Raw genomic sequence first — 57,671 nt, forward strand, 5'->3', positions numbered from 1 at the left:
CAAAGGCCAGAAACGGAGCAACAGCCAGCGGACGGGCGACAAATATAAGGACAGCTGCAATGAGCAACCCTTCCAGCCAGACCTTAAGCAGCGATGCCGGATTCACAAGCAGTCCCAGCATCACAAACATGCCGATTTGGCTTAGCCAGGCCAGACCGTCGTGAAACATAAAAGTAGCCCGTTTTAGTACAAACCGGCTGTTACCGATAAAGACCCCGGCGATGAACGTTGCCAGAAAACCACTCCCGCCCAGACTGGCAGATATGCCAAACGTCAGAAAGCCGCATATTGCGACAAGGACAGGATACAGCCCTGCCGCACTCAGTGTGATACGGTTGATGAGTTTTACTGCAGCCCAGCCGACGCCAAGCCCGACGACGGTACCAATGCCCATTTGCTGAATAAACAGCTGTGCCAGATCCCATCCCGGCTTCATCTGACTGGTGAGCAGTTCCAGTATGCCCACAGTCAGGAAAATCGCCATGGGATCGTTCGAAGCACTTTCAATTTCCAGTGTGGCTTTCAGGCGCGGACTGATATGCACACCGGCGTTCCGCAAAATAGAGAATACTGCGGCAGCATCGGTAGAACCGACGATAGCCCCGATGAGTAATCCCACCATAGGTGGTACACCCAGGATAAAGGCTGCAGCGTAACCTGTTATCCCGGCTGTAATGGCTACGCCGAATGTCGCCAGAAATGAAGCCGGCTTCCATACCAGCTTGATAGAAGAAAAAGATGTTTGCAGCCCGCCATCGAAGAGGATCATAGCCAGCGCCAGTGTTCCCAGCGCATGTGCCGTGCTGGCATCATCGAATGCCAGTCCCAGTCCGTCTTCTCCTGCCAGCATGCCTACCAGTAAGAACAGTACCAGCAGGGGTAAACCCAGCCTTGGGGATAGTTTGCTGGAGAGAATACCGACAAACAGCAATACAGCGGCTATCAGGATCTGGTAATCAATGGCGAACATAGGTTTCCTTTTTACAGGTTATTTCCGTTTCAGTAAGAGTCTGCAAGTTACCTGAAGTTGCAGACTCTGTTCGTGGCGGCGCTCAGGGTATGTGCGCCAGTGATTCTCTCACCTCCTCTGCGGTGGGGCGCAGTTGCTTTAACCCTTTCTTTTCACGCCGCTTTCCAAGGTAATACAAAATAGGCGATGCTATAAAAATAGAGGAACTGGTACCAATTACGATGCCAAAAAGCATGGGTAGCGCAAAACTCGCGACAGACGCCCCGCCGGCCAGCCCCATAGGCAATAAAGCCAGAAATGTGGTCATTGAAGTAAACAGTGTTCTGGACAAGGTCGCAGAAATACTGCGGTTAAGCACTTCAATAATGGGCTTATCCGGTGTTGCCCTGAATCCTTCCCGTATACGGTCAAACACCACGACCTTATCATTAATAGAATAGCCGATGAGGGCCAGCAATGCTGCCACTGCTGTCAGGTTGAATTCCAGCCCGGTGAGCGCAAAGAAACCGATGGTCTTTGTCAGATCAAGCGCAATCGTCGCCGTTGCTGCCAGTGCAAAATGCGATTCAAACCGCAACCACAAATACAGCAGAATACCCCCTCCGGCAATCAGCACAGCAAGCACAGAAGCATCAGCAAAACCGCCGCTGACCTTCGCACCAACCATGTCCACACGGGGGAAGATTGCCTGGTCATCCAGTGTGGTTACTGCAGATTTCACCAGTTCAACCTGCTGACTTTGCAATGCAGCCTGTTCAACCGGCGTGTCCGCAGTTACCTGAGGAACGCGGATAAGATAATCACCTTCTTTGCCAAACTCTTGAATGCTGGCGCCTTCAATGTTGCCGTCTGTCAGAGCATTTCGCAGCTGTTCCACCTGCACGTGATGGCTTTTCACTTCCACCAGTGTACCACCGGTGAAATCAACGCCGTAATGTAATCCCGGGCTGAAAAACAGCACCACGGAAGCCACCGACAAGACAGCAGACGTGATTAAGCCTGCCACCCGGCCTTTCAGGAAGTTCAGCGGCTTCTTATCTGTCTGCGACAGCCAGCGGAATCCCGGGAAATGGAGCACATCTCTTTCACGGCGTCTGATAGCAAACAACATTAACAGGCGGGTTACCGCAATGGCCGTGAACATGGACGTGAACAGGCCAATTCCGATAGTAATCGCAAAACCTTTTACCGGCCCGCTGCCAAACATAAATAGCAGACTCACGGCAATCAGGGTCGTCAGGCTTGAATCCAGGATGGTTGACCAGGCTTTGTCAAAACCGGCGCGGATTGCCGCCCCGGCGACACGCCCTTTCAAAGACTCTTCTTTGATACGTTCGTTTATCAGAATATTGGCATCTACCGCCATACCCAGAGTAAGAATAATGCCGGCAATTCCGGGTAACGTAAGTGTGGCCCTGAATAAACTCAGCACGCCAAAAAGCAGCCCCATGTTAATCATCAGGCTTACGCAGGCGATCGCCCCCCAGCGCCGGTAAAGTGCCGTCATAAACACCAGAACCAGCGCTGCACCGGCAAGTCCTGTACTCAGACCCATCTTGATAGCATCACTACCGAGATCAGGACCAACCGTCCGCTCTTCAATCACAGTCAGGGGCACAGGCAGCGCACCGGCACGTAACATCAGTGCCAGATCTTTAGCTTCATCCGGTGTAAAATTACCACTGATCTGGCCGCCCGATGCACCAATTACTGCCCGTATTACCGGTGCGGTGATCACTTTGCCGTCCAGAACGACTGCCAGCGGCTCACCGATATGCGTGCGGGTCATAGCTGCAAAAATATTGCCGCCGGTACTGTCGAGCTTGAAAGTCACCACCGGGTTTCCTGTGTCAGGATCGAAAGCAAGCCTTGCATCAGTAATATGCTCACCTTCCATCGCAACCCGCTTTTCCAGACGGTATTGTTGCTGGCCATCCATATCCTGCATTATCACGGTACTGCCACGACTGCTATCCGTGACTACCCAGTGAAATTCCATTTGTGCGGTTGTTCCAAGGAGCTCCCTGATACGTGACGGGTCTGTAACGCCCGGCATCTGTACCAGCACGCCATCGTTACCCTGCCGTGAAATACCGGGGTCGACCAGTCCGGTCTCATCGAGACGGCGGCGCACCACTTCCACGCTGCGCTCCAGCGCATCACTGACCAGGCTCTCCTTAAACGACTCTGACAAACTGACAGTGAGCAAGTTATCGTTTTGCTCAATGGTGAACTGCGGCTCGCCCTGCCCCGTTGTGCGGTAAGCAAAGGCGAGCTCACGGGCCTGCTGAAATTGCCCGCCGCCTCCTGATAAGGATAAGCGCAGGGTATTGTCGGAAGCAGACAGTACCTGATAGCGGATCCCCGCCTCCCGCAAATCCTTAGTGAGACTTTCTTTCATGCCGGTAAAGGCTTTATCAAACAGTGGCTGAGTATCAGCGGCCAGCAATAAATGGGAACCGCCCTGTAAATCAAGGCCTAAAGACAACTGGTTTTGGGTATACCAGCCGGGTAATTGTTGTTGCCATGACGGCGGTAAAATATTGGGCATTGCGCTCAAAAGGCCGAGCACAATCACGAGTGCGGTCATCACGCCCCGTGCAGAAAATGGTTTCATAATTGTCCTTCAAAAATTGTAAACAGGGCCAGAGGCCCGTAAATATCAAAAATGAAGGATTAAGGAGACGCCCTGGCAGGAGGGCGCGAAAAAACAGGCTGTGCAGGCCTGGCAGCCAGCTCAGAAAAGCCGGAAGCGACACTATGAAGCATCCGGTAAACGCCGGCGAGTTTCAGTTCAGCGCCGGTAAACAGCAGCGGTTCCGGACGGTCACCGGAATGGGACTGGGGCTGCAGATATCGTGTAATCAGACCTTCTGAACGGCCTGATGCTATTGCGGCGTGTTCAGAGCTTTGCAGGCTGTCTGACTGGGCATGGACCTGCCGCTCTGCACCGCTCCCCGAGGTAAACGCAATCAACAGCCACAACAAAAAGAAGACCAGTTTCACTGAAGGTCCTCTGTCGTTATAGTCTGTTTCAATTTCCTGCGTCAACAAGGATATAGCTTCTGGTTAGCGGACAAACCTAAATGCCGGTCTGTCTCTGCGGTTTACCCGATATGGTGGCAATATCCGTATTTTCAATGGCCGCATTGCCATTGGCCGGCCACTTAAAAAACGGAAAGTAAGCAAAATCATCTACACATAATCTATCAGATCAACGCCGAAGAAGTTATCGATGGCGCATTGCCACTCTCCTTCTGCATTTTTTCTGAATACATAAATGGCTTTTTTCACATTGCAGTCCACCGCGCCGGTTGCATTCAGGTACAGCTTGCTTATGACCAGCGCAGTGTCACCGGCTTCAATGACAACCTCGTCGCCCTGCGAGACAATGTGCTCAGGCATATACCTTTGTTTAAAAGCACTGAGGGCACGCTGCAGATCAGAGCGTGAGGATACCCGTGGTTTATCAACCAGAAAGGCGTCTTCACAATACAGGGTTTGTAATGCGGTTAAGTCGTTATTATTCACTGCATCGTGCATAGCATGTAATTGCCGGGTTACCGGGTGAGTCATGGCTGTCGTCTCCGTATTTTGTCAAAACCGCGAAGACGAAAACAAAAAACCCGCCTTCGCGGCGGGTTTTCTTCAGTTCATTTACGTACTAACGAACCCGCCAATTGCTGAGAATAGCGAATAGAATAATGAGTGCAGATTGTGGCTTGCCTGATTGTGACAAAGTTTGAAAAATCATGTTGACCAGTTTTGCAATGTTAGTTCGTAGCGATAATGGAGTTAAATTAATCAATCCCGGGCACTGTGTCAATCAATTAACCAGCTTTCTGTGCCGCTTCATCCATAAAGCTGCCCAGCATCATAATCATCTGGCGGAAAAGCGGATTAGCGCCGGGAGCTGCACAGGGATCACGTAAATCCACGCCGGATTTATCGAAATGCATATCACTGAGCATTTTCTTATTCACCACCACATCAGCATGGCATAACTTGTAACTCTCATCGATGATGAAAAAGGTATTGGTTTTCGTGGTGGCCCGCGACATTAAATCTTCAATACCTGTAATGGGCGTAGTGGTGTCTGCCTGAGAATGCGCGGCAAATACCGGTACGTCTACAGTTTTCCCCTGTTCAAACTGGTCTCTCACATCATCAATCACTTCCATCAGTTCAAGTCCGGAAAAACTGGCAATGGTGGGATATTTATAAGGATTCGGGCCCTGTGTTTCATAGTGACCGTCAAGAAACCTGGCGACCCACTGAATTCCCCATATCCCGGATAACCGCTCTACGCCGCTGTCGAGTGCCAGAGCCCCGGAAAATAACATCAGTCCGTCAATGTTGTCAGGGTGATGCAAATAATGCTGAACAGAGAGCGCGCCGCCGGTGGAAAAACCGCCCAGATAAACGTGCTTTCCAAGTTGCGGTGCCAGCGCCATAACGTCATTCAGGTGTGCACCCCAGCGTTCTGCAAGCTTGCTGTCGCTCATTTCGTCGCTGGCATCCAGTTGGCCGTGTCCTACGTTTAAAGGCACAATAACGTTGTAACCTTTATCATGCAGTGCCCGTGCAATGCCAGACATATAAAACGGCGAATCGCTCAATCCGTGAAGCAGAACAACCACTGTATCGACAGGTTTTCCGTGATGCAGAATATACGGCGCGTTGCCATCGTTGCGAAGAGCAGGAGAACACACACTGAAACGCTGAAATGTGGGGTTCATGCATGCCCTGATCTGGCCAAAACGTTCTTCATAGAGATGACTGAATGAATCAAACGCTTCATCCATTGCATTATTCTGCCCGAAACTGACTGTGCTGAATGCCAGCAGAAACAAACTCAACAGGGATGTTTTTACCACTCCCTTCTCCTTATTTGCGGGTATAGTTTTCAATAACACCATGTGTTGGCATATTAACAGATATAACTTTAATTAGAATGATTTACACGGGCGAACCGCGGATTTCCAAGTCCTGCAGCCCGTTTGTCGCCACCGGCCACCTGGTCTGACAGGTATATTTTTTTATTCTTAAATATCGTGAGACATGCGGCGCACACCGTTTGTTTTAACTAGTATCCTGATTACCGGTAAGCCATGGCATCCCCGCCGCTTACCCGAAAATGTACTGTTGAAAAAGGCAAAGCGGTGCGAAAGCCCGTGACGCAAAGCCTCCGGTCTGCCATCTGATTACAGATAATGATAGCGGGGTTACCGAACAAGCATAGTCCTTAATCCGGCTCATGTTCACTTTTTCAGTCACATTCGTTAACCGTTTATCCGTGATGACGGATCAAAAGTTGAGGAACGAACGATGATCGTTTTGGTTGGTGGCGAGAAAGGCGGCAGTGGCAAAAGCTGCCTTGCACAAAATATCGCTGTTTATCTGAGAACTGAAAAAAATGCCAGTGTGCTGATGGTCGACTGCGATCCGCAGCGCACTACCTCAGACTGGATTCAGGAACGCAAAGCTAATGATAAATTGCCGTCGATTAACTGTGTGCAGTTGTACGGCAAGATCCGCAACGAATTACTGAGCCTGCGCGAGCACTACGATTACGTAGTCATTGATTGTGGCGGACAGGATAACCTTGCGCTGCGCTCCTCCATGGCAGTGGCTGACCACATTCTTATTCCGTTACGTCCCAAACGGCGGGATCTGAAAACGGTTCCCCATATGGAAGATATTCTTTCAACCTGCAAAATGGTGAATCCCGACATGAATGCTGCTTTTGTAATTACCCAGTGCCCTTCTCTACCTTCGCTGGGCAGCAGGATCCTGGAAGCAAAAGATGTCTGTCGTTCATTTGAAGTACCGGTACTGGACTCAGTGACATACAGCCGCAATATGTATGACGATTCTGAAGAGTCTGGCCAGTCAGTCATGGAAAGTGAGCCGGACGGAAAAGCATCAGCAGAAATTCGCAATATCATTGAAGAACTTCTGTCGCGGAGAGAGGGGAAATCTTATGAGTCTGTGCAGCCTCAAAAAATCCACGCCGTCAGCTAAACCTGTTGAGCCGGTGAGCGTTGATGAATTTATTGACGATGCACTGGCTTACGCAGCAGGTAAACATGTTATCAGGCAGATCTATCCGGCAACGGACTCTGCTAACAAAGACAACATTACACCTTGCGGTCCCATGCGACGTGCTACATTTACATTATCTGAAGACGCAATTGAGAAGCTTGGAAAGTTGTCGGCAGAAACAGGGATCTGCCGTTCCAGACTCATCAGAATATGGATAGAAAATCAAAGCAGTGAAGACATCAGGCCTTTACTGACAAATAAAACACCCTGACAGACATACCACAAGGTGGCGGCCGGGTGCAGGCGTTTGCATGGAATGCAAAGCGCGCCAATACGCAACAACGGGAGCACGGTGTCACTGTGCTCCCCGGTTTTACTTTTTCTGAACAGGATGAAGATGAAAAGTTATCTGTCAGGCAGTTTGATTACACTGCTTGGATTATTTCCCTCGCTGCTTAGTGCCCAGGGGACGGTCAGGCAGGAAGATTTGCAGGCTGACGCCGCCAGCCGGGAAACCACCGTCGCCCGGTTTATTGCGCACCAGACTGCCGATAATGACATCGCCCCCCGTCTGGACGTGCTGCCTCCTGCCTTTTTCACTTCTGTTGACGAAACCATCGCCAGGCTGGAACACCAGATGGACACGGAGCAGGCGATCTACTTTGAGAAGCTGAAAGCCAAAGTGGAGATGGAACGTCAGGCAAGGGATTTCGAGATTCAGGAGAAAAACCGCACTGTTGAACTGGCTCAGGTGCGTCAGCATAACCTGGAAAGTATGTTATCGCTGGGTAGCCTGGTGTCCCTCTTGCTGTTTCTTTTTTTGCTGTGGAGCCGTTATAACCAGTACCGGCAAAATCAGCGGCTGGCACTGGAAGTCCGCAACCGGACCACCGAACTGGAGCAGAAAAATCAACAGCTGGAAGAAGCTTATCATGCGCTGGAGCAGGTCAGCATGCGTGATGCACTCACAGGCTTGTATAACCGCAACTTCCTCTCAGCCCAGTTGCCGGGTGAGATCAGCCGGGTGCAGCATCACTATGCCAGTCTTAAAGGTGAAATCTTTCCGCCGAATCATGACTTACTCTGCTTTTTAATTGATATAGACCACTTTAAGCAAATCAATGATGAATACGGACACCTTGCCGGTGACCGCTTCCTGGTACAATTTACCGGTATCTTAAAAGAAGTATTCAGGCAGACAGATTTGCTTATCCGCTGGGGTGGCGAAGAATTTCTGGCGGTGTGCCGCAACGCCAACCGTAATGATATGGTGGAACTGGCTGACAGACTTATTGAGGCGGTGCGTCAGAAGCGTTTTCACTTACCTGATGATGTGGTGATCAACGCCACTTGCAGCGTGGGGTTTTGTGCAATGCCTCTGTGCCGCAGAAATCCTTATGAAATGGACTGGGTAAAAACCTTCGCGGTGATGGATTATTGCCTGTACGCAGCGAAAATATCCCAAAGAGACTGTTGGGTGGGCGCCATTGAAGCCTGCAAAGAAAGCGACAATGTTCTGCCGCCCTCTCCGCTGGAAGGGAAGTTCTCACTCACTGATGTGCAGGTAAAAACGTCCCTGAACAATCTGGCCAGTATTGAGTGGCCAATGGAATAACCGGCGGGGTTACACGCCGGTTTTAATATCTTCCATATGGTATTTGTCGATAAGAGAATACAAGGTCGGCCGGGTCACACCCAGTAACTCTGCAGTCTTTGACATATTTTTATCGGCTGTCTGATAGGCCCGTCTGATAGCACGGCTTTCCGCCATCTCACGGACTTCCCGCAAATTCAGCGTTTCCGGTTCGTTGTCTCCCCGGGGCGCCATAAGGCCCAGATCTTCGGCCTGCACCACAGAGCCTTCAGCCATAATGACGGCAGACTTCAGCTTATTCTGCATTTCACGGATATTACCGGGCCATTTATGATTCAACATGGCCTGAATGGCGGTATCAGAGAAGCTCTTGGCTTTAGCACCGAACTCTTCCCGGTATGTATTCAGGAATGTACGGGCAAGCAGAATGATGTCCTGGTCGCGGTCACGCAGTGGCGGAATAAAGATAGGAATTTCGCCCACACGGTAATATAAATCCTCACGGAAGGTTTCATCCGCCACCATCTGTTGCAAATCTCTGTGGGTTGCACAGATCACGCGGATATCCACCGGAATTTCTGTCCGGCCGCCTACCCGTTCAATCACCCGCTCCTGCAGGAAACGAAGCATTTTAGCTTGCAGGCCAATAGGCATATCACCGATTTCATCAAGAAACAGTGTGCCGCCCTGGGCCGTTTCGATTTTACCCAGAGTCGTTTTATTGGCCCCGGTAAATGCACCTTTTTCGTAACCGAATAATTCACTTTCCAGCAAGTTTTCAGGAATCGACGCACAGTTAATCGCGACAAAAGGCTTGTCTTTACGGGGGCTGTGTTCGTGAATACTTCTGGCAAACACTTCTTTACCGGTACCACTTTCGCCCTGTAATAACGTACTGATATCGGTGCCGGCAATTTTTTCGGCCTTGCGCATAACAGCCTGAATTGCCTCTGAATTACCAATAATACGTCCCATGGCAGGACGGGCTTTCGCCAAAATGCGGTTCTGATGTTCCAGATTAGCCAGATTCAGGGCGCGGTTAACCAGCAGCTTGATGGTATCGGAATCAATAGGCTTCTGATAAAAATCGTAAGCCCCGAGATCGATTGCTTTCAGCGCATTCTCTTTATCGTTATTGCCGGTGACAACTATCACTTTGGTCCGCGGTGCCAGTGCGATGATTTCTTCAAGGGTTTTAAGCCCCTCAGAGGCATTAGCAGGATCAGGTGGCAGACCAAGGTCCAGAGTCACTACTTTGGGTTCATGACGACGCAACTGGGCAATCGCAGAGGTTCTGTCATCTGCAAATACCACATTGTAGTCAGTAAAGCTCCATTTTAACTGTTTCTGGATGCCGAGATCGTCATCGACAACAAGAATCGTATCCGTCATTCGCACGTTTCCATTAGTAAATATGAATTATGGGAAATGAAATCTGTTAATCCAGCGGGAACACCAGGGTAAAACAACTTCCCTTTCCTGTTTCGCTTTCTACCGACAATTTGCCGCCAATAGACTGCATATAATTTTTTGCGTCATAGGCACCGATACCCATGCCCGCGTTACCTTTTGTGGTATCAAACGGCTTAAACAACCGTTGTTCAATAAATGCTTCATCCATGCCACAGCCATTGTCTTCAATCCGCACAATCTGGCGCTGACCGGCCAGGTCACTTTCCAGCGTGATACGGACAAAACCATCATCGCCGGTGGCTTGCTGTGCATTACTGATTAGATGGTACATCACATTACTGAATTTCTCAGGATCGACCACTACCTTTTCTTCACTTTCCACCACCAGTTCAGGTACCGGTTTAAGTGACTGACAACGGGTTTCTATCAGCTTACCGGTTAAATCAGAGAGTGTGTGCGCTGAGAACACGCCGGGCTCATCGACCTTTTTCTCGGTGAGCTGACGCAGCATTTTATCCATGCGCGCCTTAGTATAATGCAGGGTTTCAAAGGTATCTTCAATAAACTCAGGGTTATGTTTGTGCTGTTCAGCATTACACAAAATGAGGTCGATTTGCGCCATCACATTTTTTAAATCGTGAAGTACAAACGCTGACATCCGGTTGAAAGCAGCAAATTGCGCGTTCTCTGCCACAGCGTTAGCGGCTTCATGGTGTAGTAAGTATGTACCAACCTGTTCAGTCACAGCGTTAAGATAATCGCGGACTTCCCAGTTCAGTGTCAGTGCCTCACTGTCTTTTGTTTTTAGCAGGGCAAAACCCCAAATTTGTTCTGAATTTAACAGTGGCAATGCCAGTTGAAAGCGACAACCTTTCAGCGCCTCTCTGTCCAGCAGCAAGCCATTGTATTCAAAGGGCTTTGATGCGTACTCATCCACATCGACCAGCCAGTTGGTTTGCTGACAGAATGGCATAAGTTGCTTAAGGATCTTAATTTCGTCTGCCGATATTCCTTCGCTGTTTACACTGGCCACCACGTCAAAATCGATACCGGTGGCTTTCACCAGTGTGCCGTTTTCATAGTTGATGGCACCCAGCACACCCCGTAATGCATTGCCATAAACATCCGGCGCTGCATCAGCTTCTGATGAAGACAGAGCCTGAGTCAGCTTCACCCATTCAACCCGGTAATCAAACTGGTTGGCAAAGAAGTGCTTGGTGATGAATACTTTTATCCGCGTACGGAAACTGTTCGACAGGACCATTGTGATGAGCAGTGCCAGAGACAGAACCACCAGCACAGTCTGAATCGTGGAACTCCAGTTACCGCCGATGTAATTCACCACATACCCGGCCAGTGCCATTACCAGCAAATAGATACCGGCCACCAGCAGCAGGGAGCTGTGCAGTACCACTTCACGGGAGATAAATATATCAACGCCCCAATGCTTGATGCGGCGGATAGCAACCACCAGCAGCGGCATCATCAGTAAATAGATATACCCTCTTGATACCACGTAGACCAACTCGATTTTTGTGACCATAGTGGCATTGGCGTACATCACAAATTCGAACAGGTGCATGGCCCCAAGGTAGAGCACCAGCGGTTTATACGCCCACTGATTTTCACCTGCCTGCCTGAATAAAACTTCAAGCAGAATAAGTACTTCCAGTGATAACACGGTAAGAAAGAGAAACTGCCAGGAGTGAGGAATTGTAGAAATAAAGGGAAGAAATAACGCCAGCACCGGCGGTGTGAGGATCACCATCGTCGCCGGCCTGCGCAGCACCTGCCAGAGATTATTGAAGTTATCCTGCAGACAGCCGGCAATGAATAACAACCACACCATTTGCTTGAGAGTGTCTGCTATCAGCAAATGCGGGCCGGAAACCGGACCGGTAAGCCTGGTTACGAAACTGAGTGACCACACCATGGTTGCCATCGTGGCGAGCACCAGCAAGTGCTTCGCCAGACCAGATTTACGGACTGTGAATAACAACAGCAGCAGAACCAGATAGCCTGCTGCATTCAGGCCGTAACCAATATCTGAAATCATAACTTCCCTATTTCCGGCAACTTATTGCTTTTGGATAACCAGACTTCCGATGGAGTATCCGGCACCGAAAGAACACAGTACGCCCACATCACCGGACTGAAGATCCTGATGATGCAGTGCAAATGCGATGACTGAGCCCGCTGATGCCGTATTCGCGTAACGGTCGAGTACGATTGGCGCTTCATCTGCCGTAGCATCCCGCCCTAACAGACGCTTAGCAATTAGCAGGTTCATATTGATATTGGCCTGGTGCAACCACCAGCGGCGTACATCTGCCGGCGTAAAACTGTGACTGGCAAGGTGTGCCTCAATATGGTCAGCAGCCATCGGGCATACTTCTTTAAATACTTTACGGCCGGCCTGGTGAAATAATTTGTCTTCACCGTATGGATCAACATCGTGTGCGCGGCTGATGTAGCCAAAGTTCGAACGGATGTTATTTGAAAACGACGTCACCGCTTTTGTGCTCAGCACCGAAAATACATGGTCGCTGTTTGCTGTGTCTTCGCTTTCTACCACCGTGGCCGTTGCCACATCGCCAAAAATAAAGTGGCTGTCACGGTCGGTGTAATTCACCTGAGGTGACACCAGTTCAGGATTGATAACCAGCACTGCCCTGGCGTTACCGGACGCCACCATTTCCCATGCGCGGTGCATACCGAACGTGGCCGCTGAGCAGGCAACCAGCATATCAAAACCGAAACCTTTAATACCCAGCTGGTTTTGCACTTCAATGGCAATGGCAGGATAAGCCCGTTGTGTATAAGCACAGGATACGATCACCGCATCGATGTCTTCCGGTGATTTATTCGCCGCTGCCAGCGCCTTCTTCGCAGCCTCCAGGGCAATTTCTCCCTGATGGGACAACTCTTCGTCCTGCCGCTCAGGAATGACCGGGCGCATACGTTCAACATCCAGCGCGCCTTCTTTACGGTAGATATAGCGTTGTTTTATACCGGACGCTTTTTCAATGAACTCCGCGCTGGAGTGAGGCTTGGCAGCAACGGTGCCGGCATCAATTTGTGCCGCGTTTTCTGCATTAAACTTGTCTGCGTAGGCGTTGTAGCTGGCGACGAGTTCTTCGTTAGTGATTACGTGTTCCGGTGTCCACAGGCCGACACCACTGATAACAACTTTTTTAGTCATGAATAACTCTCTCGTTTTTTCGTAGCTTAGCCGTTTGAGACCCAAAAGTCATCGGACTTCTGTCAAACAAAAAAGCCTGAATGCTAATGCATTCAGGCTTTCTGAAGAGTTTTAAAGAGGCAGATGTTTTATTTAGCAGTTACCTGCCACAGTGATACTGAGCCACTGACTTCGTTACCCACTACAAGTAAAGCTTCACCGGTAGGGCTGTCTTCCGGGCTGATAAATACCAGACTTTCCGGCGCCAGATCACCGATACTGTCATCAGCCGTCAGCCCTTCCGTCAAATCACGGTTTATCACGTATTCAGAGAAGCTGACATCGTAAGGGTTCGTGATGTCGTATACAAAAATGCCACCCATACGCTCAGTACCGATAAAGGCATAAGTACGATCGCCCAGTGTACCTGTGGTAATAGCTTCAGGCTCAGGCCCTTTATTTTCGGAGCGGCTGTCGCCTTCATTTTCATCATCACCGTTATTAAACGCTGCACCGTGTACAGAGGCGGTAATGCGTTCAAAATCATCACCTGAATCAAATACAACCTGGCCGTTCTGATCCCAGATAGTGAAAGAACGTGCGCCATACGTATATGCTGCATCATATTCACCGTCACCATCGGCATCGCCCATACCCAGCGTCACCCGCAGGTCATCTGCTTCACCGTTTGCCTGCAACATGGCCAGCTCTGAATTTGTTGCGGCAGTGAGATCTTCGACTTTCACTTCATCGGTGTAAGCCAGACAGTCACCGTCGTCAAACTCCAGACCGCCGGCAGCCAGACAGGATGCTTCATCTTCTGCACTGAAAATGTACTCACGGGCATCACCTTCGTTTGCAGTCAGCAGGAAAGTTGCCCCCTTCCACGTGGTCCCGGTGATTGTGTCCGGCATATAAACGCCATACAGGCCTTCGTACTGACCAAAGCTGACTTCACCATTTTCCTGCACGTCAATTTGGTACTGACTCCAGTCTTTTACGCCCAGTCCGATAATGCTGATAGTCATGGCTTCCAGATCAACCACGGCGACACCGTTATTTTCCTGCAAGGTCACGTAAGCAACAGAATCGGTGGCTGTGATGTACTCAGGCTCTAAATCCATAGCGACTGTGGTGTTAATGGCAACACCATTTATAGTACGGCCGGACGGATTAGGGAACTGCATGCCCATGGCTTCAAGCTCTGCCTGCTGGCCGTTGAAGCTTTCGAATGTAAGGGTTGTTGCAGTGTCTGCCGGAACACCGTCTGTGACAGTAATGACACTTACAGAACCTTCAGGGTCAATGGTGTAATCATCTGACGGCTCGCCTTCGTTCGCAGTGAGCACCTTTGTACCATCCGGGGTGAAAACAACATTATCAGGCAGATTGCCAACTTCAACAGCGGAAAGGAAAACCGGCTCGCCGGCATCAAGGCCGTTGTAAAAAAGCACAAAGCCGTTTTCAGCTTTTTCATCTGCGGGAACAGCGACAGCCAGCAAGTCGCCGGAAACGGCAATGCTGGTAAGGCCGGCCAGCGCTGTGCCGTCTGCTTCAACAGGTAATTCAATTGATGTGTTTGTGAGGTTGGTAGAGGTAACCGGCGCTTCCAGGGCATCTCCGGTGAGTTCTGCAATGCTGATCACAGAAATGGTATCTGACTCACCGTTGGTCGCATAAACGGTTTGAGTACCTGCATGATACTGCACAATTTCAGCAGCACCGGCCCCGCCGACAACTGCACGGCCCACAACTTCCAGTGCGACGCCTGTAGTGGCGTCCTGACCATCACTCCCGGTTTCGCCCTGTTCACCCTGAGGGCCCTGTGCACCGTCGGCACCGTCATCGCCATCCAGGCTACACCCTGTCAGAGCGGCAGATACCACCAACGCCAGTAATCCCAGTTTGAATTTATTTTGCATCAACATGCTGTTTCCTTTAGAAGTTATTATAGAAATACGTCGCATGCGGCTGAGTGTGCATACAACAAAATTTCAATAACCTAAGGAAACGGTGTGACAGCAATAAGTCAGGGAGATGACGAGTTTGTGTCAATTTATCCTCCCCCTCTTTTGTTATCTTAGCACTTCCCCACAACGGAGCTGAACCGCTGCTTAACAATAAAAACTCTTTTGGTTACCGCTTCGTAGTTAACCTTTGCCAGTGGCTTTTTAACAGGCACTTAATTAGTATTAAGCAATGAAAAAACGCAGAAGAGGGACACAAATGAAACAACGGATGAAGGTGCTCGCAGTGGCGGGACTGGCAAGTGTGCTGAGCGCATGTGCTACATCCCCGACCGGGCGCAACCAGGTGTTGTTGTACTCTGAAACACAAATGGCCGAAATGGGCGGTCAGGCGTTTTCAAGTATGAAAGAGGAACTGAAGGTTTCCAGTAAACAGGTAGAGAATACCTACGTTCAGTGTGTAGCAAAGTCGCTGACGCCACTGGTACCGGACTCGGTGTTTAGCGGCGAATGGGAAGTGGTGGTTTTTCAGGATGACCAGGTCAACGCCTTTGCATTGCCCGGTGGTAAAATCGGTGTTTATACCGGCTTGCTCAATGTTGCGAAAACCCAGTCCCAGTTAGCAGCCGTTATCGGACACGAAATCGGCCATGTTATTGCTCACCATGGTAACGAGCGTATGTCTACTTCCACACTGACAAATCTGGGCACGCAAGCCGTGGCAACGGCAATTGAAGCAAACCAGGTGGCATACAGCGGTGCGATTATGGCGGCTATTGGCATGGGTTCACAGGTTGCGATTACGCTGCCCTTCTCCCGTGCCCACGAGTCTGAAGCCGATCTTATCGGCCTGGCACTGATGGCGCAGGCAGGCTTCGATCCCAGGGAGTCAGTAGAGTTATGGAAGAACATGGATGCCGCCAGCAACGGTCAGCGTCCGGTAGAAATTCTTTCCACTCACCCTGCCCCGCAAAGCCGTATTGAAAACTTGCAGGCCAATATGCAGGCTGCCATGACGGATTATCAGGGAACAGCTAAACGCCCTTCCTGTAAGTAGCTGCCAACCATTGTGAAGGTGTCAGGAGTCGACCCGACTGGCACCAATAAAAAACCCCCTTTCGAAAAAGGGGGTTTTTAGTATCAGTGTTAAGTACTCTGAATACTAAACCGAATTATGCTGATTCTTTCGCAGATACTGTTTTGTCAGCTTCTTTGAAAAAGTGCACATCCATTTGCGGATAAGGAATAGAAATACCTTCCGCGTCAAAACGCAGTTTCACCGCTTCAGTAAAGGCCAGGCGTACGGCCAGGTTATCCGAGGCAGCCACCCACGGGCGAACAGTAAAGTTAACGGAGCTGTCACCTAATTCAGCCACGCCGATTAAGCAGGCAGGTTCTTTCAGAATACGGGTTTCTTCATCTACCAGCTCCTGCAAAATGCGCTTGGCTTTCAGCAGATCATCATCGTAGCCGATACCGAAGGTCATATCACAACGACGGGTGTCTTTTGCAGAGTAGTTAGTGATGTTGTCGCTATAAATCTTACCGTTCGGGATAGTGATTTCTTTGTTATCCAGAGACGTCATCACAGTGTGGAAAATACCAATCTTCTGAACAATACCTGCAGTACCCGCTGCTTCAACATAGTTGCCTTGTTTAAAAGGCTTGAATACCAGCAACATAACACCGGCTGCGAAATTCTTCAGAGAATCCTGCAGAGATAAACCGATAGCTAAACCGGCTGCACCCACAATAGCAACAAGAGAGGTGGTATCCACGCCCAGTTGGTCAAGTGATGCCACAATAACGAACAACATCAGTATTGCAGAGACAATCGACTCTACAAAATTGATTAGCATTTCGTCGTATTTAGATTTTGCCATCACACGGCGGAATACAGACAGCAGTATACCGACAATGATTCGTCCAATAACGAAGATCGCAATTGCCATAGCGATGTTGATCGCCCAGGGAATAGCGTATGTATTAATATACCGTTCAATATCTGAAGCAGTAAACATTGATAAAGTTTCTTCCATTTCTGTTTCCTTTGTAAATGCGCGAATCGTTGCACAGTGCGGGGATACGATAGCAATATTGCGGTAGATCACGCAATGCCACTGGTCTGCTTTCTGCCTTATACAATGGTATAAATTCAGATGATGAAACACTTATAAGCTGACGATAATATTTCTGTCATCGCATCAACGTAAAGTTTGCAGTGCGTGAAAAAACAGCGCGATGAATGCTCGACAACGTGTTTCTTTAACCAACTGATTTTAGTGCTAATAACAAAATTGAATAAATCCGGCATCGGGAAAGGCTGGAAATTCGCGGATTTTAGTCTATATTCAGTCATCACTTTTCGGCTTACAAGTCGTTCAGTGGCAGGAAATACGAACCAGAATACCGGAAGAAAGTGACTTCTTTCGTATGGATTTAACAACATCAGGATCCGATGTTGGATGTAAGACGTAATGACGTATCTGGTTATTTAGCTATCGCCAAGTACCGGTTTGCTAAACTAAGGGATTTTAAAATGTTATTTCTATCTGTTCTTTTTGTGATTGTTCTCTTCATTCTGGGTTTTGCCCTCACCTCTGACAAAGGTAAAAATACTGTTCACGCCCGAAAGAGCGGTGCTGCGACGGATTTAAGTAATATTTCCAAAGAAACCCGTCCGAACAGCGTTCAGGTTAACTAAATTCCCCCGCTTACTGCGGTGCAGACATTGCGTCTGCACCCGCAAACTCGCTATCATATAACGCTTATAAAACTGAAGTTATAGTGATATCACCATGCGAATTCCGCGCCTGTACCACCCCGGTAATATTCCTCTGGACGAAGAGTTCCTGCTTAATGATGACGCTGCACACCACGTAGCCACTGTGCTGCGACTCAAAGCGAACCATCCCGTCGTGCTGTTTAACGGCGATGGTAATGAGTACAGTGCCCAGATTATCGCAGTGAACCGCAAACAGGTTATCATTGAAGCTGACGCCTGCCTGACTATCGGTAAAGAGTCACCTCTTCCCATTCATCTGGGTCAGGGTGTGTCGAAAGGCGACCGCATGGATACTGTTTTACAGAAAAGTGTCGAGCTGGGTGTTACTGAAATCACACCGGTACTGACACAACGATGTGCAGTGAAGCTGGATGAAAAGCGCTGGGAAAAGAAAATTCAGCAATGGCAAAAAATTATCACCGGTGCTTGTGAGCAATGCGGACGTAATGTGGTTCCGGTACTCAATGCGCCGGTAACACTGAATCAATGGCTGGCGAGTCCGACTCAGGCTGTTCGTTTAACATTAGCCCCGGGCGCAGATTCACCGCTGGTAAAAACGCCCTATTCATCAAAAGGCTATCGTTTGCTTATCGGACCGGAAGGTGGTTTGTCTGAGCAGGAAATTCATCAGGCAAATGAAAGCGGCTATACCTCTGTCAGTCTGGGACCGCGCATATTAAGAACAGAAACAGCAGCCCTTGCTGCCATTACTATTCTACAGTCCCAGCATGGAGACTTATAAACGTCATACTTGTTTTGTATGCTAAAACAGGTTAAAAAATAACTAAGCCAGAAAAACAATAAAAAGCTTATGTATCTCGTACATTCCGCCGGTAATCCGGCCATCGCCTCCGGCAGGTTGAATTTAGATCAGGTCTACAGTGCCTGCCTTGAACGTATTCTAGACGGTCAGCCTCTGGCGAAGGTGGTGACCTTCTACTTGCAATTCCTGGAACAGCACACCACCAGTTTCCGTTTTGCAGTCATGCAGGTTGTACCGCAAACCGGCAGCTTATCCCTGTTAGCCGCCCCTTCTCTGCCTGAGCATTTTATTCGCGCCATTCACGAAATGAAACTGTGTGAAAAGGAAGGCGCTTGCGGGCCGGCGGCCGTAACAGGCCAGCCCTTTTTCATCGATAATATTGCAGCCCATCCGAACTGGAAGGACTTTTCACCGGAAATGGCAGAAGTCGGGATCACCAGTTGCTGGTCATTCCCGCTGATCCGTGAAAATAAATGTATCGGGACGCTGGCGGTCACCGGTGGTCAGAAGCAAACTCCGGATCCCCACACCATTGCCCACTATCAGGCCGTGGCGGTAAACCTGAGCAAAATTTTTGCTTACTGTGATTATCAGCAAGGAAAAAACAGCGCCAACTGGATCTTACAAAAGCAGGTTTCTCAGCAGCAGGAAGAAAATAAGCATTTAAAAGAAACCGCTGAAAAACTGGCCCTGAAAATGGCAGAGGCTGAGCATATTCTTACCAGTTGTCCGCTCCCTAAAACCTTCCGCCCCATGGCATCGGGTTTAATCAAAGAAACAGAAGCGTTACTGGCCGTGGTAAAGACCACATTTTCCTTCCAAAAAGTGATTACCGCTCAGAACAAAAGAAATGTGAGTTTAAAACAGCTCTCCCGTAAAGAACTGAATCAATTTTATAATGCATTAAACCGCTCAACCGGAGCCGGTTCAGACATGCTTGGCGAAGCGGTTCGCAGACTGGATGAATTATCCGGTTACATCAGCCTTATCACTCACAATCCGGTAAAGCAGATTTCACTGGCGAAAGCCACCGGCACCATGCTTTCTGTCATAGCCAGCACAGCAAAGCATATCGATATTAAAGCCTGTATCGACATAGACCCTGATTGTACTTCCACCATTGCTGCCGGCACGTTTACACAAATACTCAACGAACTGATTTTAAACGTGTGCCACCACAGCTACCCCAACCGTAACGAAGGAAAAATCTGGCTTTCCGCATCAAAAACAAGCAATGGCACTTACCCGATGATCAGGTACATTGTTGAAGATGAAGGACAGGCCATTCCGCGCACTACGATTCACAATGCCATGCGGCCGGCAGCAGCCACTCTGCTCAGACGGCATTCGGCACCGGGTGGTCTGGCATTGTGCTATCAACAAATTACCGCGGGTCTTGGCGGAACCATGCAAATCGTGCAGCGCCAGTCAGGCGGCAATAAAATAATCTTCACTTTTCCGGAACAAACCGCCGGCTAACGCTGTGTAGCACGATGATTACCTGCGAAAAGGTGTTGATTTTAGCAATATCAACGCCATAGTAGAGGTATTACCCCGTTTACATAAAAAGAGAATCACCCGATGAGCTATTCAGTCGGCTTTGTGATGGACCCTATCTCGTCTGTCAAACCCCATAAAGACACCAGCTTTGCCATGATGCTGGAAGCGCAGAAACGCGGCGCGACCCTGTTATACATGGAAATGAGCGATCTTTATCTGGATAACGGCAAGCCAATGGCCTCCGTGCGTAAAGTTACCGTACGGGACCAGGCACAGGATTTCTATTCATTGTCGCCTCGGGAGACCATGGCACTGGCAGAGATCAATGTGCTGATGATGAGAAAAGACCCGCCCTTTGACAGTGAATTTCTGTATGCCACACAAATGCTGTCTTTAGCGGAAGCCGGAGGCGCGCTGGTAGTCAACAATCCTCAGGCGCTGCGGGATTACAATGAAAAGTTATTTACCTCCTGGTTCCCGGATTTAATTCCGGCAACACGGGTAACCCGCAATCCTCAGTTGGTAAGAGATTTCCACGCAGAACATCAGGATATTATTTGTAAGCCGCTGGACGGCATGGGCGGCGCATCGATTTTCAGGGTAAAACCCGATGGTAATAACCTCGGCGTCATCATTGAGACCCTGACCAAAAACGGGACTCAACAGATGATGGTGCAGGAATATCTGCCGGCCATTAAAGAGGGTGACAAACGGGTTCTGATCGTAGATGGTGAAGTGATGCCCTATTGTCTGGCGCGCTTACCCACGAAGGGAGAAACCCGGGGTAATCTGGCAGCCGGCGGTACCGGCCGTCCACAGGCAGTCAGTGAGTCTGATAAAGCACTGGCGAATGCGATTGCGCCGGTACTGAAAGAGCACCGTATTTTGTTTGTTGGTCTGGATGTAATTGGCGATCGTATTACAGAAATAAATATCACCAGCCCCACCTGTGTCCGTGAAATTGAGGCCCATTTCGATTTCAGTATTATGGGTAAATTGTTTGATGCCATAGAAACTAAACTGGCAGCTTTGAGGTAACGTTGAATGACAGAACTGAAGTCCTTGCAAAATCACTTTCTGATCGCAATGCCGTCACTGGAAGACCCTTACTTTTCGCGGTCTATCACATACATTTGCGAACATAACAGTGAAGGCGCAATGGGTATTGTGATCAATCAGCCATCGAACATGAATCTGAAAGAACTGCTTGAGCAAACTGATAAAGACACGGAATTTGCTGACAGTACGTCAGAGCATATTGTGCTGGCCGGTGGTCCGGTCAGTCAGGAGCGCGGTTTCGTGCTCCACTCTGATGACGGCGACTGGAGTTCCAGTTTGAAAATGGCACCGGGTGTCGTTGTGACCACCTCAAAGGATATTCTCTCTGCCATCGGTCACAGCGAGGGCCCTGAGCATGCGATCATCGCGCTGGGCTATGCGGGATGGGAAGCCGGGCAGCTTGAGAAGGAAATGCAGGAAAATGCCTGGCTGACGGTGGAAGCCGACACAGACATTCTGTTTAATACGCCCGTTCATAAGAAGTGGCAGTCTGCCGTGAAGAAACTCGGTGTAGACGTATGGCAGCTCACGCCGCAGGTTGGCCACGCCTGATATGAGCCGGACTGTATTAAGCTTTGATTTTGGCACAAAAAGTATTGGCGTAGCTGTTGGTCAGGAGATAACCGGTACAGCCTCCCCTCTTGCCGCCCTGAAAGCGCAGGATGGTGTACCGGACTGGGAAAAGGTAAAAAGGATCTATGATGAATGGCAACCGGATCTCGTCATTGTCGGGCTGCCGTTGAATATGGACGGTACTGAACAACCGGTGACGCAACTGGCCAAACGCTTTGCCAACCGTCTTCACGGCCGCTTTAATGTAAAAGTGGAGACCTGGGATGAACGGTTGTCTACGGCGGATGCCAAAGCCATGTTATTTGAATTGGGTGGCTACAAGAAACTGACTAAAGATAAAGTCGACAGCGTTTCAGCCTGCGTGATTTTTACCAGTTGGGCAGAAAATCAGTACTGAGAAAGCCGGTCAGAAAGCCGGCTCTGCTTTCACAGCCTGACATTGCCAGCACAATGAAAAGTGCCCTTCGTTCTCTTCCCCGCAATGGCTACACTGCCAGTTCTCCCCTTTGTTACTATCCGGGGTAAGTGCATCAACGATTCCCTTCGCTTTGCCGAACCACTGCTCATCAAGCAACCACAATTCCATTTGTGTTTCCTGCCAGGGTAGTTCGCCCACCGCACCACCGGCATACTCATTTTTTACCAGGTAAGGAATACGGGCGACATCCAGTTCAGAGCGAACCTGCTGAACCAGAAAACGGTCGTCATGACCAAATAACTTCAGCATCGGAAGAATCAGTCATCCATATCGATGGACACGCCGGACAAAGAACCCAGTTCATTGCCTTCACTGCTGTCCAGTTTGATCATCAGACGTAAATCATTCGGTGAATCGGCATGGTGAATGGCCTGGTCATAGGTAATCCGGTCTTCTTTAAACAATTCATACAGCGCCATATCAAATGTCTGCATGCCCATTTCTTTGCCTTTCTTCATGGCATCTTTCAACTCACCGGTACGGTTTGTCTGAATAAGATCAGCCACAAACGGGGAATTAAGCAGAATCTCAATGGCAGCTACCCGGCCTTTGCCGTCTTTTTTCGGCACCAGTTGCTGGGCAACGATGGCCCTGAGGTTCAAACTCAGATCGAACAGCAGCTTGTTATGCATTTCTTTAGGTGCAAGGTGCATGATGCGCTCTATCGCCTGGTTAGCGTTATTGGCGTGCAGAGTCGCGACACACAGGTGGCCGGTATCAGCAAATGACATGGCATATTCCATGGTTTCCATGGAGCGGATTTCGCCCAGCAGGATCACATCGGGCGCCTGACGCAGAGAGCTTTTCAATGCGTCATCAAAACTCATGGTATCAATGCCCACTTCACGTTGGGTAACCACACAGGAACCGTGCCGGTGAATAAACTCGATGGGATCTTCAATAGTAAGAATATGCCCTTTGGAATTGTGATTGCGGTGGTCTATCAGGGCCGCCAGCGAGGTAGACTTACCGGTACCGGTAGCTCCCACCATCAGCACCAGACCACGCTTGCTCATGATAATGTCTTTAAGCACCGCAGGCAGTCCCAGTTCATCCACTTTAGGAATTTCTGTGACAATCCGGCGGGCGACCATACCAATGGAGTCCCGTTGCCAGAATGCGCTGCAACGAAAACGTCCTACATTTGTAATACCAACTGCAAAGTTACTTTCTTTCAGTTCATTAAGTTCGCGGATGTAACGTTCTTCCATCACACTCTGAACCAGTTCCTTGGCCTGAAACTGAGATAACGGCTCATCGCCTAACGGGGTCAGTTGCCCGTCTATTTTGGCACTGACAGGGAAACCTACGGTAATAAAAATATCCGAAGCCCCGAGTTCTGTCGCTTTCTCAAAATACCCCTGCAGTTTCACCCTTTATCTCCTACATCATTTTATTTTTATCGGTGGATTTCGCCGCTGCATCCTGATGGCTCACGACGCCTAATGCAACCAGTTTTTGCAGTGCCTGATCCATGGTTTGCATACCATGCGCCTGACCGGTCTGGATAACCGAATACATCTGAGGCACTTTGTCTTCACGGATAAGGTTGCGGATTGCCGGTATGCCCACCATGATCTCATGTGCCGCTACCCGGCCACCGCCGACTTTTTTCATCAGGGTTTGCGAAATAACTGCCCGCAATGATTCTGACAACATGGAGCGGATCATTGCTTTTTCTTCCGCCGGGAAAACATCAATAATACGGTCGATGGTTTTCGGCGCTGAGTTGGTGTGCAACGTACCAAATACCAAGTGACCGGTTTCCGCCGCAGTCATCGCAAGACGGATGGTTTCCAGGTCCCGTAACTCACCCACCAGCACCACGTCGGGATCTTCACGAAGCGCCGAACGTAACGCGTTGGAAAAGCTGTGTGTATCGCGGTGCACTTCACGCTGGTTCAGAACACTCATCTTGTTTTCATGAACAAATTCAATGGGATCTTCAATGGTAAGAATGTGGTCCCGCTTGGTGTTATTGATGTGATCAATCATGGCTGCCAGCGTGGTACTTTTACCCGAACCTGTCGCACCGGTCACCAGAACAAGGCCGGTAGGCTGGTCAATCAGGTCACGGAAAATGGGCGGGGCAGCAATATCATCCAGTGATAATACTTTACTGGGGATGGTACGAAGCACCGCAGCAGCACCACGATTCTGTACAAAGGCGTTAACACGGAAACGGGATAAATCCTTTACTTCAAAGGAAAAGTCAACTTCCAGATTCTCTTCATATTCCTTGCGCTGCTTGTCATTCATGATTTCATAAATGAGCGAATGTACCTGCTTGTGATCAAGCTCAGGGATATTCAGTCTGCGCATTTCCCCGTCGACACGAATAATCGGCGGCAGTCCTGCCGACAAGTGCAAATCGGAAGCTTTATTTTTAACACTGAAAGCCAAAAGTTCGGTAATATCCACAACCACGTCTCCAAACACCAGATGATTAATGCAAACAATAGCAGAACGACTGAAATCCGCCCAATCGCGAATCGAACAAGCTACTGCCAATGCGCATCGTCCTCCAAAATCCGTGCAATTACTAGCGGTCAGCAAGACTAAACCGGTATCTGATATCAACCTGGCGTATGAAGCGGGACAACGTTTGTTTGGTGAGAATTACGTACAGGAAGGCGTTGAAAAGATTCAGCATCTGTCTGCGCTCACTGATATTGAATGGCATATGATTGGCCCGCTGCAATCGAATAAAACCAAAGTCGTTGCAGAGCATTTTGACTGGGTGCAGTCAGTGGACAGAGAAAAGATTGCCCGCCGGCTGAACGACCAGCGACCTTCTGACATGCCGCCACTGAATGTGTGCATACAGCTTAATATCGATGATGAAGACAGTAAATCAGGCATTCAGATCAATGCACTGCCAGCCCTGATTGATACTATCATCGGGTTGCCCAACCTGAAATTGCGGGGGCTGATGGCGATACCAAAAGCCTCTCCGGACGAGGAAGAACAGGCGCAAACACTGACCACGCTGGCTGAATTATTCGCGGAATATCAACAAAAGCTGAGCGATTTTGATACCCTGTCCGTAGGAATGAGCAGCGATCTCGAAGCCGCCATTGAACACGGCTCTACCATGGTCAGAGTAGGCAGCGCTATTTTTGGTGCGCGTAGCTGATTGACCGGTTCGCTATTCACGAGTTTTAAACGCAATACATAAGGGTTTTCATGCAACAGAAAAAATTGGCATTTATCGGCGCAGGTAACATGAGTCGCAGCATCATCAGCGGACTTATCCAGTCAGGCTACGACAAAGACAATATTCTTGCCAGTAATCCCTCAACACCCAAGCTGGAAAAACTACAGGAAGAGTTTGGCATCCGGATCACGCAGTCGAATGATGAAGCCTGTGAGTTTGCCGATGCTATTGTGCTGGCGGTAAAGCCACAAATGATGGGCGACATGCTTGCCGCCTTGCAGGAAAAAAACGACCTGTCCGGTAAACTGTTTTTATCCATTGCAGCCGGTTTGCCGGTATCACGCCTGCAGGAAATGCTGGGCGGCGATTATCCGGTGGTGCGCATTATGCCCAATACTCCAAGCCTTATCGGCAAAGGTATGACGGGCTTGTACGCTGACGACACAGTAAGCAGCGCAGACCGCCAGTACGCTGACGACGTCATGGGCGCAGTGGGTGAAACGGTTTGGGTGAAGGAAGAAGACGGCATTAACGGCGTCATCGCCGCCGCAGGCAGCAGCCCTGCGTACTTCTTCCTGTTTCTGCAGGCCATGCAGGAAGAATCCATGAAAATGGGTTTTGATGCGCAGACCGCCAGAAACATGGTTCAGCAAGCTATGCTGGGTGCGGCTGAAATGGTTTGTCACAATCCGGATATTGAATTAAGCGAGTTAAGAGCTCAGGTTACTTCTAAGGGCGGCACAACCGCTGCTGCTATCAATACATTTATCGATAAAGGCTTGCAGGACACGGTTAGCGCAGCCATGCGTGCCGCAGTCGACAGAGCCGAAGAAATGGCGAAACAACTTTAAGTTTAAGCTTCACAGGAAAAACAGTTAATGAGCAACGCGTCGGTCTTTCTTATCAGTACCTTGTTTGATTTGTATCTGATGGTGGTGATATTACGATTGTGGTTACAACTGGTCAGGGCAGATTTTTATAACCCGGCCAGCCAGTTTATCGTTAAAGCAACTCACCCCATAGTGGGGCCTCTTCGCCGTATCATCCCGTCTGTCGGTAACTTTGATACGGCAACGTTCGTGCTAGCGCTGCTTGTCGCGGCACTGAAATTTGTGACGCTGGTCATGCTGTTTGGCAGTGGAAACATCAATCCGGCATCTATTATCCTGCTGGCGTTTTTAACCGTAGTGAAAGAAACCCTCTCGCTGATGTTCTGGATCCTGATTATCCGCGCTATCCTCAGTTGGGTATCACAGGGACAAAATCCTATTGAGTACGTGATGTATCAACTGACAGAACCATTTCTGTCTCCTATCCGCCGTATTATTCCGCCCATTGGTGGCCTGGATTTATCGGTACTGATAGCCATCATCGGATTACAGTTCCTGCAAATCCTTTTGCAAAATACGTTTGGTTTATACTAAGTTTTAAAAGGGTAGCGGTTTCGCTACCCTTTTTTGTTTCTGTACTGATTTTGTGTGATTAGTTGAATTTGGTGAAGACACTGTGAACTACCTTGCCCGTCTGCCGGCCCTCTGCCTGCTTTTATCTTTACTGTTTACCGTCCCTGCGGCATTAGCCGAACAAAAACAAACGCTGGGAAAATGGGATGTACATTACATCGTAGTGAACACCACGTTTTTCACCCCGGAAACCGCGCAAAATTACGGCATTGTGCGCAGTAAATATAATGCACTGGTGAATATTTCGGTGCTCGACAGCACAACAGGAGAAGCTCAGGTCGTGTCCGTTAAGGGCCAGGCGAGAAACCTTTTAGGTAACAGCAAAACACTGAATTTTAAACGGGTTAAAGAAGGCGAAGCGATTTACTATCTTGCCCCGCTTTCCTTTAATGACAGAGAAACCTTTCGCTTCAACGTCGATATTCAGCGGGGCAATGAAGTTCAGACACTTAAGTTTCAGCAGGAGATGTTCGTCGAGTAATCTCCTGCTTCAAACTGTCAGTGGAATGTTACAGCGATGCGGGCATATGCGCTTTTTCGTTTCGCCATGCCTTCTCATAGGCGGGCCTGGAAAGTACCCGCTCTGCATACTGTTTCACATTATCAAACGTCAAATCCATACCAGCCCCTTTTGCCCATGACAGCACATGTCCGGCGACGATATCTACTCCGCTGAACATGTGTCCGGTAAGGAAATCCTGGTCTCCGAGCAACGCAGAAAACCCTTTCAGTGCCACACCGAATTCGTAAATACTGACATCTTTCATGCCTTCAAGTCGCTGTGCCTCCGGTAGTGCAAAATCATGCTTTGCCATGTTCCATAGCGGTTGCTCCAGCTCTGTTATCACAAATGCCATTGCCTGTTCGTACAGCATACGGGCCTTGCTACCCAATACCGGCATAAATTCTTCATAGCCATGCTTATCCATCAGCCAGGTCACGATAGCAGCAGATTCGCTCATTGGCCCGCAATCTGTCATCAGTGCAGGAATTTTACCCGCCGGATTAAGCGCGAGAAATTCTGCCGATTTATGCTCTCCCTTACGTAAGTTAATAAACGTGTAGTCATAAGGCAGGCCTAACTCTTCCAGTGCCCATGCCACACGCACTGAGCGCGTTTTTGCAAATCCGTATAATGTATACATACCCTCTCCTGTCCGGTGATTTTGATTGTTTGAAACTATACACAAATCACCGGCTTCAGCGCATCAATTTGTTCCGTTATCCCATGTGACTATTGCAAGCGCAAACTTCATCCCCACACTCTTTCTATTCGGTTAAAGGAGGCATTATGTCTGAATATAAAGAAATCAAACTCGTTAAACGTCCGGTGAAAGGTCAGATTGACGCATCCCTGTTCAGCACAGAGCAAAAGCAGGTTCCCATGCCCGGTGAGGGTGAAATACTGATCAGACAAACGCATATGTCGCTGGATCCCGCTATGCTGGGCTGGATGAGTGAAGACAGAGAAAGTTACATCCCGCCCGTGGAGCTCGGTGAGGTAATGCGCTCCAGCGGCGTAGGTGAAGTCATAAAATCCAACCATCCCGACTTTTCTGAAGGCGATAAAGTGATGGGTATGACAGGTTGGCGGGAATACCTTGTCAGTGATGGTAAGGGTTTCAACAAGTTACAACCCGGGATCAGCGAAGAGATGGCCCTGTGTGTGTTTGCCTTACCCGGTCTGACTGCCACCACGGGGTTATATAAGTTCGGCAAACCTGAGGCCGGTGAAACCCTGATTGTAACCGGCGCTGCAGGTTCTGTGGGCTCCATCGTTGGTCAGCTAGCTAAAGCTGACGGTTTACGGGTAATCGGCGTTGTGGGCAGCGATGAGAAAGCAGACTGGATTGTCAATGAGTTAGGTTTCGACGGCGCCATTAATTACAAGACGGATAACCTGAAGGCGCAGCTGGATGCCCTCACCCCCAACCGTATTGACGTATTTTTTGAAAACACCGGCGGCCCTGTGCAACAGCTTATCGTTAACCGGATGAACGAACACGGGCGCATTGTCGTTTGCGGAATGATTGCAGATTACCAGTCCGATACCCCTTCCCCCGGCCCCAACTGGATCCCGCTTATCAAAAAACGTATTTCGATCCAGGGATTTGCTATGCCTGACCACTGGGGCGAGATCCCGCAATTGCTCGAAAAGCTCACGCCTTATGTACAGCAGGGTAAAATAAAATACCGGGCACATATTATTGAAGGGCTGGAAAATGCACAGAGCGGCCTGAACATGTTGTTCGACGGCAAGAACACTGGGAAAATGATTGTAAAACTTTGATTATTAATCTTTTAGAGAAGGCCGGAGGACTGCATTTCCTGCGGCTTTCTCTATACATTTCACGGTTTAATTTAAAAAATTAAAAAAGTTTTGTCAGGATCTCCGGGTTCTCCTCGTCTATGGAATTAACTGAAATACTTCAGTCACCTGACAAAAAGAGGAAAATACCGTGACAATCAATTCCAGCTCTATACCCGGCAACGGAATACCGGCATCTTTAAAAACTTCATACTCTTTCTCTGACGCTTACAACTGGCTGGCTGAAGGATGGGCTCTGTTCAAAACGGCCCCTGTTAAGCTTTTTTTATTCTGCCTTCTGCCAATGATTATCTCTGGCTGTATTCAACTTATTCCGGGCCCCGCCGGAATGATCCTGTCGAAATGGGCAGGGGCAATTGTTGTCGCCTCAGTCTGGCCGGTTCTCAGCTATCTTCACCATCACAGTGCCTTTTCCGTGAAGTCTGTCTTTGTCGCAAAAAACTGGTTGTCTGTAGCGGTATACAGTGTGACCGGTGTCATTGTGGCCGCTCAACAATTTGGTGTGGCTTATGCACTTGCAGGTGATGACGCAGTGGCCATGTTTTTCCAAATGAGCGGGACTGGTATTAAAGTTTGGCATCTTAGCCTGATTTTCGCGTCAGCCGTTCCCCTGATGACCCTGCTCATTTTTGCCCCTGCCAGAATTTTCTTTGTATGCCGGAACCCGTTGCGTGCGGTACAGGATAGCATCAGCGCTGTCGTCAAAATGTGGAAACCATGTTGCGTTATTGCAATCATACAAGGCTTGTTGCTGGCACTGGCGCCCTATACCATTCGGCTTTCAGTCGTATTATCAGGGCCGGTTTTGGCTTGTACATGGTACTGCGTATATCAGCGCTATATTTCAGAACAATAAGCAGGGATTGCAGTTTGGATGCATCGCAAATTACTCAGCTATTGCAGCAGTTCACGTCCTTACTGGCGAGGATTGCTGCCACCCATGAAGCAGATTCTGGCTTACAGGAAGACTTGATTCAGGATATGTCTGTTGCAATCTGGCGTGCGCTCGACAGCAGTGAAAGCGGAGCATCTGCATTTCGCGGCGAAGCCAGTGTTAAAACGTACATTACACGTATCGCCCACAATCGCGCGGTTGACCATGTTCTCAAAGAGCAGCGACGGCATGAAAGTCCTTCATCAGACGAAATGTTGTTTGACCATAAATTGCAGGAGAAAAATGCGCATCAGGAAAATGCCATCGATCTCATGACAGCGCTACACCAGCTTCCTTTACCCTACCGCCAGGTGATTGCATTGCAACTGGAAGGTTTCAGTTTTGCAGAAATTGGTAATGTACTGGGGCTTAAAGAGGATGCCATTGCACAGCGCTCACACCGTGCAAGAAAGCAACTAGAACAAATAATGAACAGGAATTAACCATGGACCCGCAGTTTGAACAATGGCAAAAAGCCTTTAAAGCGGCGACACCCGACGTCGATGCAGAAAAGCTGATAAAGCAGGTGACACGGGCGCAGCGCAGTATGAAAGTAAAAGCGTATATCGATCTGCTCATGGCTGTCGCTGTATCCATTTATGCTGCTTACACAGCACTTTTCCTGACCGCATCCAATTGGGAGATGTGGGGCATTGGCTCGCTGTCGCCTGTTGCATTGCTTTTCGGTATCTGGAGTTTTTCCTTCAGGCAGAAACAATGGCGGATGGAAACCACAGATGTGAGCAGCATGCTTACGTTTAAACGCCATCAGTATCAGCGACAGGTCACTTACTGGTGGTACAGTTCACTGGCATGTGCAGGTCTTTTCGGCGCCTTACTTATCATCGCCGTTATCAATATTGTTCTGTACGCCACCTGGACGATGTGGTTAACCCAGCTTGCTGTAAACGGCGCGATTGTGGCAGCGGTTTGGGTGCGGTATGCCATTTTGAAAAAGAGATTACCCGCCAGGCTTAAGCTAATCGATGAGATGTCCTGAGCTGATACTGCCACTTATGTGGCTTTGCTGTCCGCACTTTTCATCTTTATATAAAGACAGCCGGCGTTATTACCTTTACTGATAAGCCTTTCACCATTTTGGTTCAAGTGCCGCATCAGATTAGAACATTTCCTGCATTGCCGGCCCACGTCTGCCACTGATTTTGTGCTAAAACCGGCACTTCACCGCTATTAAACGGCGCTTTATCCTCCATTAGCAGCCCACCGGCATGCCTCACAGGTTTCTGGAATATCTGTTGCATTACATGAGTACGTACACCCAGGTGATAACAATAAGAAAACACTGGTCATTCAACTACCACTACCCAAAATAAGAGGGAACTCATGTCTGAAGAATTAACCGGGAACATTTCTGCCGAAGGTGCTTCGCGCCGTAAATGGTTAAAAACATTTAGTTTAGGTGCGGGTGCAGTTGCCCTTACGGGTTGTTTCGATACCGGTGTAAAAGAGCTGCAGGCAGCGGGAATGAAAACTGAACATTTCCCGTCTGCAACGCCAAATGTTAATGACGGTCTGGTTCGTCTGTCTTCGAATGAAAATGCTTTTGGTCCTTCACAGAAGGCCGTTGAAGCGATGCAGGGTGAACTTTTTAATCTCGCCCGTTACACAGATGCTACTGTCGATGTGCTGAAAAAGAAAATTGCCGCGCAGGAAGGTGTCTCTGAAGACCAAATCGTTGTTACGAATGGTTCATCACCTATTTTATTCGGTTATGCAGAGTGGATAACTGAAAACGGTAATAACCTCGTTACCTCGATGGCCACTTATGAAGGTATTCCCCGAGGCGCCGAGTTTATGGGTGCCAATGTCACCTACGTGCCTCTGGATTCAGAAATGGGTTTCGACTTAGATGCCATTGAAGCTGCAGTTACTGACGAAACCACGGCTGTGTACGTGTGTAACCCTAACAACCCCACCGGCTGCATGGTCGACCCTGCCAAACTGACAGCGTTTGCCAAACGGATATCGAAAAAAGCGCAGGTGTTCATCGACGAAGCTTACATTGAAATGTCTGATGCCTATCCGGCAAACGTGCAATCTAAGCTGGTTGCCGAAGGTCATAACGTGGTTATCTGTCGTACGTTTTCAAAAATTCATGCTATGGCAGGACAACGTTTAGGTTATGCCATTATGCCGGCAGATCAGGCTAAATCTCTGGGTGGAAAACTGCGTATGGGTGGTGTTAACTATCTGGCACTGGTGGCCGGAATGGCGAGTATGGACGATCATGCGAACCTGAACACCATGCGCGACCGCATCAAAACCGAACGTACTAAACTGACTAAGGTTGCTGAGGAACTGGGTCGTCCTTACGCGAAAAATCCGCAGGGCAACTTCATCTACGTGGATACTGGCATGCCCCACGACCAGTTTGCTGCGAAGATGAAAGATGAAGGTATTAAAGTAGTTGGCCGTACGTGGCCAGGCTATGATTCCTGGTCACGCATCAGCGTGGGTACACCGGAAGAAACCGATGCCTGTGTAGCCGCATTAAATAAAGTACTGGCTTAAGTGCCTGTGGCGGGGTGAGGCTTATTCAGCCTCATCCCGTAAAAATACCAAATCCGTCTCAGTGCTCTGTTCTGGCGAAAAGACATAACCCGCTTCGCTGAACGCCTTTAAACCCGCTACGTCTTCAATGCGATTCTGAATCACATATCTGGCCATTAATCCCCGCGCCTTTTTAGCAAAGAAACTAATCACCTTATACTGACCGTTTTTCTTATCTTTAAAGTGTGGCGTAATGATCATGCCATCCAGTGACTTCGCCTTAACTGACTTGAAGTACTCATTTGAAGCCAGATTAATCAGTACATTATCGCCCTGCTCTTCCAGCGCCTTATTCAGCGCAAGGGTGATATCTGTTCCCCAGAATTCATACAGATTTTTACCCTTAGGATTTTCAAGACGGGTACCCATTTCCAACCGGTAAGGCTGCATTAAGTCCAGCGGACGTAACAGACCGTAAAGGCCGGAAAGCATTCTTAAATGTTGCTGTGCATATTCAACGTCCTGCTCAGACAATGAATAAGCATCCAGGCCCGTATACACGTCGCCGTTGAAGGCGTACAGCGCCTGACGTGCATTGTCTTTGGTAAACGGGGTAGTGAAAGAGTCAAAGCGGTTGGCGTTCAGTGTCGCCAGTTTATCGCTGATCTTCATCAAAGAAGACAGGTCTGCCGGCGTCAGTTTCCGACAGGTTTCTACCAGAGCTTCAGCAGATGACAACATGGCAGGCCGCGTGAACGACGCTACCGGCACCGGCGTTTCAAAATCCAGATTCTTAGCCGGTGAAACAACAACTAACATAATTCAATTTCCTCTTTACTATCAGACACCGCAGTAACATATTCATCGGGCTTATCAAACTCCGGCGCAAAGAATATCACGGTCTGCCCCGCGTTTTTGCCCTTTTACCTGCCAGATTGGGGTCAAACCGTTATGTTTATACGCTATAGCGAGATAATTTAGCGCTTTGCTGTGTTATTTAACCCGCCAGTCTGTTATAAATTTACTAAATTCGATCTGGTTTAACCGTCCGGACATACAAACCCTACATAGTGGTTGATTCAGCTGTTTACAACCAACATATTCAATCAGTCTGCCCCGTTCCGGTGGCGGGCTGTTCATTTATTTAGGTCACACATTCAGAGAGAAACGATGAGCAATCAATTAGACGCGTTGCGCGAAATCACTACCGTCGTTGCCGATACCGGCGATATCGAAGCGATCAAAAAGTACGAGCCTGTAGACGCTACGACGAATCCGTCTCTTTTACTTAAAGCCGCAGGTATTCCTGAATATGCGGGTTACATTGACGATGCAGTGGCATGGGCTAAATTACAGTCACAGGATCCGGCTCAGCAGTTAACAGATGCCTCTGACAAGCTTGCCGTTACTATCGGTAAAGAAATTTCCGGCGTAATCCCGGGTCGTATTTCTACAGAAGTAGATGCCCGTTTATCATTCGACACCGACGCGACTATTGCTAAAGCAAAACGTCTGGTTGAACTGTACAACGATGAAGGTATCGATAAATCACGTATTCTGATCAAAATCGCTTCCACCTGGGAAGGCATCAAGGCTGCTGAAATTCTCGAACAGGAAGGGATCCAGTGTAACCTGACACTGTTATTCAGCTTTGCACAGGCACGTGCCTGTGCGGAAGCCGGTGTCTATCTTATTTCCCCTTTCGTGGGCCGTATTCTTGACTGGTACAAAGCAAACACAGATAAGAAAGAGTACACCGCAGAAGAAGATCCGGGTGTGGTTTCAGTAACCCGCATCTATAACTACTACAAAGAGCATGGTTACAGCACGGTAGTCATGGGCGCGAGCTTCCGTAACATTGGTGAAATTCAGGCGCTGGCCGGTTGCGACCGTCTGACCATCAGCCCGAATCTGCTGGAAGAACTCAAAAACAGTACTGAAGCGCTGCCTGTGAAACTGAAAGACGAAGGTGCCACAGCAACACCGGGCGCGAAACTGGACGAAAAAGGTTTCCGCTGGGACATGAACGAAGATGCCATGGCGACACAAAAGCTGGCAGAAGGGATCCGCAACTTTGCAGCTGACCAGGAAAAACTGGAAACCATGCTGAAAGAAAAACTGGGTCAATAATCTTCGCTGGTATCAGGAAACATTCAGACAATGACAAATTTTACCCAACAGCCAGCTTTCGCTAATTTGTCGAAGCTGGCAGAAGACATCAAGAAGACTCACATGCGTGACTGGTTTGACGCGCAGCCTGAGCGTGCAGACACCATGCAGGCGCAGGCCTGTGGTTTGTTTATTGATTATTCAAAAAACCGTGTTAACGAAGAAGCCCTTGCACAATTGTTTACACTGGCGAAAGCACAGGGCGTGGACACTCACCGAAAAGCCATGTTTGACGGTGACACCATCAACAACACTGAAAAACGTGCTGTACTGCATACAGCGCTACGTAACTTCAGTGGCAAGCCTGTTATGGTTGACGGTGAAGATGTGATGCCGGAAGTGCTGGCTACGCTGGACAAAATTGAAGCCTTTACGGCTTCAGTGCATTCCGGTGAGCACAAGGGGTATACCGGCAAGCCAGTTAAACACGTGGTCAGCATCGGTATCGGCGGTTCATTCCTGGGCCCTAAAATCATGACTGAAGCGCTGAAGCCGTACACTCATGACGCCGTTAAAGTGCACTTTGTGGCAAACGTAGACGGCTGTCACATTCATGATGTGCTGACGTCTCTGGATCACGAAGAAACGTTAATCGTTATGTCTTCCAAGTCGTTTTCCACTCAGGAAACGTTGCAGAATACCTTAACTGCGAAAGCCTGGTTCCTGGAACAGGGCGGCACTCAGGAAGATATTGCAAAACACTTTGTTGCCGTATCCTCAAACGTTAAAGCAGCCACTGAGTTCGGAATTGCGGAAGAAAACATTTTCCCCATGTGGGACTGGGTTGGCGGACGTTACTCGCTGTGGTCTGCGATAGGATTACCCATCGCACTGGCACTGGGTTTTGAAAACTACAAAGGCTTGCTCGAAGGCGCCCATGAAATGGACAAACATTTCTGTGATGCACCATTTGAAAGCAATCTGCCCGTTATTCTTGCAGTTCTCGGCGTCTGGTATCGTAATTTCTTCGATGCGCAGTCTCATGTCATGTTGCCGTACTATCATTATCTTCGTGGACTGCCCGCTTATGTGCAGCAACTTGATATGGAAAGTAACGGCAAACAGGTCACGCAGAACGGCGATGTGGTTGAGTGGGAAACCGGCCCGGTTATCTGGGGAAGTGAAGGCACCAATGGTCAGCACAGCTTCCATCAGTTAATCCACCAGGGTACCTCTATCATCCCCGCAGACTTTATGCTGCCGCTGAATGTGCCTAATCAGAACGACACGCATCACGCCATGCTGGCTTCGAATTGCTTTGGTCAGACTCAGGCACTTATGCAGGGTAAAACCTTTGAAGAATGCTACGCTGATCTTGAAGGTAAGGTGTCTGATGAAAGTGAGCGCAAAGCACTTGCTCAGCACAAAACGATGCCCGGTAATAAACCCAGCAATACAATTTTGTTCGAAAAACTGGATCCGCAAACACTTGGCGCGCTGGTTGCAATGTATGAACATAAGGTATTTGTCCAGGGCGTTATCTGGCAGGTGAACTCCTTTGATCAATGGGGTGTCGAGTTAGGAAAAGTACTTGGTAATCAGGTTCTTGACGGCATTCAGGGTAAAGCAGAAGACGATGCGTTTGACGCTTCTACCCAACAACTCATTAGTCGCTTCAGAAACGCCAATGCACCAACTTAAGGAAAGTTAATTTGGTTAACGCCAAATAAGTGCATCTGACAAACGGCCGGTTTTTACTGGCCGTTTTCATTGGGCAATCCACACGCTGTCATGCAATCGTCATATTTTGTTAATAAAAGGTAAATTTAATCATTTTATTATCGTGTCGACTGTGATACAAAAGTAGTCAGAAGGATGAAAAAACATTCAACTCTGACACTGATGTTAGTGGTAAACAAAAGGAGATCCTAGTGGATAAGTCAGATCTGTTTGCGATGTTAAATATTGAAGAAACTCCGGCTAAAACTAAAAGCAAGAAAAGAAAGTGGAGAGAGATCGAAGCCTTACAGGACAGGTTCAAACTGGAAAAAGAACTGGCAGATATCGACTACGGTTTTGAGTACGAACTGGAATCGATGGAAAGATAAAATGAAAACGGCCACCTGATATCAGGTGGCCGTTTTTCGTTATATCACCCTGCAGGTTTTTATATCTGCCAGTTAATGGCAGGTTGCCCGTGTTTGCGAAGCCAGGCATTTGTCTGACTGAAATGCTGACACCCGAAAAAACCTTTGTAGGCCGACAACGGAGACGGATGTGGTGCTTCCAGTACCAGATGTCGCTGTTTGTCGATATTTGCGCCTTTCTTTTGCGCGTGACTGCCCCACAACAGGAACACCACATTGCTGGTGTGTTCGTTAATGGCGGCTATGACGTGATCGGTAAACGTTTCCCAGCCAAACTTTGCGTGGCTGTGTGCCTTCCCCTGCTCTACCGTCAGCACGGTATTTAATAACAATACACCCTGCTCAGCCCACGACGTGAGATCGCCGTCAGAAGGCATAGAAAACCCTTTGATATCCGTTTCCAGTTCTTTGCAGATATTCTTCAACGATGGTGGCAGCTTTACGCCTTTCTGTACGGAAAAAGATAATCCGTGCGCCTGTCCCGGCCCGTGATAGGGATCCTGTCCCAGGATCACAACCCGTACCTTATTCAGAGGGGTAAGAGCGAATGCATTGAACACATCCGGTTCAGGAGGAAACACCACTGATGCAGCCCTGGCCTCATCAACCCTGGCCATCAGTGTTTTAAAATAGGGCCGGGACTTTTCAGGTCCCAGCACATCTTGCCATGTTGTCATTTCAATATAGAGAACATGTGCGCTTTTAGCGCTTCGTAGTCAGCTGGCAGTGGCACGGCCTGGCTTTCTTTACTCGAACACTCTACCAGTGCCTGAGGCAGGCTCAGAGGCTGTCCTAGTACATTCTCAACGGTTTCGCGGAATTTAGCCGGATGTGCAGTACCAAGGAACAGACCATACTCATTGTCCGCCAAATCGTGACTTACCGCACGGTAAGCGATGGCAGCATGAGGTTCGCTGGTATATCCCTGTTGCGCAAGCTGACGCATGGCGATTTGTGTATATTCTTCATCTACACATTCACCACGCAGGCACGACTTATCCAGGTAACCACGCTCAATCAGCGCTTCGATGCGGGGCCAGTTGTTTGGCTGGCTGACATCCATTGCATTAGACATGGTTGCAACCGTCGGATTGGGCGCCCACTCGCCGGTTTTCAGGTAACGGGGAACAGTATCGTTCAGGTTCGTTGCCGCAACAAAACGCTTAATGGGCAAGCCCAAAGACTTGGCAATCATACCTGCTGTCAGATTACCGAAGTTACCGCTCGGCACCGAGATAACCAGCTCTTCACGCTGTTCCGGCGTAAGCTGGCTAACCGCTTCAAAGTAGTAACAAACCTGCGCCAGCAAACGGCTGATGTTGATAGAGTTTGCTGAATTCAGATGCAAACCTTCACGCACATCCGGATCGTCAAACGCATGTTTAACCATCGCCTGACAGGCGTCGAAATCACTCTCGATAGCAACGGTATGAATGTTATCACCCAAAGTGGTAAACAGCTTTTCCTGCAGCTGACTGATTTTTCCTTTCGGGAATAAAATCACCACATTGATGTTCGGGATACCGTGGAACGCATGGGCAACAGCGGCACCGGTGTCACCGGACGTGGCGGTAAGGATGGTAATGGGTTCGCCATTGCTGATGCGGGAAAGCACCTGCGCCATAAAACGGCCGCCGAAATCTTTAAAGGCCAGCGTAGGACCGTGGAACAACTCCAGTGTGGCGACTTTGTCATTGACACTGACCACAGGAGCCGGAAAGGTAAACGCCTCTTCAACAATACTGCCAATGGTGCCTTCGCCCAGCTCGTCACCGATTAAGGCGGTAAGCACTTCTGTGCTGCGCTCAACGAAAGGCTTTTTGAGCAAGCCGTCGATGTCGTCTAATTTCGGAATGTCAGTAGGGAAATATAAGCCCTGCTCCTGACCTAAACCGCGCTTTACTGCTTCTGAAAAGGAAGCGGTGTCTGATGCTACTTTTAAATTTACTAATTCCACCTGGGATACCTTTAATCTTTACACTTGCTGCTCTACCGCACCCTTATCAGGGATCCGGCAAACGTGGCTAAAGCCATCTTCATTTTGTACGTAATTGGCCTGCAGCCATTCACGAATCGCTTCGGCTTTTTCAGCATCGTCACAGACAGCAAATACTGTCGGACCAGAACCGGAGATCCCGAATGCTAATCCACCATTTTCCATACTGAACGCTCTGGCCTCGTCAAAGCCGGGCAATAATGACTTGCGGTAAGGTTCAGCTATTACATCCTGCATCACACTGGCTGCCAGGCCCGCGTTCTGCGCGTGCAGTGCATGCACGAACACGCCCAGTTGACGGCCAAAAGTCAGCGTATTTGCCATCGCCACTTCTTTCGGCAAAATATTCCGGGCCGCCGATGTGGAAACACTTATTCCAGAGTAGCACACAACCCAGTACCAGCTGCCGATAACCGGTAATTTCACCGTCACTTCGGCATCATTGCCGGTCATCAGAGTTAATCCGCCAAGATAACAGGGAGCAACATTATCATAATGAATGCTGCCGCTAATCTGCCCTTCCAGCTCGCCCATCATTAACAGAAGCGCATTCTCATCAAAGGGATAATCAAAGTGTGCATTCAGTGCATGAAAGGCTGCAACGATAGAACTGGCACTGGAGCCAAGGCCGCTGCCAATGGGCAGGTTCTTATGCAAAATCAGTTCAACATGACGGGTGGGCTTGCCGGCTTTTACCATTTCTTCAAAGAAATGGGCATAGCATAAGGTAACAATGTTGTTATCGGCACCTGCCGGTAACTTATGGGCAAACGGGCCGGTGGCGGTCAGAGAAAATGCATCTGCATCTTTTACTTCAACAACATCGCCTAACTCAGTGCCGTCGACGGGTGCCAGTGCGGCACCCAACACATCAAAACCTAAACTTACATTGCCGATGGAGGCTGGCGCATAAGCGCGGGTGGTTTTCATACTACTCATCCTTCAATTACAGCGCCATTTGTTTCCACGGCATGGTACGCAGAATATCAGCAAACACACCGGCAGCGGTTACCGTACCACCCGCTCCGTAGCCGCGGATAACGTAAGGAATTGGCTGGTAATAGTCACTGCTGATTGCCAGCGCGTTCTCACCGTCTTTCACCGCCGCAAGAGGATGCGTAAGCGGCACCGCCTGAATGGTTACCTTACACTTGTCACCATCGATACTGCCGATATAACGTAATACACTGTCGTTGGCTTTGGCTTCTTCCACGCGCTGACCAAATGCTGCATCCAGCTCAGGTAACTGCTGCATGAACTCATCAATTGATGCACCTTCTGCAAAACCTTCCGGTAACACAGATTCAATCTGAATATCAGACAGTTCAAGCACCAGGCCGGCTTCACGTGCCATGATCAGCAGTTTACGGGCCACGTCCATGCCGCTTAAGTCGTCACGTGGATCCGGCTCGGTATAGCCATTTTCTTTTGCTGCACTGGTAGCCTGAGACAAGCTCATACCTTCTTCAAGCTTACCAAATACATAGGATAAGCTACCGGATAAAATGCCTTCGAACTGATGCAGCACGTCGCCGGCAGCGAACAGTTTCTGCAGGTTATCGATAACCGGCAAGCCCGCACCGACGGTAGTTTCATATAAATACTGGCGATTCGTATTCTGTGCGGTTCTGCGCAGCTGGCGGTAATACGCCATGGTGTCGGTGTTGGCCTTTTTGTTAGGCGTCACTACGTGGAAGCCCTGCTCCATCATATCCACGTACTGTGAAGCTACCGCTTCGTGACTGGTACAATCAACAATCACCGGATTTACCAGACTGTTGCTGTTAACGAACTGGTGTAAACGCTCAACGCTTAACGACTCCTCAGAAGCTGACAGTGCAGACTGCCAGTCACCTGACACATCAATACCCTGCGCGTTAAGCAGCAGTTTGCGGCTGTTGGCAATACCATATACACGTAACTGAATATTGCGCTTCAACAGTGCAGGTTGCTGACGGGCAATCTGACCCAGCAATTCTGTACCTACGTTGCCGCAGCCGACCAGGAATACGTCAATGGTGTGGCGATCGGAGAAGAAATTCTGGTGAATAACCCGTACCGCCTTCTTCGCCTTTTTCGCTTCGATAACCGTAGAGATGGAACGCTCTGAAGATCCCTGAGCAATCGCTACGTTGTTCACACGGGCTTGCGCCAATGCAGCAAAGAACCGGGCTGCCAGGCCTTTTGTGTGACGCATTCCATCACCGACCAGGGTAACAATGGCTAAGTCGTGACGCACTTCAATCTGATCAAGCAACTGGTTTTGCAATTCCAGAGCAAAGGCATCTTCCAGCAGTTGCTGTGCACGGGCCGCATCTTTTTCCTGTATACAGAAGCTGATGCTGTATTCCGAGCTGGACTGGGTGATCAGGCTAATGGAGATATTGGCATTACTCATCACCTCAAACACACGGCTTGCCATGCCTACCATGCCTTTGAGGCCAGGTCCGGCAACATTAAACATCGTGATGTTATCGAGCTGCGAAATACCTTTCACTGACGTCCATTTCTCGCTGGCTTCGTTACTGATTAGCGTGCCGGGCGCAGAAGGATTCAGGGTATTTTTGATCAGACAGGGAATGTGGTGCTGAGCGATAGGACCAATGGTTTTCGGGTGCAGTACTTTGGCACCGAAGTAAGACAGCTCCATGGCTTCCTGATAAGTCAGCTTATCAAGTAATACTGCCCCTTCAACCTGATTCGGGTCAGCGTTATAAACACCGTCTACATCCGTCCAGATTTCACAGCAGTCTGCGTCGATACAGGCCGCAAGGATGGCAGCAGAGTAATCAGAACCATTCCGGCCAAGCGTGACTTTCTCACCCTCTTCATTAACAGCAACAAAGCCGGGCATAACCAGTAATACTGAACCGTCGTTCTTTACGTCACTGAAACGGGCTTTACTCATTGCCACATCAGCAATGCTGTCGAGATATTCGCCATGTGCCAGCACGTATTCGACCGGGTCGATGATACTGTTAACCACACCTTTACTTTGCAAAATCGCACTGAACAGCGTCACACTGATGTATTCGCCGATACTTAAGATGCCGGCAGCCACAGAATCCGGAGCACAACCAAGCAACTTAATGCCTTCCAGTTGTTGCTTAAGCGCAGTCAAGCGCTCTGAGATGAATGAAGAAACGTGGTCGTGGGCGAAGTTATCTAAGGTGGTGTTTAATTCGTCTGCAATACCCTGAACAGTTTGCTCTAACTTTTCAAACAGAGGCTGGAAGTCATCCCCTGCAGCAGCCTGTTCACAAAGAGAAGAAAGCGCGTTGGTCACGCCCTTTGGCGCAGAAAGCACTACTGCTGCGCCATCGGTTTGGTGGGTGGTCATACAAATCCCGGTCACACGCAGGTATCGGGGTGCGTCGGCCAGAGAAGATCCACCAAACTTTAAGACTTTCATGTAATGCTCCTTTCGGTTTTATTTTGCTACATCAACGCTCAATTGCGTAAAAAAAAACCCGCTCCTGGTGAGGGCGGGCTTTCGATGTCTGGTTGCAATGTTGCGCACTAGCCAGCGACCGCCCTCAAAGAGGTGGTAATAATCATCGTGCCGGTGGTGCTAATCATTGTTTTCATACGGACAATTTGCCGTATAGACGTCTATCTGTCAACCGCGATTTTGCTTTTTCTGTGTAAAACACCGTCAGAACAGACAATTTACTCCTAAAGAGAGCCTTTTTCTGCCTTTTCATATTGCGATTCATCATATTTTGACAGGAAAAACGGGAATTTCATTGCGTACATTTTGCCGGAGCATTCCGTAATTTTTTCTTCCGGAGCTCAATGAACACCCCGTTCAGGCCAGGGCAATGGAATTCTGCCCGGGAATAACTTTATATTTTTCATATTATTAGTGAATAAAGAGCGCCGTACACTCCGCTACAACGTCCGGCGCGTTGCGGCACTGTCTTTGCTATCTCAGCTTACACATCCCTATCAGATTTTATTTTTCCCGGAGAAAGTCCTTATGTCAGCGTTTAACGGAGTTTTAGGCGTCAGCCAGGCAGAGTCAGGTTATCAGTTTGCTGTGTGGGCGCCGAATGCCAAATCTGTATGTGTAGCCGGAACATTCAATGAATGGGATGAGACTGCAAATCCTCTTGAATCCCGTGAAGGCGGAATCTGGGTTGGTTTTGCTGACAACGCGAAAAACGGTGATGAATACAAGTTTGCTATCACCACTTTGCAGGATGAGCTGTTATTGAAAAACGATCCCCGTGCCAGAAAGGTCACAAACAGTGTAGGAAACAGTGTTATTTACGATGATGAATATCAGTGGCAACACACAGAATTTGAATCCGCCCCCCTTCATGAGCGCGTCATTTATGAAATGCATATTGGCACGTTTAATAAACCCGAAGATGGCCACGGCACATTTGCATCGGCCATAGAAAAGCTACCTGAACTGAAAGCGCTGGGCGTGACGATGGTTGAACTCATGCCTGTGAATGAATTCGCCGGCGATATTAGCTGGGGCTACAACCCTGCCTATCCCTTTGCAGTAGAAGAGGCCTACGGCGGTCCTGACGGACTGAAAGCCTTTATCGATGCTGCTCACGGCATGGGGATCGGTGTAATTCTTGATGTGGTTTACAACCATTTAGGCCCGGGCGACCTGGATATCTGGCAGTTTGACGGCTGGCACGAGAACGATAAAGGCGGCATTTATTTCTACAATGATTACCGCAGTGCCACGCCATGGGGAGATACGCGACCTGACTATGGCCGTCAGGAGGTGCGGGACTATCTCACCGACAATGCACTGATGTGGCTGAACGAATTTAAAGCTGACGGATTGCGGATGGATATGGTGCCTTATATGCGCAGTGTGTCCGGTGCCGATACCGGCGATGACGATATCCCTGAAGCCTACGATCTGATTAAAACCATCAATCACCGTATTCAGACGTCCTGCCCGGGTAAAATGACCATTGCAGAAGATCTTCACAGTCATGAGTACATTACCGATCCTTTAGATAAGGGCGGTTGTGGCTATACGGCACAGTGGGCCGCAGGTTTCGTTCATCCTGTCCGCGATACGCTGACAAAAACCGAAGACAGTTATGTCGATTTGAGCACGGTGGTTAACGCGATTACCAGAGTGGTCAGCGGAAACCCGTTTGCCAGAGTGGTATATACCGAATCCCATGATGAAGTCGCTAACGGTCAGGCCAGACTGGTTGAGGAAGTAGCGCCGGGCGGTGTGGATGACAACTACTTTGCCCGTCAGAAAGGCATTTTAGCCGGCGTCCTTACCCTCACAACCGCGGGCATACCTATGCTGTTTCAGGGGCAGGATTTCAAAGAGTCCGGCTGGTTCGATGATACCAGTGATATCGACTGGGAACGCAAAACCCGCTTTGCTGAGTATGCAAAAGCATTTACGCAACTGGTCGGTTTACGTACTAATAAAAACGGGAACAGTGCTGCATTGACCGGCGGTGCCACAGAAATTGTGCATAAGGACGATGACAACAAAGTGCTGATCTACAAACGAAGCAATGGCCTTGATGACAAACACGTTTATGTCATGATTAATTTTTCAGGCGCAAATGTGGAAGGGTACCGGTTAAATGGCATGCCGCCGGATGCAGCCTGCCTGTTTGCCTGGCAGGACGGTATTACAACAAACGATGTGCAACTGAATGACAATCTTATCCATCTTACGGCTTACAGTGCGATGATTTTTTCCGGCAGCTGAGGCCGGAACGAAAAACGCGGTGCATTGTGCACCGCTTATATCACGTTGCTATTACCCGGTTCACATCATCAGAAACGGTAAGTGATTTTTCCGTAAACATAGCGGCCGGTAAAGCCGTAAGGCGAAAAGCCTGAATAAGGCATGATGTAAGTAAAGGTGGTCGGCGCTTCTACCGTGTAGCGGCTTGCCTCGGGATACACATCAAATACGTTGTTTGCGCCCACAGACACAGACAACCCTTCCGTTAACGCTACATTAATGTCCAGATCGGTTACCCACTCCGCCGGAATGATTTCATTCAGCTCAGCGGTGGAGGACGGATCTTCCACTTCACCGTAACGGGTTGTTCTTAACGTTGTGGTGTAGCGGTCAAACGACCAGGTGACGCCTAAATTAACTTTACTTTCAGGCGAAGCCGTTTCGAACCGGCGCAACTCAACATCAGAGAACAAGTTACTCTGGTCAAAACCGGCGCCCTGCAGCACATCCGGTGCATCGATAACGCGGGTGACTTCATTGTCGTTAAAGTTTATGCCGGCATTGAAGTTAAATGCGCCCCACTCTGCTGTGTCCAGCGTATACGTCGACACAATATCAACACCCTGCGTACGGGAGTCAATCGCATTTAAGAAGAAACGCGCGCTGGTCGCACCGGTGCCTTCAAGTAGCGCCTCGATTGCATCGCCGGACAGGTTGTTTGACAACACAATGCGGTCGTCAATATCGATGCGGTAGAAGTCTACTGTCAGGTTAAAGTCTGCAGACGGTGACCAGGTAAAGCCTGCGCTGTAGTTAACTGACTCTTCTGCATCCAGACCGGGACTGCCCAGCGCCTGCGCAACATCACTGGACGGTGCAAAGGTACCTGTTTCTACCGGAACACTGTCTACAAAAACGGTAGAAATGGCAGTGAAGTGTTGTTGCTGCAACGACGGAGCGCGGAAACCGGTAGATACCGATGCACGTAAAGCAAACTCATCGGTGACAGTTACCCTGTTAGACAACTTCCAGTTAAAGGTGCTGCCAAAATCAGAATAGTCTTCAAAACGGCCCGCAACAGCAACGTTCCACTGCTCAAGTACATCTGCTTCCAAATCGACATACAAGCTGTAGTTGTGGCGGCTGTTCTTGCCCGCTGATTCCGGAGTGAAACCCGGAAATACCTGGGAACCGGCCGCACCCAAAGAGCCATCTGCAGAAACCGCACCGCCGGGACCGAACGTACCCTGAATGTAAGAGCTTTCCTCACCTGCGGTAATTTCATAACTTTCGTGACGATACTCTGCACCCATTGCAAAGTTCATTTCGCTGTAGAATACACCAGTATCAACCAGGCGTGACGCATCTGCATTCACCACAGTGGTTTGATACTCTAAAGAGCCGGCGTCAAAACTTGTCTGGCTGTCAGGGCCCAAAGACGTATTCAGAGAATTGGCGACACCGTATTCCAGCTCGTTTTCACCATGAGTGACAGATAAATCGTAATTCCACACTTCGTCATAACCTTTGATACCGGCCAGTACAGACGAATCTTTGATATCAGTGGTAATTTGCGGCAGGAAACCGTCAGGATAAATGGATGCAATGTTCCGTGAATCCTGTGCTCTGCGGTAGAAGCCGCCGCTGACAGAATTACGCTTACTGGCGCCGGCTGTTCCGTAAAACTCAACCTTATCGTTAATCGCTTTTCCGGCATTCACAAACAGCGCATAGTCTTCCACGTCACCATTACCGAATACATGATTGTAACGGTCCACCGTTAACTCACGGGGATCAAGGTTCCCTTCTTCGTCGCGGGCATAGTTTTCACGGGGATCGTAATCGGCACGGTTGGCCTGGCCCCGATCGCGGTATTCAGCAGACACATTTACAAAGCCGTCATTGCCCCATTCGAAGCCGATGTTGCCGCGCAGTGTGGCTGTCTGACCATCCGTTAAAGAGCGGTCGGAGCCGGTCTGGAAAGCAAGATCACCATTGTCAGCGACACTGACACCGGTTAACTCCGGCACACCGTCCATTGTCGTCACGTTGGCACCGTAGGTGGCAGACACTTCGCCGCCTTCGCTGGCATCTTTCAGTACGATGTTAATCACACCTGCGATAGCATCAGAGCCGTACTGGGCAGCCGCACCGTCACGCAATACTTCAATACGTTTAATGGCGTTAGCCGGAATCGCATTTAAATCCACCGCAGAAGAACCCCGGCCAACAGAACCGTTCAGGTTTAACAGTGCACTGGTATGCCGGCGTTTGCCATTAACTAAAACGAGAGTGTGGTCAGGAGCCAGACCGCGCAGCTGTGCAGGACGCACGTGGTCAGTACCATCGGTCATAGAAGGTTGCGGAAAGTTAAAGCTGGGCAGCAGGTTGTTCAGAATCATGTTGGTTTCAGTTAAACCTGTCGCAGCAATAGCAGACGCATCAATGATATCGATAGGCACCGGTGAATCATTCACTGTGCGTCCCACGCGGCGTGAACCCACTACCTGGATTTTTTCCAGACTGGCATCTGCAGCCGGATCAGTTTGCTCCTGTGCGACGGCCTGAGAAGAAACGGCTAACGGTAATCCGATGATTGCGGCAGAAAGAAGAGATAGTCGAAATGCAGACGACCGGGATTTGTCCTGTAACATAAAAAGTGTTCCCTAAGAATTTATTATTGAATCGAAAATACGCCTTATCGGAATTGATAAGCGGGATGTCATGGCATCCGTTTCTGAAGTCAGGGTACGGCCCGAAAGCCCTTTGATGAGCCTTGATGAGACTCTTAGAATTATATGCGTGGCAGCATGAAGAACGATCAGATTAAAACCTGAACAACTGGTCAGTAGTGCTGCGGGCGGAGTAAATCATAAATAATGAGTTAACTGAAGCGGGAGTTTGAAATATTAATTTATTCCTCGGCAGATAAACAAAAATAACCGATGAATCTCTGTGGAACCCGGGAACTAAGATGTTCAAATACATAGAAACAACTCAGGAGCTAAAACCGATGTCAGCAGAAATCAAAACCCTGTCGAGCAAAGTGGTGTATGAAAATAAGTGGATGCGGGTAAGAGAAGATGCCATCGAGCGCCCGAGTGGCCAGCAAGGCATTTACAGCGTGATGGAAAAACCGGACTTCACCGTTGTTATCCCCGTGCAGGACGGATACGTGTACATGGTAGAACAATACCGCTACCCGGTTGAAAAGCGTCAGTTGGAATTTCCTCAGGGCACCTGGGAAGAGAATGGCCAGGCCGATCCGGCAGAACTAGCTGCCGGCGAACTACAGGAAGAAACAGGCCTGCTGGCAAAAAACTGGACTCACGTGGGTTATCAGTATTTAGCTTACGGTTTTTGTAATCAGGGTTATCACATCTGGATTGCCACAGATTTCACTATGACCGAACAAAATCTCGACCCTGAGGAAGAAGGCCTGACCTGCCACCGCATTGCTTTATCGGATCTGGATGAGATGGTTAAAAAAGGTGAAATCCTTGATGCCACCACCTGCAATGCGCTGGGGTTGGCGCGTCTGAAAGGACTTATTTAACTTATTCCTGAGTACCATGCTTCCACCGATGAATTCAGCGGAAGCATGCTGCTTTAGCAAACTAAAGCGCCTGCGAATTGATACGATTAATCATCACGGTTAAGCGCTTCGATCAATTCAATTTCAAAATACAAATCGCTGCCGGCTGGAATTTTGCCGACTTGCCGGTCGCCGTAGCCCAGTTCCGCTGGTACCCAGAGTTTGCGCTTTCCGCCTTCACGCATACCCTGAATGCCGAGAAACCAGCCCTGGATAATTTTATTTTTAGATAGTACGGTTTGAAACGGACGACCCTTTTCATAAGAGGAGTCAAATTCAGTGCCGTCTGACAGCTGTCCGCGATAGTGGGCAGTAATTAACGCGCCTTTCTTCGCTTCACGCCCATCTCCTGTTACTACATCTTCATACTTAATTTCTGCACTCATACTACTTATGTCCTTTAATCAATCATTCTGCAATGGTAACCGATTGTGCGATCCGGAGGAATGGCAGGCATTGCTGTAGCCTGTGCGCTATAGTGGATGTTCAATTAGCTAAACTTATCACTCAATTTGTATCGGGTACTTCTGCCGCCACCAGCCTTAACCAGACAGCCTTGTTCTACGAGGAAAGCCAGATGACGGGTAGCGGTTGGTTTACTTACTTTCGCGACACGATGATATTGAGTAGTGTTAACCCCGTCTGCAAAGTCACCATCCAGCATCTTGTTCAACACCTTTACTTGTGCAGGATTCAACACAGACTGATCAACAGATCGCCAGTACCTGCTTTTGAATATGAGTTGTTCAATATCACACATTACCTGACTAAACGTGTCATCAAGTGTTTCGAGAAACCATTTCACCCAGTCAGTTATGTCCATGGTTCCCTTCTGGCTTCTTTCAAGTGTGTCGTAATAACTGGCACGCCGTTTCAGTATACTTACAGACATCGCGTAAAATCGTACAGACTGGTTTTCAGCCTGCGCTAATGCAAGATCTGTCAGTAAGCGGGTAATGCGACCGTTACCATCTTCAAACGGGTGGATTGTTACAAACCAGAAATGGGTAATTGCCGCACGAATTATGGGGTCAGGAAAAGACGCATCACGGGACTCATTGAACCAGGAAATGAACCCGGAAAGTTCCGGCTCTAAATGTATTCGCGCGGGGGCTTCAAAATGTACAACAGGTTTTTCCAGCCTGCCTGAAACGACTTGCATGGGACTACTTCCTCTGAGCACTCCCCCCTCAATACGATGAAGAAAATTATCCTCTCCCGAAAACAACAGGCTGTGCCACCGTAAAATCCTCTCAAGGGTTAACGGCTTTTCATTCTCCTCAATCGCATCAACTATGATTTCCGCCAACCCGTCTGTCTGCGCTGTAGTAGGATAAGGCGTTTTTTCATTAAGTCCCAGTTTTGCGGCCAGTGACGATCTTACGGAAAATGCATTAATATTCTCTCCCTCGATAGCACTCGAATGGACAATATTTGCCAGAAAAGTGTCCAGCATTCGCTGTTTTTCTTCGACAGGCTGGCTCAACATTTTTCCGATGAGAATTCCCTGATTTAATCTGACTTTCCGGAGGAGCGGCTCAATGACATCTGCATTCCACGTAAAATCAGGCCATTCTGGTTGTTGCCATATCCACATAATTGCTCTCTGATTCGATTGACGAGCCTATTCTAATCATAATTTAATCAGAATAAGTGCATTAATCAAATCAGAAACCCGTGCAATGCGAGAGAGAGCGCTTTGAAAATGGCGAGTGGTCTTCGGAAACAGTTGCCGGTGCGCTATAGTGGAGGCGTGTTTTTTCAAAAAACTGTCAGCAAGGAGCTACCATGCGCATAAGAAAGAGCCTTTTTCTGGCCCTTACCTTCCTGCTTTCAACCGCGACCAGCGCAAATGGTTTGCGGTGCGGAACAAAGCTGGTACTGGAAGGAGAAAGTACCTATGACGTCATTCAGAAGTGTGGCCAGCCGGACTCGCAGGAAGATTTCGGTTTTATTCGCAAACGGGACGATTACGTCAAAGTGACCCGCTACATTTATGACATGGGTAACGGTAAATTTCTGCGCCTGCTCGATTTTCACAATGGTAAATTAATCAAAATCGCTGACGGACCGCGTCAGTAGTCATAACATGAAACTCTGGTTGCTAATTTTTATCGAAATTACCGTCGATATGCTCTGTGTTAACAGTATTCTTTTCAATTTCATCCCGTAGCAACAGGAACGGCCGGTACTGCTCATTTTTCAGCAGTTCGAGCTGGTCAGAATAATGCTCAGAGCCTTTCTGGCGAGAGTTACCGTAAGCCATAAGGCCTTTAGCTTTAACCGGCGTAGAGAACTCAATCATCGAAATCCACGTTTCACCGTGATAGGGCTCACGGATACCATCCTCATCAGGATCGACCCAGGTGATTACGTTAAACGCCCCAAGGTTCCCGTAGCCACCGTGACCGGCAACGTCTTTATCGAGAATGCGGAAGCGTGAAATTTCCCCGAATACCGGATCTATTCTGCCATATTTAGCTTTGGTATTCTCAACAGCCGTTTTCAGCATCACGACAGCCTGAGCCGGATCCTTGATGCCGTAAGGCGTAGACAGCGGCTTGTCCATACTCCAGCCCTCAACATAATTCGCTTCACTGCTGAATCGCGGTCGCGGACCGGAAAACTGTGCTGCCCACTCCTCGAACAGATACCCCGCGCGGCTGTCTTCGCTGAAGGTTTTGTCCCAGTTCTCAAACAGGGTAACCGCCTGCTGAATTTCCGGATCGTCACTCTTTCTGGCCTCAGTAAGAAGCTCATCCAGCAAACGCTCCGCCATCAGGGAGTATGTGGAGGTTTTCATTTCCTCAAACTCAGCAAAAGATAGCTTACCTGATTCCGCCATACGTTTAACTGCGCCCTGAGCACGGAAAGACATTGGGCCTTTAGGGGCGACATAAGCAGGGAAGTCTTCAGGCTTATACACCACAGGATAGGTAGCCAACCAGGGTGGATCGTTTGCGTTCTGAACGAAGCCACTGTCAGGGTTAATCACTTTTGGCAGTTCTTCATAGGTGTGCACTTCGGTCCAGAGATACTCAGAACTGTCGCCGGGTACCAGCCCCTGCCAGAAATCTAAATCTCCCTGTTTGCGTTTCGGCAGAATACCGTTATCCAGATACTCGATGTTGCCCGCTTTATCCGCGTAGGTGATGTTGAAGGTAGGAATTTGCAGGCGTTTCATGATGGTCTGAAATTCATCAAAGTCTTTCGCCTGAAGCATGTCGTAATACTGCTGCAGCATAAAGGGGCGGTCGAGGCCTGCAACACGCAGAGCGATGGTCACACCGTCATCACGAACAAACACCGGACCATGCACAGATTGTCTCAGCTCAAGTGTTTTCTCCTCAACGGAGCCATCTTCCTGCAGCACCTTATAGTGCCTGGTTTCTGTTTCAAACGGCAGCGTTTGGCCATCATACACATAGCCATCATCTTTGAGTGTCAGCAAATAGGAAGTCGCTCCCAGCATGCCGTTCACAGTATTAGAAATGCCCATATTCTGGTTGAAGGCAAAGCGGATGACCGGCAGACCTACCTGAGTCGCACCATACATTTCAAAGCCTGGTCCGGTCAGGTGGGATTCATAATACGTAAAGAAACCGGATGCCCAAGGCAGATGCGGGTTCTGCAGCAACAGGGTATTACCGCTCTTTGACTTCGATGGCATCACCGCATAAGTATTGGAGCCGTTTTTCACTGGCGGCGCACGGTCACCGATGATTTTGCTCTCGTTAGCGACATAGATGAAATTCATCAGCCTGTGGGCGTGAGTCACCACATCAGTACCGGTTACCGGAAGCACTTTCAGCACGTCCTGATCCAGCTTTTCAGGGTGTGCCTCAGCGTAATCGTTGATACCTTGTGCAAACGCATCCAGATTGGCTTTGAAATCCGGCTCCTGAGCCTGATACCACTTTTCGCCCCGTTCAGGCACGCCGTTGGCAATCAGCCACTTGTCGGTGGACTCATAATCTGCCCCCCAGTACTCCGCCCCCTTTGCTCGCGCCTGGCCATAGAGCCGGAGAATGATATCTCCCTGACTTTCTGCCTGCGCCCAGCCAAAGCCATAGAATACCGATTCCGCGCTGTCTCCATAAACGTGAGGCACGCCGTATCCGTCCCAGCGAATCTCGGTGCCGGTTGCTTCAGCAGGTTGCTCAACAGAGGTGGTCTCCTCCGGTGCAGGAGAGCACCCGGGAAGATAACAGCAGGCTGCAACCAGCCAGAATTTAATTAAAAGTATCATGGCAGGTGTCTGCCCCTGAGTTCTGTATGTGCGGAGGAAAGCGGCAGTGCTTCCCCTGCGATACATAGCTGATACTTTCGAAATGAATTTTGATAAGAGAGAGGCAGATTTTAAACCGCGCGCTTGCGTGTTTTTACTTACTGCCAAACGGAAGAATACAGAACTTTCTTTATTATTTTCAGACACAAAAATCCCCGCCAGTGGATGACATTCATAATTAAGGCAAGGTATTTCTTATTTGAAACCAAACTATCATTACTAAGAGCAGGTTCGCAATAAAAAATGGGCATGCTGCTGTCCTATCAGTTGAATCATGATCAAACCTTCTCTCCCATAAGTACCAACATTAACTTGAAAAAATTCGCCCGACAGGAAGGAGTTGACGATGAGTAAAGTGGTACTGATAACCGGCGCATCCAGTGGCATTGGTGAAGCAACAGCCAGAAAATTAGTTGCCGGTGGCCATAGATTGATTATCACTGCACGAAGTAGCGATAAACTTGAAAAGTTGACCGATGAGCTTGGCTCTCAAAACGTCCTTGCTGTGGCTGCTGATGCCACGGATTTTGAGGCACTTTCAAAGGTAGTAAAAACTGGCGTTGACCATTTTGGACGCCTGGATGCCGTTTTCGCTAATGCCGGCAAGGGTGTGAACGCCGCCGGTACTCAAAATGGTGATCCTGAGGAATGGGATACCATGGTTGATATCAATATTAAGGCTCTGCTCTGGACGGCTAAGCTAACGCTTCCACATCTGAAAGAAACAAAGGGCCATTTCCTGCTCACCAGTTCTGCGGCAGGTAAAGTGTCAATTAAAGGGTCAGTGTACGGAGCGACTAAGTGGTTTGCCTATGGCTTCGGGATGAACCTTGCCGAAGAAATGAAAGAATGGCAGGGCCGGTGCACCACAATATGCCCCGGCATGGTCAATACGCCGTTCTTTGACGAACCCAAAGAAGACAAACTTCAACCTGAAGATGTAGCAGATGCTGTTGCTTTTGCCATCAATGCAGACCCGCGCAATAGTGTACGGGAAATCTATCTGATGCCGGCCAACTGAGTGTCACGGGTACTTAATATAAGTCTGTCTGATTGCTGACAGACTTATAATTACTATTCACCAGAGTGTTACTGCCCTGACACGCCATGTGCTAGGGTTATGGTGTAAAAGTTTAATGAGCACCGGCCATGACAGATACCCGCCTGGCGAAAAAAATCGCATTTCAAATTCTTACCCACTTTGATAAAAGTTACCGGTGGTTCACCCGTATAACCCGTGGCGCAAAAGAGCGCTTTGAAAATGGCGAGTGGTCTGCCACCCAAACCGCGTCCAGAGACAGACTGAACATTTATGAGAAAAGTGTTTCCGACGCGGTAGCTGATATCTATCACCTTGTGGAAGTCCACCAGCGGGATCGCAGCTTCTGGCAGGAATTAAAGGAGTCATTCACCCGCCACCTTGAAACCCATCCCCAGTTTGAGCTGGCTGAAACATTTTATAATTCCATCATTGGCCGTCTGTTCCGTCACCAGAGCTTCGACAATGACATGATGTTTGTGCTGCCCAGCCGGTGCTTTCTTCCCGGCCGCGACCGGGCGCAGGTGATTAACAGCCTCGACACCACGACCACCGTGGCACAAATGTATGAATCTATTTACAAACTTTACCGCTTCAACCTTGCCTTCGAAGATTATCCCCGTGATATGGCTCACCTTGAAACAGCGCTGCGCAAGCGTCTGAACAAGGAACAACTGGCCAGCGTGGAACTGGTGGAAATCCTTAAACCGGTATTTTATCGTGGCAAATCGGCTTACCTTATCGGTCGTATCTGCATGCCCGGCGAAACCCTGCCCTTTGTCATCTCCATGCATACCAATGACAATCAGGAAATTTATGTGGATGCCCTGCTTACGGACCGTCAGGATCTGAGTGTTATCTTCGGGTTTGCCCGCAGCTACTTTATGGTGGATACCCAGTATCCCGCCGAAATCGCCGCCTTTTTGCAGGAGCTGCTGCCGCATAAAAAGCATTTTGAATTGTATATGTCGCTGGGCCACCACAAACACGGCAAAACCGTGTTTTACCGCAATTACCTGCAGCATTTGGATAACAGCGACGACATCTTTGAGCGGGCACCGGGAACCCGCGGCCTGGTGATGATGGTGTTCCATCTGCCGTCATACGGGGTGGTGTTCAAAATCATCAAAGATGAATTTGCAGAAAGCAAAAAAATTACCCGTCAGCACGTGAAAGACTGCTACAAGATGGTGAAAATGTCGGACCGTGTGGGCAGAATGGCCGATACCCATGAATACGTGAATTTCCGCTTCCCCCTTTCACGCATGCATCCGGACCTGATACAGGAACTGAAAGACACCTGCGCATCCAGCCTGGAATTTACTGGTGACGAACTTATCATCCGTCACCTGTACATTGAACGGAAGATGACCCCGCTTAATCTGTATCTGCTTCAGGAAACCGATGAAGACAAACTGCGTCACGCCATCTACGAACTGGGTTTGTGCATAAAACAAATTGCGCTGGCGAATATATTCCCGGGCGATATGCTGCACAAGAACTTCGGCATCACCAAAGGCGGCCGGGTGATATTCTATGATTACGACGAAATTTGCCTGATGAAAGATCGTAATTTCAGAACACTGCCCAAGTCCGACGATCCTTATGCTCTGGATACCCTTTCAGTGGCGCCCGATGATGTGTTCCCCGAACAGTTCGAACACTTCATCGTGGGGAAAAAACAGTTCAAGGATATCCTCAAAGAATATCACGGTGATCTGATGACGCCCGAATACTGGCAAAGTGTGCAGGCAATTACGGCCCGCGGTGAAGTTCAGAATTTTACGCCGTACAATCCGGCCATGCGCTTCAGTAACCGGCGCACCTGAATCATCAGTTTCTCACAGTCTGCTATCATTAAAAGATTGTCATAAAGACTAAATTTAACTGGAAATCGATTATTCTGGTGATCAGGCAAGTACGTTTATGGCGTATTAGTTACTGACATTTCTGATGGTAGAACCACACGTATGAGAGCATTAATAATTGAAGATGATCACACCGTTGCAGATCACATCCGCAATGGTCTTGAGTCGGCCGGACATGAATGCTTTCATCAAAGTGACGGTAAAAGCGGACTAAACCGTGCCCTTGATGAGCAATTCGATCTGGTCATATTAGATATCATGTTACCTGAGATGGACGGCTTTACGGTGTTGGATAACATCCGTTCTTCGTCTTCCGGTTTACCGGTACTGCTTTTAAGTGCCAAGAGTCAGGTTGATGATAAGGTGCGGGGCTTGCGCTCAGGGGCAAATGATTACCTCACCAAACCCTTTGCCATTGAAGAGCTGCTTGCGCGGGCTGAAGGCTTAACCGGCCGCACTGCCACCAGCGCGAAAGAAACGGAATTATCGGTGGGCGACCTGACCCTGGATTTGCTGCGCCGGAAAGTAACCCGTGGCGACACGGAAATCGATTTGCAGGCCAAAGAGTTCCAGCTGCTGGAATGTTTGCTGAGAAACCGCGGAAAAGTGGTGACCCGCAGCATGCTGCTGGAGCGGGTATGGAATTATCACTTCGACCCGCAAACCAATTTGATTGACGTTCATATCAGCCGGTTACGACAAAAAGTAGATAAAACGTTTAATATACCCCTCATCGAAACTGTTCGCGGTACCGGTTACCGCATCTCAGAGGGTATAGCTTGATAGCAATTGGTGCGTTTACTCGCAGTTCCAGCTTCAGGGTAGGCGCATTATTTACCGCCCTGTCTTCTGCGGGCATTTTATTTATTCTTTATTTCTGGTCGTTATCTGACGACGACAAACTGCTTACAGAAGCCCGCGCGGCCCTGGCCGCAGAGCGTTTTGCATTCGGTGAAATTTATGCACAGGGCGGACTTAGCGCCCTCACCTCCAGCCTTGAAGGCCGCGCCGCCAGTTCTGACAACGACTCACTCCTTGCATTGCTCGGACCGGACAACACCATTCTGGCCGGAAACCTGTCGAAGCTTCCCCCGCTGACTAATGACACCATGCCGGCCATAGTACCGGTGTCGCTACCTGATTATCTCCGTGAAGACATGTCTCTGCGCACAGAAAATCCGGACGCCAGCAACCTGTTGTACGATGTAGTGACTCTGGGCAATCATAAGATCTTTATAGCCCGCAACGTTGAAGCGCTGTACAGCAAACAAAAAATTGGCCGTGCTCTTGGCTGGATCTTCGCCGTCATGCTGGTGATGATTGCAGCACTCAGCTTCGGTGTTGCTCTGTATGTGGTGAACAGAATCAACCGCATGTCTCACACGGCCAGCGACATCATGGATACCGGCGATCTCAGTGCCCGCATGGAGATCGACAGCAACTGGGATGATTTAAGCAAACTGGCAATCGTGTTTAATAAGACCCTGGATAAGATTGAGAACTCGGTAAAAAATATCAAACAGGTTTCAGACAATATCGCCCACGATTTACGCACTCCGCTTTCCCGCTTACGCAGCAAACTGGAACGCATGGATGAAGGGGAGTTACGGGACGAGGCGCTGGCTGAAGCCGACAACCTTTTGGCTATTTTTAACGGCCTGCTGCGTATTGCCGACGTGGAAAGTGAGCGGCAGCGTGCCGGATTCGACAACGTGGCCCTGCATACTGTTGTTGCCGATGTGGTGGATTTATACGAACCTCTGGTGGAAGATCAACTGGTATCTCTGACCTGCAATATCGAGCCCGTTGAAATTGAAGGTGATATGCACCTGCTGTTTCAGGCATTGAGCAATTTACTGGATAACAGCCTGAAACACGCCAAAAATAACTGCCGTATTGAAGTTAACCTGATGAAAACCTCACACCGGATCATCATCGCTGTTTTTGATTCCGGGAAAGGCCTTCCTCCCCGCGAATTTGAAAACCTCGACCGGCGCTTTTACCGTGCAGAACAAAGCCGTACAACGCCCGGCAATGGTCTGGGCTTATCCATGGTCAGTGCTGTCACATCCCTTCACTATGGCAAGCTCTGGTTTGTCGATAACCCGCTGTGTACTCACAGCGGGTTCGGTGTTGTGATGAGTTTGCCCCTGCGGCAGACAAAGGCAAAACGCCCGTCAGCAGATTAATCAGCCGTGATTCAAAATAGCCGGAA

53 protein-coding genes and 1 riboswitch (2 of these 54 only partly in view) are annotated in these 57,671 nt (G+C 49.0%); of the genes, 29 read left to right on the forward strand and 24 right to left on the reverse strand.

Annotated features, from left to right (window positions below; all coding sequences use genetic code 11):
- The 5 genes from DS731_RS15610 to DS731_RS15630 form a co-directional block, all read right to left on the reverse strand.
- A protein-coding gene (locus DS731_RS15610; protein WP_119502205.1) for a potassium/proton antiporter crosses the window boundary here: on the reverse strand, window positions 1-970 show its 5' portion. It extends 752 nt beyond the left edge of the window; the window shows 970 of its 1,722 coding nt (coding positions 1-970); it begins with the start codon at window positions 968-970; its stop codon lies off the left edge, out of view.
- A gap of 82 nt (window positions 971-1,052) precedes the next feature.
- Window positions 1,053-3,587: a protein translocase subunit SecD gene (gene secD / locus DS731_RS15615; protein ID WP_119502206.1), complete on the reverse strand. Its 2,535-nt coding sequence runs from the start codon at window positions 3,585-3,587 to the stop codon at window positions 1,053-1,055.
- A gap of 59 nt (window positions 3,588-3,646) precedes the next feature.
- Entirely contained in the window at window positions 3,647-4,024 is a 378-nt protein-coding gene (locus tag DS731_RS15620; RefSeq protein WP_119502207.1) for a hypothetical protein, read from the reverse strand.
- Window positions 4,025-4,165: 141 nt separating this feature from the next.
- Complete coding sequence (locus DS731_RS15625) at window positions 4,166-4,546, reverse strand: YybH family protein (RefSeq protein WP_119502208.1); 381 nt, start codon at window positions 4,544-4,546, stop codon at window positions 4,166-4,168.
- A gap of 254 nt (window positions 4,547-4,800) precedes the next feature.
- Entirely contained in the window at window positions 4,801-5,847 is a 1,047-nt protein-coding gene (locus tag DS731_RS15630; protein WP_161599165.1) for an alpha/beta hydrolase, read from the reverse strand.
- A 266-nt stretch (window positions 5,848-6,113) separates the two neighbouring features.
- Window positions 6,114-6,203: riboswitch (cyclic di-GMP riboswitch) on the forward strand.
- Between the two features lie 95 nt (window positions 6,204-6,298).
- Between DS731_RS15630 and DS731_RS15635 the strand changes: the two genes are divergently transcribed.
- From DS731_RS15635 to DS731_RS15645, 3 genes are all read left to right on the forward strand, one after another.
- Window positions 6,299-6,994 (forward strand): AAA family ATPase, encoded by a 696-nt coding sequence (locus tag DS731_RS15635; RefSeq protein ID WP_119502210.1) that lies wholly within the window; start codon window positions 6,299-6,301, stop codon window positions 6,992-6,994.
- On the forward strand, window positions 6,954-7,286 hold the full coding sequence (locus DS731_RS15640; RefSeq protein ID WP_119502211.1) for a ribbon-helix-helix domain-containing protein: 333 nt from the start codon (window positions 6,954-6,956) through the stop codon (window positions 7,284-7,286). Before DS731_RS15635 ends, DS731_RS15640 begins: the two co-directional genes overlap by 41 nt.
- A 126-nt stretch (window positions 7,287-7,412) precedes the next feature.
- Complete coding sequence (locus tag DS731_RS15645; RefSeq protein ID WP_161599166.1) at window positions 7,413-8,630, forward strand: GGDEF domain-containing protein; 1,218 nt, start codon at window positions 7,413-7,415, stop codon at window positions 8,628-8,630.
- A gap of 9 nt (window positions 8,631-8,639) precedes the next feature.
- Here DS731_RS15645 and prsR read toward each other — a convergent pair whose 3' ends face one another.
- The 4 genes from prsR to DS731_RS15665 form a co-directional block, all read right to left on the reverse strand.
- Window positions 8,640-10,001, reverse strand: coding sequence for a PEP-CTERM-box response regulator transcription factor (gene prsR, locus DS731_RS15650; RefSeq protein ID WP_119502213.1), 1,362 nt, complete (start codon window positions 9,999-10,001; stop codon window positions 8,640-8,642).
- A gap of 46 nt (window positions 10,002-10,047) precedes the next feature.
- Complete coding sequence (gene prsK / locus DS731_RS15655; protein WP_119502214.1) at window positions 10,048-12,078, reverse strand: XrtA/PEP-CTERM system histidine kinase PrsK; 2,031 nt, start codon at window positions 12,076-12,078, stop codon at window positions 10,048-10,050.
- A gap of 21 nt (window positions 12,079-12,099) precedes the next feature.
- Window positions 12,100-13,224: a beta-ketoacyl-ACP synthase III gene (locus DS731_RS15660; protein WP_119502215.1), complete on the reverse strand. Its 1,125-nt coding sequence runs from the start codon at window positions 13,222-13,224 to the stop codon at window positions 12,100-12,102.
- A gap of 128 nt (window positions 13,225-13,352) precedes the next feature.
- Window positions 13,353-15,131, reverse strand: a complete 1,779-nt coding sequence (locus DS731_RS15665) for a choice-of-anchor I family protein (RefSeq protein ID WP_119502216.1) — start codon at window positions 15,129-15,131, stop codon at window positions 13,353-13,355.
- 298 nt (window positions 15,132-15,429) lie between these two features.
- On the opposite strand from DS731_RS15665, the gene DS731_RS15670 reads away from it, so the two are divergent.
- Window positions 15,430-16,227, forward strand: a complete 798-nt coding sequence (locus DS731_RS15670) for a M48 family metallopeptidase (protein ID WP_119502217.1) — start codon at window positions 15,430-15,432, stop codon at window positions 16,225-16,227.
- Window positions 16,228-16,342: 115 nt separating this feature from the next.
- Here DS731_RS15670 and DS731_RS15675 read toward each other — a convergent pair whose 3' ends face one another.
- The gene (locus tag DS731_RS15675) at window positions 16,343-17,209 is read right to left on the reverse strand and encodes a mechanosensitive ion channel family protein (protein ID WP_119502218.1); all 867 of its coding nucleotides are present in this window, start codon (window positions 17,207-17,209) and stop codon (window positions 16,343-16,345) included.
- 500 nt (window positions 17,210-17,709) lie between these two features.
- On the opposite strand from DS731_RS15675, the gene DS731_RS21980 reads away from it, so the two are divergent.
- From DS731_RS21980 to ruvX, 6 genes are all read left to right on the forward strand, one after another.
- Entirely contained in the window at window positions 17,710-17,874 is a 165-nt protein-coding gene (locus tag DS731_RS21980; RefSeq protein WP_161599167.1) for a hypothetical protein, read from the forward strand.
- A 94-nt stretch (window positions 17,875-17,968) separates the two neighbouring features.
- The gene (locus tag DS731_RS15680) at window positions 17,969-18,697 is read left to right on the forward strand and encodes a 16S rRNA (uracil(1498)-N(3))-methyltransferase (protein WP_119502220.1); all 729 of its coding nucleotides are present in this window, start codon (window positions 17,969-17,971) and stop codon (window positions 18,695-18,697) included.
- Window positions 18,698-18,766: 69 nt separating this feature from the next.
- A complete protein-coding gene (locus tag DS731_RS15685; RefSeq protein ID WP_119502221.1) occupies window positions 18,767-20,197 on the forward strand; it encodes a sensor histidine kinase in 1,431 nt (476 codons plus the stop codon).
- 102 nt (window positions 20,198-20,299) lie between these two features.
- Window positions 20,300-21,256 carry a glutathione synthase gene (gene gshB, locus DS731_RS15690; protein WP_119502222.1) on the forward strand — a complete coding sequence of 319 codons (957 nt, stop codon included), beginning with the start codon at window positions 20,300-20,302 and terminating at the stop codon, window positions 21,254-21,256.
- A 6-nt stretch (window positions 21,257-21,262) separates the two neighbouring features.
- A complete protein-coding gene (locus DS731_RS15695; protein WP_119502223.1) occupies window positions 21,263-21,829 on the forward strand; it encodes a YqgE/AlgH family protein in 567 nt (188 codons plus the stop codon).
- A gap of 1 nt (window position 21,830) precedes the next feature.
- Window positions 21,831-22,247, forward strand: a complete 417-nt coding sequence (gene ruvX, locus DS731_RS15700) for a Holliday junction resolvase RuvX (protein WP_119502224.1) — start codon at window positions 21,831-21,833, stop codon at window positions 22,245-22,247.
- 9 nt (window positions 22,248-22,256) lie between these two features.
- Here ruvX and DS731_RS15705 read toward each other — a convergent pair whose 3' ends face one another.
- From DS731_RS15705 to DS731_RS15715, 3 genes are read right to left on the reverse strand one after another with little or no spacing between them, the layout of a single operon-like run.
- Window positions 22,257-22,577, reverse strand: a complete 321-nt coding sequence (locus tag DS731_RS15705) for a putative signal transducing protein (protein ID WP_119502225.1) — start codon at window positions 22,575-22,577, stop codon at window positions 22,257-22,259.
- A gap of 8 nt (window positions 22,578-22,585) precedes the next feature.
- Window positions 22,586-23,701: a PilT/PilU family type 4a pilus ATPase gene (locus tag DS731_RS15710; protein WP_119502226.1), complete on the reverse strand. Its 1,116-nt coding sequence runs from the start codon at window positions 23,699-23,701 to the stop codon at window positions 22,586-22,588.
- 10 nt (window positions 23,702-23,711) lie between these two features.
- Entirely contained in the window at window positions 23,712-24,749 is a 1,038-nt protein-coding gene (locus DS731_RS15715) for a type IV pilus twitching motility protein PilT (protein ID WP_119503450.1), read from the reverse strand.
- Window positions 24,750-24,777: 28 nt separating this feature from the next.
- Between DS731_RS15715 and DS731_RS15720 the strand changes: the two genes are divergently transcribed.
- The 4 genes from DS731_RS15720 (at window position 24,778) to DS731_RS15735 (ending at window position 27,429) form a co-directional block, all read left to right on the forward strand.
- Window positions 24,778-25,464: a YggS family pyridoxal phosphate-dependent enzyme gene (locus tag DS731_RS15720; RefSeq protein WP_119502227.1), complete on the forward strand. Its 687-nt coding sequence runs from the start codon at window positions 24,778-24,780 to the stop codon at window positions 25,462-25,464.
- A 50-nt stretch (window positions 25,465-25,514) separates the two neighbouring features.
- Window positions 25,515-26,336: a pyrroline-5-carboxylate reductase gene (gene proC / locus DS731_RS15725; protein ID WP_119502228.1), complete on the forward strand. Its 822-nt coding sequence runs from the start codon at window positions 25,515-25,517 to the stop codon at window positions 26,334-26,336.
- Between the two features lie 27 nt (window positions 26,337-26,363).
- Window positions 26,364-26,909: a YggT family protein gene (locus DS731_RS15730; RefSeq protein ID WP_119502229.1), complete on the forward strand. Its 546-nt coding sequence runs from the start codon at window positions 26,364-26,366 to the stop codon at window positions 26,907-26,909.
- A gap of 115 nt (window positions 26,910-27,024) precedes the next feature.
- Window positions 27,025-27,429: a DUF4426 domain-containing protein gene (locus DS731_RS15735; RefSeq protein ID WP_119503451.1), complete on the forward strand. Its 405-nt coding sequence runs from the start codon at window positions 27,025-27,027 to the stop codon at window positions 27,427-27,429.
- Window positions 27,430-27,457: 28 nt separating this feature from the next.
- Here the strand turns inward: DS731_RS15735 and DS731_RS15740 are convergent, their stop codons facing one another.
- A complete protein-coding gene (locus tag DS731_RS15740) occupies window positions 27,458-28,093 on the reverse strand; it encodes a glutathione S-transferase family protein (RefSeq protein ID WP_119502230.1) in 636 nt (211 codons plus the stop codon).
- 146 nt (window positions 28,094-28,239) lie between these two features.
- Here DS731_RS15740 and DS731_RS15745 point away from each other — a divergent pair, with 146 nt between their 5' ends.
- The 5 genes from DS731_RS15745 (at window position 28,240) to DS731_RS15765 (ending at window position 32,743) form a co-directional block, all read left to right on the forward strand.
- Window positions 28,240-29,238: an NADP-dependent oxidoreductase gene (locus DS731_RS15745; RefSeq protein WP_119502231.1), complete on the forward strand. Its 999-nt coding sequence runs from the start codon at window positions 28,240-28,242 to the stop codon at window positions 29,236-29,238.
- A gap of 169 nt (window positions 29,239-29,407) precedes the next feature.
- Entirely contained in the window at window positions 29,408-30,133 is a 726-nt protein-coding gene (locus tag DS731_RS15750) for a hypothetical protein (RefSeq protein WP_119502232.1), read from the forward strand.
- 14 nt (window positions 30,134-30,147) lie between these two features.
- The gene (locus tag DS731_RS15755) at window positions 30,148-30,654 is read left to right on the forward strand and encodes an RNA polymerase sigma factor (RefSeq protein WP_232373383.1); all 507 of its coding nucleotides are present in this window, start codon (window positions 30,148-30,150) and stop codon (window positions 30,652-30,654) included.
- 2 nt (window positions 30,655-30,656) lie between these two features.
- Window positions 30,657-31,211 carry a hypothetical protein gene (locus DS731_RS15760; RefSeq protein ID WP_119502234.1) on the forward strand — a complete coding sequence of 185 codons (555 nt, stop codon included), beginning with the start codon at window positions 30,657-30,659 and terminating at the stop codon, window positions 31,209-31,211.
- A 344-nt stretch (window positions 31,212-31,555) separates the two neighbouring features.
- Window positions 31,556-32,743 carry a pyridoxal phosphate-dependent aminotransferase gene (locus DS731_RS15765; RefSeq protein ID WP_119502235.1) on the forward strand — a complete coding sequence of 396 codons (1,188 nt, stop codon included), beginning with the start codon at window positions 31,556-31,558 and terminating at the stop codon, window positions 32,741-32,743.
- A 21-nt stretch (window positions 32,744-32,764) separates the two neighbouring features.
- On the opposite strand, the gene yaaA is transcribed toward DS731_RS15765, so the two are convergent.
- Window positions 32,765-33,541, reverse strand: a complete 777-nt coding sequence (yaaA, locus tag DS731_RS15770; protein ID WP_119502236.1) for a peroxide stress protein YaaA — start codon at window positions 33,539-33,541, stop codon at window positions 32,765-32,767.
- A gap of 351 nt (window positions 33,542-33,892) precedes the next feature.
- Between yaaA and tal the strand changes: the two genes are divergently transcribed.
- From tal to DS731_RS15785, 3 genes are all read left to right on the forward strand, one after another.
- On the forward strand, window positions 33,893-34,852 hold the full coding sequence (tal, locus tag DS731_RS15775) for a transaldolase (RefSeq protein WP_119502237.1): 960 nt from the start codon (window positions 33,893-33,895) through the stop codon (window positions 34,850-34,852).
- Window positions 34,853-34,882: 30 nt separating this feature from the next.
- A complete protein-coding gene (pgi, locus tag DS731_RS15780) occupies window positions 34,883-36,532 on the forward strand; it encodes a glucose-6-phosphate isomerase (RefSeq protein WP_119502238.1) in 1,650 nt (549 codons plus the stop codon).
- A gap of 230 nt (window positions 36,533-36,762) precedes the next feature.
- Window positions 36,763-36,939 (forward strand): DUF3545 family protein, encoded by a 177-nt coding sequence (locus tag DS731_RS15785; protein ID WP_119502239.1) that lies wholly within the window; start codon window positions 36,763-36,765, stop codon window positions 36,937-36,939.
- A 59-nt stretch (window positions 36,940-36,998) separates the two neighbouring features.
- On the opposite strand, the gene ung is transcribed toward DS731_RS15785, so the two are convergent.
- Genes ung through thrA form a run of 4 tightly spaced genes read right to left on the reverse strand, consistent with a single transcriptional unit; the run spans window position 36,999 to window position 42,386 of the window.
- A complete protein-coding gene (ung, locus tag DS731_RS15790) occupies window positions 36,999-37,655 on the reverse strand; it encodes a uracil-DNA glycosylase (protein ID WP_119502240.1) in 657 nt (218 codons plus the stop codon).
- Entirely contained in the window at window positions 37,652-38,935 is a 1,284-nt protein-coding gene (thrC, locus tag DS731_RS15795; protein WP_119502241.1) for a threonine synthase, read from the reverse strand. The genes ung and thrC overlap by 4 nt, the downstream gene beginning before the upstream one ends.
- Before the next feature lie 18 nt (window positions 38,936-38,953).
- Window positions 38,954-39,904: a homoserine kinase gene (thrB, locus tag DS731_RS15800; protein WP_119502242.1), complete on the reverse strand. Its 951-nt coding sequence runs from the start codon at window positions 39,902-39,904 to the stop codon at window positions 38,954-38,956.
- Between the two features lie 16 nt (window positions 39,905-39,920).
- Entirely contained in the window at window positions 39,921-42,386 is a 2,466-nt protein-coding gene (gene thrA, locus DS731_RS15805) for a bifunctional aspartate kinase/homoserine dehydrogenase I (RefSeq protein ID WP_119502243.1), read from the reverse strand.
- Between the two features lie 567 nt (window positions 42,387-42,953).
- On the opposite strand from thrA, the gene DS731_RS15810 reads away from it, so the two are divergent.
- Window positions 42,954-44,687 (forward strand): alpha-amylase family glycosyl hydrolase, encoded by a 1,734-nt coding sequence (locus tag DS731_RS15810; RefSeq protein ID WP_119502244.1) that lies wholly within the window; start codon window positions 42,954-42,956, stop codon window positions 44,685-44,687.
- A 68-nt stretch (window positions 44,688-44,755) separates the two neighbouring features.
- On the opposite strand, the gene DS731_RS15815 is transcribed toward DS731_RS15810, so the two are convergent.
- Window positions 44,756-47,320 (reverse strand): TonB-dependent receptor plug domain-containing protein, encoded by a 2,565-nt coding sequence (locus tag DS731_RS15815; protein ID WP_119502245.1) that lies wholly within the window; start codon window positions 47,318-47,320, stop codon window positions 44,756-44,758.
- A 359-nt stretch (window positions 47,321-47,679) separates the two neighbouring features.
- Between DS731_RS15815 and DS731_RS15820 the strand changes: the two genes are divergently transcribed.
- The gene (locus DS731_RS15820; protein WP_119502246.1) at window positions 47,680-48,222 is read left to right on the forward strand and encodes an NUDIX domain-containing protein; all 543 of its coding nucleotides are present in this window, start codon (window positions 47,680-47,682) and stop codon (window positions 48,220-48,222) included.
- 86 nt (window positions 48,223-48,308) lie between these two features.
- Here DS731_RS15820 and DS731_RS15825 read toward each other — a convergent pair whose 3' ends face one another.
- Window positions 48,309-48,647, reverse strand: coding sequence for an FKBP-type peptidyl-prolyl cis-trans isomerase (locus DS731_RS15825; RefSeq protein WP_119502247.1), 339 nt, complete (start codon window positions 48,645-48,647; stop codon window positions 48,309-48,311).
- A 104-nt stretch (window positions 48,648-48,751) separates the two neighbouring features.
- Window positions 48,752-49,858: a Fic family protein gene (locus DS731_RS15830; protein WP_119502248.1), complete on the reverse strand. Its 1,107-nt coding sequence runs from the start codon at window positions 49,856-49,858 to the stop codon at window positions 48,752-48,754.
- 191 nt (window positions 49,859-50,049) lie between these two features.
- Here DS731_RS15830 and DS731_RS15835 point away from each other — a divergent pair, with 191 nt between their 5' ends.
- A complete protein-coding gene (locus DS731_RS15835; protein WP_119502249.1) occupies window positions 50,050-50,343 on the forward strand; it encodes a DUF2845 domain-containing protein in 294 nt (97 codons plus the stop codon).
- 22 nt (window positions 50,344-50,365) lie between these two features.
- Here DS731_RS15835 and DS731_RS15840 read toward each other — a convergent pair whose 3' ends face one another.
- The gene (locus DS731_RS15840) at window positions 50,366-52,510 is read right to left on the reverse strand and encodes an acylase (protein ID WP_119503452.1); all 2,145 of its coding nucleotides are present in this window, start codon (window positions 52,508-52,510) and stop codon (window positions 50,366-50,368) included.
- 385 nt (window positions 52,511-52,895) lie between these two features.
- Between DS731_RS15840 and DS731_RS15845 the strand changes: the two genes are divergently transcribed.
- From DS731_RS15845 to DS731_RS15860, 4 genes are all read left to right on the forward strand, one after another.
- Window positions 52,896-53,570, forward strand: coding sequence for an SDR family oxidoreductase (locus DS731_RS15845; RefSeq protein WP_442858432.1), 675 nt, complete (start codon window positions 52,896-52,898; stop codon window positions 53,568-53,570).
- Between the two features lie 128 nt (window positions 53,571-53,698).
- Window positions 53,699-55,417 carry a bifunctional isocitrate dehydrogenase kinase/phosphatase gene (aceK, locus tag DS731_RS15850; RefSeq protein ID WP_119502251.1) on the forward strand — a complete coding sequence of 573 codons (1,719 nt, stop codon included), beginning with the start codon at window positions 53,699-53,701 and terminating at the stop codon, window positions 55,415-55,417.
- Between the two features lie 141 nt (window positions 55,418-55,558).
- Window positions 55,559-56,239 carry a response regulator transcription factor gene (locus DS731_RS15855; protein WP_119502252.1) on the forward strand — a complete coding sequence of 227 codons (681 nt, stop codon included), beginning with the start codon at window positions 55,559-55,561 and terminating at the stop codon, window positions 56,237-56,239.
- Complete coding sequence (locus DS731_RS15860) at window positions 56,236-57,645, forward strand: HAMP domain-containing sensor histidine kinase (protein ID WP_119502253.1); 1,410 nt, start codon at window positions 56,236-56,238, stop codon at window positions 57,643-57,645. Before DS731_RS15855 ends, DS731_RS15860 begins: the two co-directional genes overlap by 4 nt.
- On the opposite strand, the gene DS731_RS15865 is transcribed toward DS731_RS15860, so the two are convergent.
- Window positions 57,646-57,671 carry the end of a DUF3360 family protein gene (locus DS731_RS15865; RefSeq protein ID WP_119502254.1) on the reverse strand. It continues 1,474 nt past the right edge of the window, so only the last 26 of its 1,500 coding nucleotides appear in the window; its start codon lies off the right edge, out of view; it ends in the stop codon at window positions 57,646-57,648. It abuts the gene before it with no gap.

This window comes from Alteromonas sp. RKMC-009 (assembly GCF_003584565.2).
In the GTDB taxonomy this organism is placed as follows: Bacteria; Pseudomonadota; Gammaproteobacteria; order Enterobacterales; family Alteromonadaceae; genus Alteromonas.

Coding starts and splice junctions, on each gene's coding strand:
- secD (WP_119502206.1), bottom strand. CDS start 3,587: ATGAAACCATTTTCTGCACGGGGCGTGATGACCGCACTCGTGATTGTG.
- DS731_RS15625 (WP_119502208.1), bottom strand. CDS start 4,546: ATGACTCACCCGGTAACCCGGCAATTACATGCTATGCACGATGCAGTG.
- DS731_RS15635 (WP_119502210.1), top strand. CDS start 6,299: ATGATCGTTTTGGTTGGTGGCGAGAAAGGCGGCAGTGGCAAAAGCTGC.
- DS731_RS15640 (WP_119502211.1), top strand. CDS start 6,954: ATGAGTCTGTGCAGCCTCAAAAAATCCACGCCGTCAGCTAAACCTGTT.
- DS731_RS15645 (WP_161599166.1), top strand. CDS start 7,413: ATGAAAAGTTATCTGTCAGGCAGTTTGATTACACTGCTTGGATTATTT.
- prsR (WP_119502213.1), bottom strand. CDS start 10,001: ATGACGGATACGATTCTTGTTGTCGATGACGATCTCGGCATCCAGAAA.
- prsK (WP_119502214.1), bottom strand. CDS start 12,078: ATGATTTCAGATATTGGTTACGGCCTGAATGCAGCAGGCTATCTGGTT.
- DS731_RS15660 (WP_119502215.1), bottom strand. CDS start 13,224: ATGACTAAAAAAGTTGTTATCAGTGGTGTCGGCCTGTGGACACCGGAA.
- DS731_RS15665 (WP_119502216.1), bottom strand. CDS start 15,131: ATGTTGATGCAAAATAAATTCAAACTGGGATTACTGGCGTTGGTGGTA.
- DS731_RS15670 (WP_119502217.1), top strand. CDS start 15,430: ATGAAACAACGGATGAAGGTGCTCGCAGTGGCGGGACTGGCAAGTGTG.
- DS731_RS15675 (WP_119502218.1), bottom strand. CDS start 17,209: ATGGAAGAAACTTTATCAATGTTTACTGCTTCAGATATTGAACGGTAT.
- DS731_RS21980 (WP_161599167.1), top strand. CDS start 17,710: ATGTTATTTCTATCTGTTCTTTTTGTGATTGTTCTCTTCATTCTGGGT.
- DS731_RS15680 (WP_119502220.1), top strand. CDS start 17,969: ATGCGAATTCCGCGCCTGTACCACCCCGGTAATATTCCTCTGGACGAA.
- DS731_RS15685 (WP_119502221.1), top strand. CDS start 18,767: ATGTATCTCGTACATTCCGCCGGTAATCCGGCCATCGCCTCCGGCAGG.
- gshB (WP_119502222.1), top strand. CDS start 20,300: ATGAGCTATTCAGTCGGCTTTGTGATGGACCCTATCTCGTCTGTCAAA.
- DS731_RS15695 (WP_119502223.1), top strand. CDS start 21,263: ATGACAGAACTGAAGTCCTTGCAAAATCACTTTCTGATCGCAATGCCG.
- ruvX (WP_119502224.1), top strand. CDS start 21,831: ATGAGCCGGACTGTATTAAGCTTTGATTTTGGCACAAAAAGTATTGGC.
- DS731_RS15705 (WP_119502225.1), bottom strand. CDS start 22,577: ATGCTGAAGTTATTTGGTCATGACGACCGTTTTCTGGTTCAGCAGGTT.
- DS731_RS15720 (WP_119502227.1), top strand. CDS start 24,778: ATGCAAACAATAGCAGAACGACTGAAATCCGCCCAATCGCGAATCGAA.
- proC (WP_119502228.1), top strand. CDS start 25,515: ATGCAACAGAAAAAATTGGCATTTATCGGCGCAGGTAACATGAGTCGC.
- DS731_RS15730 (WP_119502229.1), top strand. CDS start 26,364: ATGAGCAACGCGTCGGTCTTTCTTATCAGTACCTTGTTTGATTTGTAT.
- DS731_RS15740 (WP_119502230.1), bottom strand. CDS start 28,093: ATGTATACATTATACGGATTTGCAAAAACGCGCTCAGTGCGTGTGGCA.
- DS731_RS15745 (WP_119502231.1), top strand. CDS start 28,240: ATGTCTGAATATAAAGAAATCAAACTCGTTAAACGTCCGGTGAAAGGT.
- DS731_RS15760 (WP_119502234.1), top strand. CDS start 30,657: ATGGACCCGCAGTTTGAACAATGGCAAAAAGCCTTTAAAGCGGCGACA.
- DS731_RS15765 (WP_119502235.1), top strand. CDS start 31,556: ATGTCTGAAGAATTAACCGGGAACATTTCTGCCGAAGGTGCTTCGCGC.
- yaaA (WP_119502236.1), bottom strand. CDS start 33,541: ATGTTAGTTGTTGTTTCACCGGCTAAGAATCTGGATTTTGAAACGCCG.
- tal (WP_119502237.1), top strand. CDS start 33,893: ATGAGCAATCAATTAGACGCGTTGCGCGAAATCACTACCGTCGTTGCC.
- pgi (WP_119502238.1), top strand. CDS start 34,883: ATGACAAATTTTACCCAACAGCCAGCTTTCGCTAATTTGTCGAAGCTG.
- ung (WP_119502240.1), bottom strand. CDS start 37,655: ATGACAACATGGCAAGATGTGCTGGGACCTGAAAAGTCCCGGCCCTAT.
- thrB (WP_119502242.1), bottom strand. CDS start 39,904: ATGAAAACCACCCGCGCTTATGCGCCAGCCTCCATCGGCAATGTAAGT.
- thrA (WP_119502243.1), bottom strand. CDS start 42,386: ATGAAAGTCTTAAAGTTTGGTGGATCTTCTCTGGCCGACGCACCCCGA.
- DS731_RS15810 (WP_119502244.1), top strand. CDS start 42,954: ATGTCAGCGTTTAACGGAGTTTTAGGCGTCAGCCAGGCAGAGTCAGGT.
- DS731_RS15815 (WP_119502245.1), bottom strand. CDS start 47,320: ATGTTACAGGACAAATCCCGGTCGTCTGCATTTCGACTATCTCTTCTT.
- DS731_RS15820 (WP_119502246.1), top strand. CDS start 47,680: ATGTCAGCAGAAATCAAAACCCTGTCGAGCAAAGTGGTGTATGAAAAT.
- DS731_RS15825 (WP_119502247.1), bottom strand. CDS start 48,647: ATGAGTGCAGAAATTAAGTATGAAGATGTAGTAACAGGAGATGGGCGT.
- DS731_RS15830 (WP_119502248.1), bottom strand. CDS start 49,858: ATGTGGATATGGCAACAACCAGAATGGCCTGATTTTACGTGGAATGCA.
- DS731_RS15835 (WP_119502249.1), top strand. CDS start 50,050: ATGCGCATAAGAAAGAGCCTTTTTCTGGCCCTTACCTTCCTGCTTTCA.
- DS731_RS15840 (WP_119503452.1), bottom strand. CDS start 52,510: ATGATACTTTTAATTAAATTCTGGCTGGTTGCAGCCTGCTGTTATCTT.
- DS731_RS15845 (WP_442858432.1), top strand. CDS start 52,896: ATGAGTAAAGTGGTACTGATAACCGGCGCATCCAGTGGCATTGGTGAA.
- aceK (WP_119502251.1), top strand. CDS start 53,699: ATGACAGATACCCGCCTGGCGAAAAAAATCGCATTTCAAATTCTTACC.
- DS731_RS15855 (WP_119502252.1), top strand. CDS start 55,559: ATGAGAGCATTAATAATTGAAGATGATCACACCGTTGCAGATCACATC.